The 52,033-nt window shown below is 56.8% G+C and carries 70 protein-coding genes and 1 tRNA gene (1 of these 71 cut by a window edge); 35 read left to right on the top strand and 36 right to left on the bottom strand.

Going from position 1 to position 52,033, the window contains the following annotated elements; translation table 11 throughout:
* The 3 genes from ACR0DX_RS09070 to hrpB form a co-directional block, all read right to left on the bottom strand.
* Nucleotides 1-1,463: the 5' portion of an inorganic phosphate transporter gene (locus tag ACR0DX_RS09070; protein ID WP_170354997.1), read on the bottom strand. Its footprint begins 16 nt before the window's first position; only the first 1,463 of its 1,479 coding nucleotides appear in the window; it begins with the start codon at nt 1,461-1,463; its stop codon lies beyond the left edge, outside the window.
* 92 nt (nt 1,464-1,555) lie between these two features.
* Complete coding sequence (locus ACR0DX_RS09065; RefSeq protein WP_170354998.1) at nt 1,556-2,014, bottom strand: NUDIX hydrolase; 459 nt, start codon at nt 2,012-2,014, stop codon at nt 1,556-1,558.
* Between the two features lie 139 nt (nt 2,015-2,153).
* Complete coding sequence (gene hrpB, locus ACR0DX_RS09060; RefSeq protein ID WP_170724512.1) at nt 2,154-4,586, bottom strand: ATP-dependent helicase HrpB; 2,433 nt, start codon at nt 4,584-4,586, stop codon at nt 2,154-2,156.
* 153 nt (nt 4,587-4,739) lie between these two features.
* On the opposite strand from hrpB, the gene meaB reads away from it, so the two are divergent.
* The 5 genes from meaB to ACR0DX_RS09035 all read left to right on the top strand — a co-directional run bounded on the left by meaB (nt 4,740) and on the right by ACR0DX_RS09035 (nt 8,718).
* Nucleotides 4,740-5,729 (top strand): methylmalonyl Co-A mutase-associated GTPase MeaB, encoded by a 990-nt coding sequence (meaB, locus tag ACR0DX_RS09055; RefSeq protein ID WP_170355071.1) that lies wholly within the window; start codon nt 4,740-4,742, stop codon nt 5,727-5,729.
* Between the two features lie 109 nt (nt 5,730-5,838).
* A complete protein-coding gene (locus ACR0DX_RS09050) occupies nt 5,839-6,990 on the top strand; it encodes a Hint domain-containing protein (RefSeq protein WP_170355000.1) in 1,152 nt (383 codons plus the stop codon).
* Between the two features lie 160 nt (nt 6,991-7,150).
* Nucleotides 7,151-7,438: a 50S ribosomal protein L28 gene (rpmB, locus tag ACR0DX_RS09045; protein WP_008756960.1), complete on the top strand. Its 288-nt coding sequence runs from the start codon at nt 7,151-7,153 to the stop codon at nt 7,436-7,438.
* Nucleotides 7,439-7,939: 501 nt separating this feature from the next.
* Nucleotides 7,940-8,203, top strand: a complete 264-nt coding sequence (locus ACR0DX_RS09040; RefSeq protein WP_234900781.1) for a hypothetical protein — start codon at nt 7,940-7,942, stop codon at nt 8,201-8,203.
* Nucleotides 8,204-8,244: 41 nt separating this feature from the next.
* Nucleotides 8,245-8,718 carry a copper chaperone PCu(A)C gene (locus ACR0DX_RS09035; RefSeq protein WP_170355002.1) on the top strand — a complete coding sequence of 158 codons (474 nt, stop codon included), beginning with the start codon at nt 8,245-8,247 and terminating at the stop codon, nt 8,716-8,718.
* A gap of 80 nt (nt 8,719-8,798) precedes the next feature.
* Here ACR0DX_RS09035 and ACR0DX_RS09030 read toward each other — a convergent pair whose 3' ends face one another.
* Nucleotides 8,799-9,407: a DUF308 domain-containing protein gene (locus ACR0DX_RS09030; protein WP_170355003.1), complete on the bottom strand. Its 609-nt coding sequence runs from the start codon at nt 9,405-9,407 to the stop codon at nt 8,799-8,801.
* A 60-nt stretch (nt 9,408-9,467) separates the two neighbouring features.
* Nucleotides 9,468-10,163 (bottom strand): NAD-dependent deacylase, encoded by a 696-nt coding sequence (locus tag ACR0DX_RS09025; protein ID WP_170355004.1) that lies wholly within the window; start codon nt 10,161-10,163, stop codon nt 9,468-9,470.
* Nucleotides 10,164-10,191: 28 nt separating this feature from the next.
* On the opposite strand from ACR0DX_RS09025, the gene ACR0DX_RS09020 reads away from it, so the two are divergent.
* Nucleotides 10,192-10,635 carry a low molecular weight protein-tyrosine-phosphatase gene (locus tag ACR0DX_RS09020; protein ID WP_170355005.1) on the top strand — a complete coding sequence of 148 codons (444 nt, stop codon included), beginning with the start codon at nt 10,192-10,194 and terminating at the stop codon, nt 10,633-10,635.
* Here the strand turns inward: ACR0DX_RS09020 and ACR0DX_RS09015 are convergent.
* Together ACR0DX_RS09015 and ACR0DX_RS09010 are read right to left on the bottom strand one after the other, a co-directional pair.
* Nucleotides 10,632-11,573: a LysR family transcriptional regulator gene (locus ACR0DX_RS09015; protein ID WP_170355006.1), complete on the bottom strand. Its 942-nt coding sequence runs from the start codon at nt 11,571-11,573 to the stop codon at nt 10,632-10,634. The two genes, ACR0DX_RS09020 and ACR0DX_RS09015, sit on opposite strands and share 4 nt — an antisense overlap.
* Before the next feature lie 66 nt (nt 11,574-11,639).
* Entirely contained in the window at nt 11,640-11,948 is a 309-nt protein-coding gene (locus ACR0DX_RS09010) for a hypothetical protein (protein ID WP_170355007.1), read from the bottom strand.
* Between the two features lie 109 nt (nt 11,949-12,057).
* Here ACR0DX_RS09010 and ACR0DX_RS09005 point away from each other — a divergent pair, with 109 nt between their 5' ends.
* Nucleotides 12,058-12,738 carry an RNA ligase family protein gene (locus ACR0DX_RS09005; protein WP_480845872.1) on the top strand — a complete coding sequence of 227 codons (681 nt, stop codon included), beginning with the start codon at nt 12,058-12,060 and terminating at the stop codon, nt 12,736-12,738.
* A gap of 86 nt (nt 12,739-12,824) precedes the next feature.
* The gene (gene lepA / locus ACR0DX_RS09000) at nt 12,825-14,624 is read left to right on the top strand and encodes a translation elongation factor 4 (RefSeq protein ID WP_170355008.1); all 1,800 of its coding nucleotides are present in this window, start codon (nt 12,825-12,827) and stop codon (nt 14,622-14,624) included.
* A gap of 34 nt (nt 14,625-14,658) precedes the next feature.
* On the opposite strand, the gene ACR0DX_RS08995 is transcribed toward lepA, so the two are convergent.
* Nucleotides 14,659-15,606, bottom strand: a complete 948-nt coding sequence (locus tag ACR0DX_RS08995) for an aldo/keto reductase (RefSeq protein WP_170355009.1) — start codon at nt 15,604-15,606, stop codon at nt 14,659-14,661.
* A 192-nt stretch (nt 15,607-15,798) separates the two neighbouring features.
* Here ACR0DX_RS08995 and ACR0DX_RS08990 point away from each other — a divergent pair, with 192 nt between their 5' ends.
* Complete coding sequence (locus ACR0DX_RS08990) at nt 15,799-16,113, top strand: hypothetical protein (RefSeq protein ID WP_234899444.1); 315 nt, start codon at nt 15,799-15,801, stop codon at nt 16,111-16,113.
* A gap of 116 nt (nt 16,114-16,229) precedes the next feature.
* Nucleotides 16,230-16,679, top strand: coding sequence for a hypothetical protein (locus ACR0DX_RS08985; RefSeq protein ID WP_234899443.1), 450 nt, complete (start codon nt 16,230-16,232; stop codon nt 16,677-16,679).
* Between the two features lie 384 nt (nt 16,680-17,063).
* On the opposite strand, the gene ACR0DX_RS08980 is transcribed toward ACR0DX_RS08985, so the two are convergent.
* From ACR0DX_RS08980 to ACR0DX_RS08965, 4 genes are all read right to left on the bottom strand, one after another.
* Entirely contained in the window at nt 17,064-17,201 is a 138-nt protein-coding gene (locus ACR0DX_RS08980) for an entericidin A/B family lipoprotein (protein WP_209194128.1), read from the bottom strand.
* A 74-nt stretch (nt 17,202-17,275) separates the two neighbouring features.
* Entirely contained in the window at nt 17,276-18,070 is a 795-nt protein-coding gene (locus ACR0DX_RS08975; protein ID WP_170355011.1) for a metal ABC transporter permease, read from the bottom strand.
* Complete coding sequence (locus tag ACR0DX_RS08970; protein ID WP_331251797.1) at nt 18,070-18,825, bottom strand: metal ABC transporter ATP-binding protein; 756 nt, start codon at nt 18,823-18,825, stop codon at nt 18,070-18,072. Before ACR0DX_RS08970 ends, ACR0DX_RS08975 begins: the two co-directional genes overlap by 1 nt.
* On the bottom strand, nt 18,822-19,301 hold the full coding sequence (locus tag ACR0DX_RS08965) for a Fur family transcriptional regulator (RefSeq protein WP_170355013.1): 480 nt from the start codon (nt 19,299-19,301) through the stop codon (nt 18,822-18,824). Before ACR0DX_RS08965 ends, ACR0DX_RS08970 begins: the two co-directional genes overlap by 4 nt.
* A 92-nt stretch (nt 19,302-19,393) precedes the next feature.
* Between ACR0DX_RS08965 and ACR0DX_RS08960 the strand changes: the two genes are divergently transcribed.
* Nucleotides 19,394-20,452 carry a metal ABC transporter solute-binding protein, Zn/Mn family gene (locus tag ACR0DX_RS08960; protein ID WP_170355014.1) on the top strand — a complete coding sequence of 353 codons (1,059 nt, stop codon included), beginning with the start codon at nt 19,394-19,396 and terminating at the stop codon, nt 20,450-20,452.
* A 15-nt stretch (nt 20,453-20,467) separates the two neighbouring features.
* On the opposite strand, the gene ACR0DX_RS08955 is transcribed toward ACR0DX_RS08960, so the two are convergent.
* Nucleotides 20,468-20,809, bottom strand: a complete 342-nt coding sequence (locus tag ACR0DX_RS08955) for an ArsR/SmtB family transcription factor (protein ID WP_170355015.1) — start codon at nt 20,807-20,809, stop codon at nt 20,468-20,470.
* Between the two features lie 338 nt (nt 20,810-21,147).
* Between ACR0DX_RS08955 and ACR0DX_RS08950 the strand changes: the two genes are divergently transcribed.
* The 6 genes from ACR0DX_RS08950 (at nt 21,148) to ACR0DX_RS08925 (ending at nt 24,897) form a co-directional block, all read left to right on the top strand.
* Nucleotides 21,148-21,780: an ATP-dependent Clp protease proteolytic subunit gene (locus ACR0DX_RS08950; RefSeq protein ID WP_170355016.1), complete on the top strand. Its 633-nt coding sequence runs from the start codon at nt 21,148-21,150 to the stop codon at nt 21,778-21,780.
* A 135-nt stretch (nt 21,781-21,915) separates the two neighbouring features.
* A complete protein-coding gene (gene clpX / locus ACR0DX_RS08945; protein ID WP_170355017.1) occupies nt 21,916-23,181 on the top strand; it encodes an ATP-dependent Clp protease ATP-binding subunit ClpX in 1,266 nt (421 codons plus the stop codon).
* 63 nt (nt 23,182-23,244) lie between these two features.
* Complete coding sequence (locus tag ACR0DX_RS08940) at nt 23,245-23,604, top strand: RidA family protein (protein ID WP_170355018.1); 360 nt, start codon at nt 23,245-23,247, stop codon at nt 23,602-23,604.
* Nucleotides 23,605-23,683: 79 nt separating this feature from the next.
* A complete protein-coding gene (locus tag ACR0DX_RS08935) occupies nt 23,684-24,067 on the top strand; it encodes an NADH:ubiquinone oxidoreductase subunit NDUFA12 (protein WP_170355019.1) in 384 nt (127 codons plus the stop codon).
* A 12-nt stretch (nt 24,068-24,079) separates the two neighbouring features.
* Nucleotides 24,080-24,529: an outer membrane lipid asymmetry maintenance protein MlaD gene (mlaD, locus tag ACR0DX_RS08930; protein WP_170355020.1), complete on the top strand. Its 450-nt coding sequence runs from the start codon at nt 24,080-24,082 to the stop codon at nt 24,527-24,529.
* Entirely contained in the window at nt 24,529-24,897 is a 369-nt protein-coding gene (locus ACR0DX_RS08925) for a DUF2155 domain-containing protein (protein ID WP_170355021.1), read from the top strand. Before mlaD ends, ACR0DX_RS08925 begins: the two co-directional genes overlap by 1 nt.
* Here the strand turns inward: ACR0DX_RS08925 and aat are convergent.
* The 4 genes from aat to ACR0DX_RS08905 all read right to left on the bottom strand — a co-directional run bounded on the left by aat (nt 24,852) and on the right by ACR0DX_RS08905 (nt 28,076).
* On the bottom strand, nt 24,852-25,484 hold the full coding sequence (aat, locus tag ACR0DX_RS08920; RefSeq protein WP_170355022.1) for a leucyl/phenylalanyl-tRNA--protein transferase: 633 nt from the start codon (nt 25,482-25,484) through the stop codon (nt 24,852-24,854). The two genes, ACR0DX_RS08925 and aat, sit on opposite strands and share 46 nt — an antisense overlap.
* A 48-nt stretch (nt 25,485-25,532) precedes the next feature.
* Complete coding sequence (gene accC / locus ACR0DX_RS08915) at nt 25,533-26,882, bottom strand: acetyl-CoA carboxylase biotin carboxylase subunit (RefSeq protein ID WP_170355023.1); 1,350 nt, start codon at nt 26,880-26,882, stop codon at nt 25,533-25,535.
* A gap of 9 nt (nt 26,883-26,891) precedes the next feature.
* Nucleotides 26,892-27,389 (bottom strand): acetyl-CoA carboxylase biotin carboxyl carrier protein, encoded by a 498-nt coding sequence (gene accB, locus ACR0DX_RS08910; RefSeq protein WP_170355024.1) that lies wholly within the window; start codon nt 27,387-27,389, stop codon nt 26,892-26,894.
* A gap of 150 nt (nt 27,390-27,539) precedes the next feature.
* Nucleotides 27,540-28,076 carry a LuxR C-terminal-related transcriptional regulator gene (locus tag ACR0DX_RS08905; RefSeq protein WP_170355025.1) on the bottom strand — a complete coding sequence of 179 codons (537 nt, stop codon included), beginning with the start codon at nt 28,074-28,076 and terminating at the stop codon, nt 27,540-27,542.
* 206 nt (nt 28,077-28,282) lie between these two features.
* Here ACR0DX_RS08905 and ACR0DX_RS08900 point away from each other — a divergent pair, with 206 nt between their 5' ends.
* The 5 genes from ACR0DX_RS08900 to ACR0DX_RS08880 all read left to right on the top strand — a co-directional run bounded on the left by ACR0DX_RS08900 (nt 28,283) and on the right by ACR0DX_RS08880 (nt 34,168).
* On the top strand, nt 28,283-29,578 hold the full coding sequence (locus tag ACR0DX_RS08900; protein WP_170527429.1) for a helix-turn-helix transcriptional regulator: 1,296 nt from the start codon (nt 28,283-28,285) through the stop codon (nt 29,576-29,578).
* Between the two features lie 78 nt (nt 29,579-29,656).
* Nucleotides 29,657-30,037 (top strand): response regulator transcription factor, encoded by a 381-nt coding sequence (locus ACR0DX_RS08895; protein WP_170355027.1) that lies wholly within the window; start codon nt 29,657-29,659, stop codon nt 30,035-30,037.
* The gene (locus ACR0DX_RS08890; RefSeq protein WP_170355028.1) at nt 30,034-30,336 is read left to right on the top strand and encodes a hypothetical protein; all 303 of its coding nucleotides are present in this window, start codon (nt 30,034-30,036) and stop codon (nt 30,334-30,336) included. The genes ACR0DX_RS08895 and ACR0DX_RS08890 overlap by 4 nt, the downstream gene beginning before the upstream one ends.
* Complete coding sequence (locus tag ACR0DX_RS08885) at nt 30,336-33,014, top strand: ATP-binding protein (protein WP_170724519.1); 2,679 nt, start codon at nt 30,336-30,338, stop codon at nt 33,012-33,014. Before ACR0DX_RS08890 ends, ACR0DX_RS08885 begins: the two co-directional genes overlap by 1 nt.
* 77 nt (nt 33,015-33,091) lie before the next feature.
* Nucleotides 33,092-34,168 carry a FliM/FliN family flagellar motor C-terminal domain-containing protein gene (locus tag ACR0DX_RS08880; protein WP_170355030.1) on the top strand — a complete coding sequence of 359 codons (1,077 nt, stop codon included), beginning with the start codon at nt 33,092-33,094 and terminating at the stop codon, nt 34,166-34,168.
* Nucleotides 34,169-34,174: 6 nt separating this feature from the next.
* Here the strand turns inward: ACR0DX_RS08880 and ACR0DX_RS08875 are convergent, their stop codons facing one another.
* Genes ACR0DX_RS08875 through ACR0DX_RS08860 form a run of 4 tightly spaced genes read right to left on the bottom strand, consistent with a single transcriptional unit; the run spans nt 34,175 to nt 36,352 of the window.
* Nucleotides 34,175-34,606: a TIGR01244 family sulfur transferase gene (locus ACR0DX_RS08875; protein ID WP_170355031.1), complete on the bottom strand. Its 432-nt coding sequence runs from the start codon at nt 34,604-34,606 to the stop codon at nt 34,175-34,177.
* 9 nt (nt 34,607-34,615) lie between these two features.
* Entirely contained in the window at nt 34,616-35,047 is a 432-nt protein-coding gene (locus ACR0DX_RS08870) for a DUF6691 family protein (RefSeq protein WP_170355032.1), read from the bottom strand.
* The gene (locus ACR0DX_RS08865) at nt 35,047-35,469 is read right to left on the bottom strand and encodes a YeeE/YedE thiosulfate transporter family protein (protein WP_170355033.1); all 423 of its coding nucleotides are present in this window, start codon (nt 35,467-35,469) and stop codon (nt 35,047-35,049) included. Before ACR0DX_RS08865 ends, ACR0DX_RS08870 begins: the two co-directional genes overlap by 1 nt.
* A 19-nt stretch (nt 35,470-35,488) precedes the next feature.
* Entirely contained in the window at nt 35,489-36,352 is an 864-nt protein-coding gene (locus ACR0DX_RS08860) for an MBL fold metallo-hydrolase (protein WP_170355034.1), read from the bottom strand.
* Nucleotides 36,353-36,598: 246 nt separating this feature from the next.
* Here ACR0DX_RS08860 and ACR0DX_RS08855 point away from each other — a divergent pair, with 246 nt between their 5' ends.
* Nucleotides 36,599-36,814, top strand: coding sequence for a hypothetical protein (locus ACR0DX_RS08855; protein WP_170355035.1), 216 nt, complete (start codon nt 36,599-36,601; stop codon nt 36,812-36,814).
* Nucleotides 36,815-36,823: 9 nt separating this feature from the next.
* Here the strand turns inward: ACR0DX_RS08855 and ACR0DX_RS08850 are convergent, their stop codons facing one another.
* Nucleotides 36,824-37,042: a hypothetical protein gene (locus ACR0DX_RS08850; RefSeq protein WP_480845859.1), complete on the bottom strand. Its 219-nt coding sequence runs from the start codon at nt 37,040-37,042 to the stop codon at nt 36,824-36,826.
* 162 nt (nt 37,043-37,204) lie between these two features.
* Between ACR0DX_RS08850 and ACR0DX_RS08845 the strand changes: the two genes are divergently transcribed.
* Complete coding sequence (locus ACR0DX_RS08845) at nt 37,205-37,474, top strand: DUF2312 domain-containing protein (RefSeq protein ID WP_170355037.1); 270 nt, start codon at nt 37,205-37,207, stop codon at nt 37,472-37,474.
* A gap of 126 nt (nt 37,475-37,600) precedes the next feature.
* Here ACR0DX_RS08845 and ACR0DX_RS08840 read toward each other — a convergent pair whose 3' ends face one another.
* Nucleotides 37,601-38,335, bottom strand: coding sequence for a hypothetical protein (locus ACR0DX_RS08840; RefSeq protein WP_480845856.1), 735 nt, complete (start codon nt 38,333-38,335; stop codon nt 37,601-37,603).
* Nucleotides 38,336-38,659: 324 nt separating this feature from the next.
* Between ACR0DX_RS08840 and ACR0DX_RS08835 the strand changes: the two genes are divergently transcribed.
* The 11 genes from ACR0DX_RS08835 to ACR0DX_RS08785 all read left to right on the top strand — a co-directional run bounded on the left by ACR0DX_RS08835 (nt 38,660) and on the right by ACR0DX_RS08785 (nt 44,906).
* Nucleotides 38,660-38,735 (top strand) — tRNA-Thr (locus ACR0DX_RS08835).
* Nucleotides 38,736-38,918: 183 nt separating this feature from the next.
* Nucleotides 38,919-39,092, top strand: coding sequence for a hypothetical protein (locus tag ACR0DX_RS08830; protein WP_480845854.1), 174 nt, complete (start codon nt 38,919-38,921; stop codon nt 39,090-39,092).
* Entirely contained in the window at nt 39,089-39,514 is a 426-nt protein-coding gene (locus ACR0DX_RS08825; protein WP_480845852.1) for a hypothetical protein, read from the top strand. Before ACR0DX_RS08830 ends, ACR0DX_RS08825 begins: the two co-directional genes overlap by 4 nt.
* The gene (locus tag ACR0DX_RS08820) at nt 39,511-39,807 is read left to right on the top strand and encodes a hypothetical protein (RefSeq protein ID WP_480845850.1); all 297 of its coding nucleotides are present in this window, start codon (nt 39,511-39,513) and stop codon (nt 39,805-39,807) included. Before ACR0DX_RS08825 ends, ACR0DX_RS08820 begins: the two co-directional genes overlap by 4 nt.
* Nucleotides 39,800-40,105, top strand: a complete 306-nt coding sequence (locus tag ACR0DX_RS08815; RefSeq protein WP_480845849.1) for a hypothetical protein — start codon at nt 39,800-39,802, stop codon at nt 40,103-40,105. Before ACR0DX_RS08820 ends, ACR0DX_RS08815 begins: the two co-directional genes overlap by 8 nt.
* A 248-nt stretch (nt 40,106-40,353) precedes the next feature.
* Nucleotides 40,354-40,725 (top strand): hypothetical protein, encoded by a 372-nt coding sequence (locus ACR0DX_RS08810; RefSeq protein WP_480845847.1) that lies wholly within the window; start codon nt 40,354-40,356, stop codon nt 40,723-40,725.
* The gene (locus tag ACR0DX_RS08805; protein ID WP_480845845.1) at nt 40,725-40,853 is read left to right on the top strand and encodes a hypothetical protein; all 129 of its coding nucleotides are present in this window, start codon (nt 40,725-40,727) and stop codon (nt 40,851-40,853) included. Before ACR0DX_RS08810 ends, ACR0DX_RS08805 begins: the two co-directional genes overlap by 1 nt.
* Nucleotides 40,850-41,572 carry a DUF1090 domain-containing protein gene (locus ACR0DX_RS08800; protein ID WP_480845843.1) on the top strand — a complete coding sequence of 241 codons (723 nt, stop codon included), beginning with the start codon at nt 40,850-40,852 and terminating at the stop codon, nt 41,570-41,572. The genes ACR0DX_RS08805 and ACR0DX_RS08800 overlap by 4 nt, the downstream gene beginning before the upstream one ends.
* Before the next feature lie 712 nt (nt 41,573-42,284).
* A complete protein-coding gene (locus tag ACR0DX_RS08795) occupies nt 42,285-43,514 on the top strand; it encodes a restriction endonuclease subunit S (protein ID WP_480845841.1) in 1,230 nt (409 codons plus the stop codon).
* 141 nt (nt 43,515-43,655) lie between these two features.
* Nucleotides 43,656-44,273, top strand: coding sequence for an HNH endonuclease (locus tag ACR0DX_RS08790; protein ID WP_480845839.1), 618 nt, complete (start codon nt 43,656-43,658; stop codon nt 44,271-44,273).
* A 435-nt stretch (nt 44,274-44,708) separates the two neighbouring features.
* Complete coding sequence (locus ACR0DX_RS08785) at nt 44,709-44,906, top strand: hypothetical protein (protein WP_480845837.1); 198 nt, start codon at nt 44,709-44,711, stop codon at nt 44,904-44,906.
* On the opposite strand, the gene ACR0DX_RS08780 is transcribed toward ACR0DX_RS08785, so the two are convergent.
* The 13 genes from ACR0DX_RS08780 to ACR0DX_RS08720 all read right to left on the bottom strand — a co-directional run bounded on the left by ACR0DX_RS08780 (nt 44,907) and on the right by ACR0DX_RS08720 (nt 51,855).
* Nucleotides 44,907-45,164 carry a hypothetical protein gene (locus tag ACR0DX_RS08780; protein ID WP_480845835.1) on the bottom strand — a complete coding sequence of 86 codons (258 nt, stop codon included), beginning with the start codon at nt 45,162-45,164 and terminating at the stop codon, nt 44,907-44,909.
* 15 nt (nt 45,165-45,179) lie between these two features.
* A complete protein-coding gene (locus tag ACR0DX_RS08775) occupies nt 45,180-45,536 on the bottom strand; it encodes a hypothetical protein (protein WP_480845832.1) in 357 nt (118 codons plus the stop codon).
* A 10-nt stretch (nt 45,537-45,546) separates the two neighbouring features.
* Entirely contained in the window at nt 45,547-45,795 is a 249-nt protein-coding gene (locus ACR0DX_RS08770; protein WP_480845830.1) for a hypothetical protein, read from the bottom strand.
* Nucleotides 45,796-46,038: 243 nt separating this feature from the next.
* The gene (locus ACR0DX_RS08765) at nt 46,039-46,839 is read right to left on the bottom strand and encodes a cupin domain-containing protein (RefSeq protein WP_480845828.1); all 801 of its coding nucleotides are present in this window, start codon (nt 46,837-46,839) and stop codon (nt 46,039-46,041) included.
* Nucleotides 46,840-46,898: 59 nt separating this feature from the next.
* Complete coding sequence (locus ACR0DX_RS08760) at nt 46,899-47,774, bottom strand: hypothetical protein (protein WP_480845826.1); 876 nt, start codon at nt 47,772-47,774, stop codon at nt 46,899-46,901.
* A 152-nt stretch (nt 47,775-47,926) separates the two neighbouring features.
* On the bottom strand, nt 47,927-48,352 hold the full coding sequence (locus ACR0DX_RS08755; RefSeq protein WP_480845824.1) for a hypothetical protein: 426 nt from the start codon (nt 48,350-48,352) through the stop codon (nt 47,927-47,929).
* A gap of 142 nt (nt 48,353-48,494) precedes the next feature.
* Complete coding sequence (locus ACR0DX_RS08750) at nt 48,495-48,722, bottom strand: hypothetical protein (protein ID WP_480845822.1); 228 nt, start codon at nt 48,720-48,722, stop codon at nt 48,495-48,497.
* Nucleotides 48,723-48,773: 51 nt separating this feature from the next.
* Complete coding sequence (locus ACR0DX_RS08745; RefSeq protein ID WP_480845820.1) at nt 48,774-49,016, bottom strand: hypothetical protein; 243 nt, start codon at nt 49,014-49,016, stop codon at nt 48,774-48,776.
* A gap of 104 nt (nt 49,017-49,120) precedes the next feature.
* Nucleotides 49,121-49,381: a hypothetical protein gene (locus ACR0DX_RS08740; RefSeq protein WP_480845818.1), complete on the bottom strand. Its 261-nt coding sequence runs from the start codon at nt 49,379-49,381 to the stop codon at nt 49,121-49,123.
* Nucleotides 49,381-49,614: a hypothetical protein gene (locus tag ACR0DX_RS08735; RefSeq protein WP_480845816.1), complete on the bottom strand. Its 234-nt coding sequence runs from the start codon at nt 49,612-49,614 to the stop codon at nt 49,381-49,383. Before ACR0DX_RS08735 ends, ACR0DX_RS08740 begins: the two co-directional genes overlap by 1 nt.
* A 393-nt stretch (nt 49,615-50,007) precedes the next feature.
* Complete coding sequence (locus ACR0DX_RS08730) at nt 50,008-51,003, bottom strand: COG3904 family protein (protein WP_480845814.1); 996 nt, start codon at nt 51,001-51,003, stop codon at nt 50,008-50,010.
* A gap of 64 nt (nt 51,004-51,067) precedes the next feature.
* Nucleotides 51,068-51,259 carry a hypothetical protein gene (locus ACR0DX_RS08725; protein WP_480845811.1) on the bottom strand — a complete coding sequence of 64 codons (192 nt, stop codon included), beginning with the start codon at nt 51,257-51,259 and terminating at the stop codon, nt 51,068-51,070.
* 188 nt (nt 51,260-51,447) lie between these two features.
* On the bottom strand, nt 51,448-51,855 hold the full coding sequence (locus ACR0DX_RS08720; protein WP_480845809.1) for a hypothetical protein: 408 nt from the start codon (nt 51,853-51,855) through the stop codon (nt 51,448-51,450).
* Between the last annotated feature and the right edge of the window lie 178 nt (nt 51,856-52,033).

Raw genomic sequence — 52,033 nt, 5'->3', positions numbered from 1 at the left:
AGCATCCAGAAAATCACGGCTGACATAGCAGCAGCAGCCGGAACCGTAACAACCCATGCTGCGATAATGGTCATGAAATGCGAACGCCGCACCAGTTTGCGCCGCTTATGCTCTTCCCGCGCCAAACGACGCTGGGGCGGTCGCTGCTGGTTCGAGGCTTTCCAGCGGCGATCTGAATGCCATTCACGATAAAAACCAACGCCGAACACGGCGCCAACAGCGATATGTGTCGAACTGACGGGCAGACCCAGCCAGCTTGCCACGATCACGGTAATCGCAGCCGACAGAGCCACGCAAAAGGCACGCATCGGGTTCAGTTTGGTGATCTGGCTGCCAACCATGCGGATCAGTTTGGGCCCGAACAGGAATAAGCCGAAAGATATCCCGAAGGCCCCGATCACCATAACCCATGTCGGAATCGCAACTTTCGAAGCAAAGTCACCGAACTCGGCCGCGTGCACGATTGCGGCCAAGGGGCCGACTGCGTTGGCGACATCGTTGGCGCCGTGGGCGAAGCTAAGGAATGTAGCCGAGATGACCAGCGGCAAACCGAACAAGGACTTCAGTGATTTGGTCCGGTTTTCCAGCCCTTCGGATTTGCGGCGCACCCATGGAATAGTTGCCGACCACGCCAAAATTCCCGACAGCAACCCAACCAGTAGTGCGATTTCCAGATCGACTTTCACGATCCGCTTCAGCCCTTTAACGGCCAAATATGTCGCGAATGCTCCGGCCATGACGCCGACCAGAATGGGAACCCATCGCCGTGCAGCAGCGATCTTGTCATCCTGATATTGAATTTTGGCCTTGATCAACCCAAGGAAACCCGCAGCAATCACCCCACCCAATACCGGAGAGATGACCCAGCTTGCCGCAATAGCGCTCATGGTTGCCCAGTTGACGGCGCTTAGACCGGCTGCGGCAATACCTGCGCCCATAACCCCACCCACGACCGAATGTGTGGTCGAAACCGGAGCGCCAACCCAAGTGGCAAGGTTAACCCACATCGCCGAAGATATCAGCGCAGCCATCATAGCCCAGATAAACACGTTGCTTGTCTGAACCGAGGCCGGGTCGATGATGCCTTTCGAAATCGTGGAAACCACGTCTCCTCCGGCGAGCAATGCTCCAGCGCTTTCGGCAATCGCTGCGATAACAATGGCGCCACCCATGGACAGCGCATTGGCGCCGACGGCTGGGCCCATGTTGTTGGCCACGTCATTGGCGCCGATGTTGATCGCCATGTAAGCGCCGAACGCGGCTGCTGCGACTACGATTAGTCCACCATCTGCCTGGCCAAACAGAACTGCCGCCGACAAACCGGCAAGGGCAATAAAGGCCAGCGCAATCCCCGGTGCCAGCATGGGGCGTGCCACGTGGACATTCGCGGTCTCAACGCGTGAGATACGATTCAGATCGCTGTCCAGCGTTTGCCATCGGGTTTTTGAGCTTTGGTCTGACATAGTGTTTCATACCGAAAATCGGATCGACGCATGCCGCTATCCGGTTTCCGGTTCAAGGACAACACCGGTGTCATCAATTTGTCGCTAAATTGTTACAATCGTCTCAGCAAGTCACGCAGCTCGGGCTCGTGCACCCTCTCGGCTGCGGTCGTGGGCGATACCCACTCGCGTGTGCGCTGGTCTTTTTCTGGGAAGTCTTCGGCCAGGTCCTGAACCTCGATGCGGAAAACCGTCGTCAGAACGGGTTGTGCCGAGCCATCCTTGAGGATTTTCTCATATGCAAATTGCCCGACGGGTTTTTCCTGAACGGTTCGCGCCCTTACCCCGGCTTCTTCCCAGGCTTCCTGTCTTGCGGTCTGTGCACCATTGAGCCCGTCAATCGGCCAACCTTTTGGTATGATCCAACGTCCCGTATCCCGGCTTGTGATCAGTAGTACCTGCACGCCCTCGTTTGTATTCCGAGTGCACAACGCGGCAAATTGCACCCTGCGCGGGCGCAGGATCAGAGGTCTTGCGACCTCTTCCCAAATATTGTGCAGCCATTTTGTCATGCTCTTACGCCCTGTGGTCAGGGCGCCTCCTCAGAGCAGCACATAACAACGAAATGGTATATGTTCAATGAACGGGTGAAGGTTTGATCCGTGTTGGCGGTCTTTGTGCCCGGAAAAGGATCAGTCTGTCACAAGCGGATCAACGTCGGCGTTTTGCGCGCAGTGTCGGATCAGCTTGGGTTGGATCCTCTGGCCAGGGGTGTTTGGGATATTGGGCGCGCATATCTTTGCGAACGTCTGCGTATGAGCCGGCCCAGAACCCCGGTAAGTCCCGTGTAATCTGGATTGGGCGCTGGGCGGGGGACAGCAGAGTGATCTTGAGGGGCTCGCCGCCCACGATCGGATGGCGGGTTACTCCGAACAGCTCCTGCAACCGGACCGAGATTTCGGGGGCCGCACCGCCGTAGTCAATCGGCACTTTCCGACCCAAAGGTGTTTCGAATGATCCGGGTGCGCGCCGGTCCAGTTCCTGTGTCTGGTTCCAATCCAACCGGGCGCGCAATGCAGTTAGCAGGTCGAACTTTTTCCAGTCGTCAGCCGATCGCACGCCCGAGAGCATCGGCAGCAACCAGTCCTCTAACGACGCAGCCAGCCCGTCAGGTGAGAAATCGGGCAGGTCGACGCCCTCGGCCCTGACCAATTCGACCCGCGCGGCCAGACGCGCCGATGCGCCGTTCAAGCGCAGACCCAGATCGCGCACTCCGTCCAGCATTGCCATAGCCAGGATGTCTTCGGGCACGTCTTTCCAAATGCGGTCGTCCAGAGTTATGGCACCCAACCGCTCTTGACGGCGCGCAATAACGCGGCGGTCCCGTTTGGACCAGACGCAGCTATCAACCCAGTCGATCTGATCCGCGAACAGATCGCGAATTTCGCGCTCGGATATTTGCGCGGCCATGCGCACACGCGCCTCACGTGGGTTGCCGTCGGTGTCTGTGACAACCAGATAAGGGCTCGCTGCCAAAGTGTCGGCACTGTCCAACACTACACCTTTTCCGCCAGACAAAACATATCGCGGATCGTCACCCTTGCGACGCTGGCCAATACGGTCGGGGTAGGCCAGCGCAGCCATGGCTGCGGGGCTCAGATCAGATGGCTTTCCATTTCGGCGCAGCCGCTTGGCTTCGGCATTTATGCGGTCAATCGCCCCCGAATTCACTTGCCAGATGCGATTGCGTTGAAAGGCGCGCAGATCGCGTAGTGCTTCTAGCCGCAGCAACATATCGGTCGGCGCGCCGCGCAGCGGGTCTCGTTCGGCCATCAGCGCAGCCAGAGAGGATGCGTCCGGCCCGGCACGCTCTAGCATGTGCCCTAGCCGGGGATGCAGGGGCAGGGCCGATAGGGCGCGTCCGTGAGCGGTGATCCGCCCCTTACCGTCCAAAGCGCCCAACATGGTCAACAAGCTGCGGGCTTCGGCCATGGTGCCTTCGGGCGGAGGGGTCAGAAAGGCGAGGTCGTTTACTTCAGCCCCCCAAAGCGCAAGCTCCAGCGCCAGACCGGTTAGGTCGGCGGCTTCGATCTCGGCTGGGGGATAAGCGGCGAGCGCGCCCTCTTCCCCTTTGGACCAAAGGCGATAACAGACCCCTTCTGCCACGCGCCCCGCGCGGCCTGCGCGCTGGGTGGCCTCGGCACGTGTGACGCGTTCTGTCACCAACCTGGACATCCCCGAGCCCGGATCAAACCGCGCGCGGCGCGCCTGCCCCATATCGACCACAACACGAATATCTGGAATGGTTAGAGAAGTTTCGGCAATCGACGTGGCAAGAACGATCTTACGCCCGTCCTCAATCGGAGCTATGGCCTTGCGTTGTGCCGCAAAGGGCATTGCGCCGAACAAGGGGCGCAGCGTGCATCCGTTAGGCAAGCGTCCGGCCAAAGCGGTCTCGGCGCGGCGTATTTCACCCTCCCCGGGCAGAAACACAAGCATTCCGCCTGCCGTTTCACGCTCGGCCTGAACCACCAGATCGACCAACGCATCCAACCGCCGTGCTTGCGGACCAAGCGGGCGGTCCAGCCAGCGTGTCTCGACCGGAAAACTGCGGCCCGCAGACGTCACTAGCGGAGCGCCCATCAAATGTCCGACCGGTTCAGCGTCCAATGTCGCGGACATTGCCAGCAGGATCAGATCGTCGCGCAGCGCGCCCATCACTTCGAGGCAAAGCGCCAGCCCTAGATCGGCATTCAAGGACCGTTCGTGGAATTCATCGAAGATCACCGCGCTGACGCCGGGCAGATCGGGGTCGGATTGCAGCATCCGGGTCAGAATGCCTTCGGTCACAACCTCGATCCGGGTGGATTTGGACACTTTTGCCTCGCCACGCACCCGGTAGCCGATAGTTTCCCCCACGCGCTCGCCCAGCGTTTCGGCCATGCGTTCCGCTGCGGCACGGGCAGCCAGCCGACGGGGTTCCAGCATCACGATCTTGTCAGCGCACAGCCCTGCCTCGAGCATTGCTAAAGGCACACGAGTCGTCTTGCCCGCGCCCGGGGGCGCTTGCAGCACGGCGCGCCCCGAAGCTCGTAGGGCGTCCAGCAGATCGGGGATGGCGTCTTCAATGGGCAGGCGAGTCATGCGGGCTTTATCCGCCAAGCATCGGGCGGCGTCCAGTTCTGTGGTTTGCAGGTGACGACCTGCTTACATCCAAACGGATTCCGGCGCAGTCCGGTCTGGACAAATCGGCTTCAGCGACGGCAAGTAGTCGTGCCGCAAAAGATCGGGGTTAAAATGGAAATAGACAGCCTGAGTGACAGGATTTTAAACGGAGATCGGCGCGCGCTGGCCCGTGCGATAACCTTGGTAGAAAGCGGCCGCGCCGATCATCGAGCGCAGGCCAGCGAATTGCTGGCGCGTCTCGCAGGCGCGGGGAAACAGGCATTGCGGATTGGGCTGTCAGGTACGCCGGGCGTCGGTAAATCCACGTTCATCGAAAGCTTTGGCATGATGCTGATCGGTCAAGGATTGCGCGTGGCGGTTCTGGCCGTCGATCCCAGTTCGACCCGTTCTGGGGGCTCGATTTTGGGCGACAAAACCCGGATGGAGCGCCTAAGCCGGGAACCTGCCGCCTTTATCCGACCTTCCCCCAGCCAAAGCCATTTGGGCGGTGTTGCGCGTCGAACGCGCGAAGCCATCGCCCTGTGCGAGGCAGCTGGGTTTGATGTGGTTTTGATTGAAACGGTTGGAGTAGGGCAGTCGGAAACCGTGGTGTCCGAGATGTCAGACCTGTTTCTTTTGCTGCTGGCCCCTGCAGGTGGGGACGAGCTGCAAGGGGTCAAGCGCGGTATTATGGAGATGGCCGACATCATCCTTGTCAACAAGGCGGATGGAGATCTCAAGGCAACGGCCACACGGACCTGTGCCGACTATGCCGGAGCGCTGCGTTTGCTGAGAAAGCGCCCGCAGGACCCTGAAGGTTTCCCCAAGGCCATGACGGTCTCTGCGGTTGAAGAGCATGGGCTTGAGCAATCCTGGGACGAAATGCGCTCTTTAACAAATTGGCGCAAGGAAAGCGGGTATTGGTCCACGAACCGAGCGGAGCAGGCGCAGTTCTGGTTTGAACAGGAAGTGCGTACAGCGCTCTTGTCGCGGCTTGCGACCCCACAGGCCCGCGCCGAGATGGAACGGCTGGGCAACGCGGTTCGAGAAGAGGGACTAAGCCCGTCAGTGGCGGCAGAAACACTGTTATCGAACCTGATGCCGGGCCAGGGATACTCCTGAAGACAAGAATTGCGTGATGTGAAACCGAGTTTCCCGTGCTGCGTGCGGGGGGCTGTCGAATGCGCGTAAAGATGGTATCCTGATCGTATAAATCGCAGGACCTGAGACTATGCCTCGTATCAATGGGACCAACAGTGGCGATGATATTGACGTCACAAACGACAGCGGGACGCTGAACGGCACTCCGCAAGGGTCTCCTATTGATAACATTCGCGGTCGAGGCGGCGATGACGATATCACGGTCACGGACAGCACGATTTCCGACAACGTTGTTGGGAATACGGGTAACGACAACATTGTCATTTCCAATAGTACTGTGATTGGACGAGTCTCGGGCGGTGCAAATTCCGATACGATAACAGTCAGCGGGTCTAATGTCGGCTCTATCAGGCTTGGGGCGGGTAATGACACGCTCAATTTCAGCAGTACGACCGTCAGCGACGACGTCGTCGGCGGAAGCGGTACAGACACGCTGAACCTACCAGAAGGCACGGTCGTTAACGACGCCACATTCGGTACGTTCACGGTTGAGGCCGGGGTTGCCTATTCGGTGTCCAGTGGCACGTTCACGCTGCCGTCGGGCACAACCGTCACATACAGTGCTTTCGAAAACGGGTCGGGCGTGCCGTGCTTTACTCGAGACACCAAGATTTTGACGACCAAAGGTGACCGTTGCATCCAGACGCTGAGGGTTGGGGACGAAGTTCTGACGCTGGGACAAGGCGTGCAAGCGCTGCGATGGATTGGGCGACGCAGCATTTTCAAGGAAAATTTACAGGCCAACCCTCGTCTGCGACCAGTTCGTATATCAGCAGGGGCGCTTGGTGATGGCCTGCCGCACGAAGACCTTTTGGTATCGCGACAGCATCGAATGCTAGTGCGGTCCCGGATCGCGCAGCGAATGTTTGGTGCGCCCGAAGTCCTTGTTGCCGCAATCAGACTTGTTGATACGCCCGGCATTTACGTTGACGAGAACGTGGATGAGGTGGAGTATTTCCACCTGTTGTTTGATGAGCATCAAGTTGTTTTTGCCGGAGGAGCGCCGACTGAAAGCCTTTTCACCGGTGTTGAGGCGTTGCGGGCGTTGGACCCCAATGCGCGGCGTGAGATTTTCGAGATTTTCCCAGACTTGGCCAAGGGTCTTCCCACGCGAGAAACCGCCAGATTGATACCTGAGGCACGGCAGCAAGCCCGGTTGTTGGAACGCCATCGTAAAAACGGTAAACCGCTTTTGTGGTCGCAATCGGGACCTGCTGGCTGAACAAACGAAGTTGGCGTAAAGAATCCGCGCGATCCGTCTTGACCCTTCCGGCGATTCCCACTACACGCATCCAACCAGTTTTCGGGCGCGACTTCGGGTTGCGCCCCTTGTGATTTGGCCGAGGCGTTATGCCGGGCCTCCAGAAACAAAGGAAGAAACCATGTCGCGCCGTTGCGAACTGACCGGAAAAGGCCCGATGACTGGCAACAATGTCAGCCACGCCAAAAACAGAACTCGTCGTCGTTTCCTGCCGAACCTGAACGACGTTACCCTGCAGTCGGAAACCCTGGGTCGTGGCGTAAAGCTGCGCATCTCGGCGGCTGCTCTGCGCTCGGTCGACCACCGCGGTGGTCTGGACGCGTTCCTGGCCAAAGCCAAGGACGACGAACTGTCGGCTAACGCGCTGAAAGTGAAAAAGGAAATCGCCAAGGCACAAGCCTCGGCCTAAGCCTTTTTCACATGTAAAATATTCGGCCCTGTACCCATGATGGCGCAGGGCCTTTTCTATTGCATCAAAGCCAAAAAGCGCGATTTGGTGACAATCCGTGGATATGGAGTGATTTTGTTCACATACCTCCGCTCTGAATGACGTTATGTTTAAGCATATTCATCCGACGGAGATCATTCTCATGTCTTTCAAATCTCTCGAATCTTTCTCCCTGTTGGCCGCTTTTTTCGGCAAAACCTTTGGGACATGTTTTCGGATGCAACGTCAGGTGAACAGGTTGCATACAAGCCTGACCAAAGGGTCTGTCAAGCGTACCGAACGGGACGGTTGATACTTTCCTCCTGACCCACGGGCTTCAAGCGTTTTCGATTGCGCTTGAAGCCCTCTTAACGTCCGGCCTATATCAAAGGCGAAATGAAAGCTGTTCTGCATAAGACGTTGCCTTTTGTATTGTCGCTGCTTGTCTTGCTCACCGGGCAAGGAGTAGCCGCGTCTAGGGGCATGGAAACTGCCGTTGGGCAGATGGTCTTGTGTACCGGAGACGGCCCTGTGGTCGTCTATACGGATGCGGATGGACAACCCACGCAGCCTCCGCATTTCTGTCCGGACTATGCGATGACGTTGCTTGGGGCGGTCCTTGATGTTTCGTCCCGCGTGCCCGAAGCGCCAAAGCCCGATCAGGTTCAACCCGCACGGACACGCCGCAACCTGATTGCGGCACCAATTCCACATCACCCTGCGCGGGCTCCTCCTGTCGTGTTCTGACAATCAACTTATTCTCAGACACTTAAAGCAGGAGAAGCCAGATGCGCTTTTCATTCAAACTATTGGCCACTCTGGCCGCCGCCACCATTGCAACCGCTGCGGTGGCACAAGATTCGATTGCAGTCGAAGATGCTTATGCGCGTTCGTCCGGCAAGACTGCCAAAGCCGGTGCGGCGTTCATGATGATCGAAAACACCGGTGACGCAGATGACCGGTTGATCGCCGTTGAATCTGAGGCTGCGGCGCGGGTTGAACTGCACACGCATGAGGTTGATGCCAACGGCGTTGCCAAGATGATCCATGTCGAGGAAGGGTTCGTGATCCCGGCGGGTGAGGCGCGTGCGCTGAAACGCGGAGGGGACCACGTCATGTTCATGGGGCTGACGGCGCCTTTCGAAGAAGGATCCACTGTCCCTGTCACTTTGATCTTCGAAAAGGCCGGCGAGGTCGAGGTTGACATTCCGGTTGATCTGAAGCGTCACGACGCTGGTGGGCACGGGTCGCATTCGCACTGAGGCTACGCGCGTCTTCGCGCCGCTTTGCGGCGGTCATCCACGCGTCAGGCCGGGCTGAGCCCGGCCTGCTTGCGTCGAGTCTAGCGGTTGACGACGCGCATCGAAACGCGGTCGCGGGCGGATTTGAAACGCAATGCGAGGAAGATCATGACCCCCGAGAAGGCCAGCGCCGAAAACGCAATGGCCCAGCCCAGTGCCACCATTCCAGTGACCGGCCAGAACATTAGAACCAGCCCAATCAGCAACGCGACGATCCCTGAATTGCGGAAGGTTGCCGAATCTGGATGCTGATCCGGTATTTCTCGCCACGCTGCCAGCGAACCGACGCCAGCAATCAGGGCCCATGCACCGAAAAGGAAGAAGGTCAGTCGCGCCACGCCCTCGGGCCAGATCAGAAGGACCAGCCCAATAAGCAAAGCGCCTATTCCGAATCCTCCGATCAGGCCGCGTCGACCGAACCCAAACAGGGTGACGCCGCCGTCAAGCACCAGTAGCAGACCGACTAGACGCAACAGAAGCGAAATGCTGCCCGTCGGCCAGAACAACGCTGCAACCCCCAACACACCGGCGAGAATGCCGCGCAATAAAAAAGTCCACCACAGATTGGCCAGCTGCTCTCCCATCGCTTCGCGACCGTCCAGGCTGTGGCTATCAAGGATTTCTTCGTGCGGCGTATGAGGGTCGGTCATGTGGGCCTCCGGTTGTGGTCGCGGGTTCAGTATACAATAAATCTCTTTTGTATCTGACGTCTATTGTTGCCCCAGCAGGTCGTCGACCCAGCGTGGGACTGTTTCCGACGCCGGGCCGAGGATGACCGTTTCAAAGCTGGACGCGCCATCCGAGGGTTCAAGGTTTAATTCGACGGTCCGTGCACCAGCATTGGCAGCCTCGTGCACGAAAGCGGCGGCCGGATAGACCTGCCCAGAAGTTCCGATCGAAGCAAAGATCGCAGCCTCGGAAAGGTGATCGTAGATGGTTTCCATGTGATAAGGCATCTCTCCGAACCAAACTACGTCGGGTCTGGCAGACGGTGCGGCACATGCGGGACAGGATTCACCCACGGACATCTTCGGGGGGGCAACCCAGCGGTGGTCGCACGCGGCGCAAAGCGCCCCTGCAAGAGTTCCGTGCATATGAAGAACGTTTTTGGCCCCGCCGGCTTCGTGCAGGCTATCTACGTTTTGGGTCACGATCACAACATCACCGGGCCAGTTGCGTTGCAACCGGGTCAGCGCTTGATGGGCCGGATTGGGCTGCGCGTTCGCCGCCTGTGTGCGGCGGGCATTGTAGAACCCCTGTACCAAGGCCGGGTCACGCGCAAACCCTTCGGGTGTAGCGACATCTTCTATCCGATGCTGAGACCAAAGCCCGCCTTCGTCCCGAAATGTGCCCAACCCGCTTTCGGCCGAGATTCCGGCTCCGGTCAGGATGACAATCTTTTCCATTCCTACCTCACACGTTACACCTTGGTGCATGAGCCACCGTATCCTGTTTGTCTGTTTGGGCAATATCTGCCGTTCACCCGCTGCCGAGGGCGTGTTTCGCGCCCGTGCACCACATCATACGACTGATAGCGCCGGGACCTCGGGCTGGCATGTCGGCGACCCGCCCTATGGGCCGATGCAGAAGGCAGCAATGGTACGGGGGGTAGCACTGGGCGATTTGCGCGCCCGGAAATTTGTGGCCGAGGATTTCAACCGGTTTGATTTGATCCTTGGCATGGATGCCGACAACATCGCCAATATCGAGGATCTGCGCCCCGAGGGCAGCGACACTCCGGTCCGCTTGCTGACCGATTTTGCCCCGGAAACCGGCGCGGACCATGTGCCCGACCCCTATTACACCCGTGATTTTGACGGAGCTTTGGACTTGATCGAGGCCGCTGTGGAAGGCCTCGCCGCTCATCTGCGTGGTTAGGCCATCACCTTAAGCCGACCGTCCAGCCAAGGCAGTTGCGTCAAGGCCGGGTCCACGATCTGGCTGCGCATCAGTCGGCGCATCATATCGGCCACCTCTTGCGGAACCTGATCGGACCAGTCGGTGCGGGTGAACAGCGAGATCATTCGAGAAAAGTCCCCAAACGGGGCAGGGTGCGCCTCAAGCCCGTCGTGGAACCGGGCGGCGCGCATGAACCCTAAGGGCGTGGTGATGGCCCAGCCAAGGCCGCGCGCGACCATCGCCATCAACGCAAGGTGCGAACCGATCTCGAACCGTTCCTCGAACTCTAGTTTCTGGCGGGCCAGATGTGCCTCGATCTGGCGGCTGATAAGCTGTTCACGGGCGTAGCGCAGAAAGGGTAGGGTCTGCACTGCATCCTGCGCTCCTTTAGGGGTCACCAGAATGAACGGGTCCTGCACCAGCGGGTATTCAGCAACGCCTTCAAGCACTTCACCCGAATGGGCTGATACGGCCATGTGCAGGCGCTGTGCCTCGAGATCGGCGAACAGATCAAGACTGGGCAGGGTGATCAGTTTGAATTTCGAACGCGTCAGGCTGTCGGCCAGCAATGTCGCCAGTCTGGGTGTCAGGTCATTGTCGAAATCGTCGATCAGCCCGATGGACAGGGTAGTCAGATGACCCAGATCCATCACGGTCAATTCGCTCTGGGCCATTTGCAATTCGGCCAAAACCGTCTCAGCGCGGGTCAGAAAGCTGCGCCCGGCCTGCGTCAGCCGCATTGGGCGGCGTCCGTGGTCGACCAGTTCGGTGCCCAACGCGTTTTCCAGATTGCGTAATTGCTGGCTTACCGATGGCTGGCTGAGCCCGGTGATCTCGGCCGCCTGCGCCACCGAACCGGTGCGCGCCAAGGCCTCGAACACTTCAAGGCCCCGCAAAGTCAGCCCTTTCATCACCATCGCACACCCCTTTTGCTGCGCCTTTTCTGGGGCGCAGGACGGGTCAGGTCAAGGATGCTGAGGTATTTAGCTACAGATCGCCTGCGCCATCTGGCCAAAATTCTGATATCGATCCCATAGCGCATCATCCCGCGCGGTGCGTGACATTTTCAGCTCCTGCGCCTGATGGGGGTCAGCGAACCATTTCGAGACGGTCTTTTGGTCGCTGCGCGTCAGCGCCTGATCGGCCACGCGTTGAATGCAACTGCACCGATCCCGCGTCGCAGCCGACCGGTCCGACGCCAGACATGCCCGCTTGATTTGCGCGGCCTCAACCGCCAACGGAGAACTTGCCACAGACGCAGCACACAATGCTATTAAGAGGAACTTTTTCATGCTCGAGCCTCGTTTTTGCCTGCCCGGAGGGATCTTGCGCCCCTCTCGGCCTTTAGCGGAGTATGAATCAAACTGGATTCAGGATCAATCGGGGGGTGCGAAAATGTGATTGGGCAGTGGAGCAAAGTCGCATTTGCTTAGGCAAACCAACGGATTTGAAAATAAAATGCTTAAGAAGTACGGCCGCACATTCCATTTGCCACAATCCCCTGGGGCTACCAGCGATGACAAAATCATGCGCAGTGTCGACGGGCTGGTTGCCGCCGATGAGGTGGTCTTCACCGAGAAAATGGACGGTGAGAATACGACTATTCACAACCAGGGCTGCCATCCACGCAGCCTTGATGCCCGATACCATCCGTCGCGCGATTGGATGAAAGCTTTTGCGGCTGGCATCTCACCTCAACTGGCCGAGAATGAGCGTATTGTTGGCGAGTATCTCTTTGAACGCCACTCTATCGTGTATCCCGCTTTACCATCCTTTTTTCTGGGTTTTGTATGGATCAAACAAGAGGAGGTTCAGGCCTGGGACGCGACTCTCTTTCGCTTTGCCGAACTTGGGATCGCGCCGGTACCAGAACTGCATCGCGGGCCGTTTTCGGATCAGGTTGTTAGCACTGTTCTTTCCAACCTCGATCTCGATAGGCAAGAGGGTTTCGTGGTTTGTGATATGGCTGCATTTTCGGAACAGGATATGCCAACCCGCCTGGCCAAGTATGTGCGCGAAGATCATGTGCAAAGCGACACGCATTGGATGAATGCTGAACTGATCAAAAACGAGCCTGCATGACATCCGACAAGCCACGCGAACAAAGGCGTTCGCATGGGGCTGTCCCACCTTGACCAGCGACTGTTTTCGAACCATATCCCGTCGCTATGACAGACCTCGCTCATATCCGCAATTTCTCCATCGTCGCGCATATCGACCATGGCAAATCCACCCTTGCTGACCGGCTCATCCAAGAGACCGGAACGGTCAAGGATCGCGACATGAAGGAACAGCTGCTCGACAGCATGGATATCGAGCGGGAACGTGGCATCACCATCAAGGCCAACACGGTCCGCATCGACTATACCGCGGACAATGGCGAGGCATATGTGCTGAACCTGATCGACACCCCCGGCCACGTGGACTTTGCCTATGAGGTCAGCCGGTCGATGCGCGCGGTCGAGGGCTCGCTGCTGGTTGTGGACTCGACCCAAGGGGTCGAGGCGCAGACGCTGGCGAATGTGTACCAAGCCATTGACGCCGATCATGAGATCGTGCCGGTGCTGAACAAGATCGACCTGCCCGCGTCCGATTGTGACCGCGTGGCGGAACAGATCGAGGACGTGATCGGCATCGACGCGACCGACGCCATTCAGGTCAGCGCCAAGACGGGGCAGGGTATCCATGAGACGCTTGAGGCTATCGTCCAGCAACTGCCCGCACCACAAGGCAATCTGGACGCGCCGCTCAAGGCGATGCTGGTGGATTCTTGGTACGACGCCTATCTGGGAGTGATCGTTCTGGTCCGCATCATGGACGGCACGCTGAAAAAGGGGATGCGGGTCAAGTTCATGTCGAACGGGACCCTCCATCATGTGGACCGCGTCGGCGTCTTCCGCCCCGAGATGGAGATGGTCGACAGCCTCGGCCCCGGTGAGATCGGCTTTCTCACCGCTTCAATCAAACAGGTCCGCGACACCCGCGTTGGTGACACTATCACCAATGATCGCAATGGGACTGAAGACGCGCTGGACGGGTTCAAACCCGCGCAGCCGGTGGTGTTCTGTGGCCTCTTTCCCGTCGACAGTTCCGAATTCGAAGACCTGCGCGATGCGATCGACAAACTGGCGCTGAACGACGCCTCGTTCTCCTTCGAAATGGAAACCTCGGCGGCACTGGGCTTTGGCTTTCGCTGCGGCTTCCTGGGCCTGCTGCACCTAGAGGTCATCCGCGACCGCATCGAGCGCGAGTATGATATCGAACTGATCACCACCGCACCGTCGGTGATCTATCACGTCTACATGAAAGACGGTGAGATGATCGAGCTGCACAACCCCGCCGATATGCCCGACCCTTCGAAGGTCGATCATATCGAGGAACCGCGCATCAAGGCGACCATTCTGGTGCCCGACGAATACCTCGGCGACGTGCTGAAACTGTGCCAGGACCGCCGTGGCATCCAGCTGGACCTGACCTATGCGGGGTCACGTGCGATGGTCGTCTATGACCTGCCGCTTAACGAGGTCGTCTTTGACTTCTACGACCGCCTGAAATCGGTGACCAAAGGCTACGCGTCCTTCGACTACCAGATGACCGGCTATACCGAGGACAATCTGGTCAAGATGTCGGTGCTGGTGAATGACGAACCCGTCGATGCGCTGTCGACCATGGTTCACCGAGACCGGGCCGAGATGCGGGGCCGCGCGATGTGCGAAAAGCTCAAGGACCTGATCCCGCGCCACATGTTCAAAATCCCGATCCAGGCCGCCATCGGAGGCAAGGTCATCGCCCGCGAGACCCTCTCGGCGCTGCGTAAGGACGTGACCGCGAAGTGTTACGGCGGCGACGCCACGCGGAAACGCAAGCTGCTGGACAAGCAGAAGGCGGGTAAGAAGAAGATGCGTCAGTTCGGGAAGGTCGATATCCCGCAGGAAGCGTTTATTTCGGCGCTCAAAATGGACAGCTAAGGCTGTCCATTTCTTCCTCTTGGTTTGTCTAAGTTTACGCGGATTCTGGATCGGCGTCCGATTGTGCGAGGTCGGTGAGTTCAGTCCAGACCGCCTCAGGGATGTCCCAATCGGCCCACTCAAGCGTTTGGTTTACATGCTGGGGCCACGTCACCCCGCAAACTGTTGAAGCAATGTTTGCATCTCGAAGCGAGAATTGCAGCGCCAGCGCGCCCATTGGAACGTCGTATCGGGCACAGATATCTTCGACCGCGCGCACAGGCGCGAGCATTTCTTCTGTTGCTGGCCGGTAAACGTAAAAATGGTGAACCGCGCTGCCTCTTGCCAGAATTCCTCCCGCGTAGGGTGCTGCATTTAAGACGGTGACACCCTTGGAAACGGCTTGTTCAATTAGGGGCGAAGCATTCACGTTTACAAGTGTGTGCCGGTTATGCGTCATCACAACATCGAAGTCCCAGTCGCGCAACATAGGCGACAGGACGTCCAGCCGTCCGCCGGCCAAACCAACGGCAGTTGCAAGGCCTTCCTCTTTGATTTTGAACAATTCGTCCAGCGCACCTCCGCTGCGCGTGATTTCTGAAATATCACCAGCGTATTCCGGGTCGTGGAGGTGAAGGATGTCGACGCTGTCTACGCCGAGTGCCATCAGGCTTTGCTCTAGCGACCGCCTAGCTTGATTAGCGTCGAACACGCTCGTTTCCATGTCTCGGTCGATTTTCGTGGACAATACACAGCCTTCTGGCAAACCACCGAGTTCACGAATTACGCTCCCAATGCGGTCCTCACTTCGGCCCATAGCATAGCCGCGGGCGGTATCGATAAACCCGTCGGGGCGGGTAAGTATTGTGCGCAAGGTTTCTCGCGCCCTATTCTCATCAACTTCGTAACCATAGATTTGCGGAATGCTACCTATTCCTGTTGACCCAAAACCAATTCGAGGAATTCTCACCCCGGTTAGACCGATTTCGTGAAACGTCGTCATGGCTCCCCCTCTTCTGAAATTCGAATCAGAATATATGAATATTCGACGGGATTCTTATGCACTTCAAGCTGGAGGACTGAGTAAAATCACTCGAAAGCCAAACAGGATATCCAAATATGTGATCCTCCTCACAGCCCAACTTTTTAAAACTTGTTAGTGTTGACCTAGCGGCAACTTCGGCGGGAGGTCCCTATGTCCATGGTCCCCATAATCGCCCTCGGATCGGCAGGTCTCTATTCCATTGCCATGATCTCGATGAAGTTCTGGTGGAAAATCCCCGGCCTCGGCCTTAGCCTGTTGATCGTGGCAACCCTGCTGGCCGCCGCAACGCTGGAGCTTGCCGCGCTGCGCGAGGAGCGGTTGGGGATCATCTATACCGGCATTCTGGGGGCCGAGGTTGTGCTGATCGCCATCGCCTCGTTCTTCTTGTTCGGTGAAGACTTCTCGATGCGGGAAGGGATCGGGATTGCCTTGGTTGTCGCTGGAACCGCCTTGGCGTGGGCCTGATTAACCACAATCTAAACCCTTCATGAAGCTTCCTTCACAAATGTTGTAACGCGTCTGCACCCTCCCAATCTGTTCAGCAGGCCAGCACCGGCCTGGACAAAACGGAGGAAGAGACAATGACCAGATTTATGACTGCCGGAGCAGCCGCTCTGGCCACGAGCCTTACTCTTGCAACAACAGCCATGGCCGACACGCCCGACCTGCGCGGCACGTGGGTGGGCAGCTATACTGCCGTCGGCCCGAACCGGACAACGACCGGCGATGTGCCCCGGTTCAACAACGCCGAGTGGGTGCTGGATATCCAAAAACAGCAAGACAATGTGTTCTGGGGACCCAGCAAGTGGCGGTCGAGTGCCGCTCAGGACTGGCGAATGCTGGATGCTACTGGGACCATCAGCCTGGACGACCCAACCCGGATCAGCATCGTTGAAAGCTCGGCCAACCCCGAGATCGGTGTGAACGCATTGATCGATGCCCGGTATGAGGACGGCAAGATTTATGCGGATTTCCGTAGCCTGCGTCGCGGAACGACCTACAGCACCGTTCTGGAACGTCAGGTGAACTGAAGCGTTTCCGGTCCGGTTGGGCTGTAGGGGGTACCGGCTGTAGTTAATCTGCAGCGCTTAGTGGGTAATTCCGGCCGGGTCGGAGCGCTTCTCAAATTGGTCTCCACAGGGAGGAGACGGGTCGGGCGGTGGTTGGATCGCTCGCGATAAGGGCAGGATGGTCTGATGTCGGAATGTGTTCCCGGCATCGGTTTCCTAACCCGTGCGGACCTTCAGCGCAGCCTCGTGTGGCGAAACGAAGCCGCTGTCCGACCCAACTTGTTGAAAATCCGGAAAATGGTGCGGCTGCGCGTTCGCCAGATTTTTGGTTGCCCCGGCGATCGCGTCACCGAGTGTAGAGAATGCGCTGCTGTATCACCGGCTTCAGGTCACAAGCCGCAGTCGTTAAATAGCCTGCTGAACGTCACTTGCAGTGTTGCTAATCGCGTCGCCAGCTTTGCCGATGTCTTTCCCGACACCTTTTGCCGTTTCACACGCTGTCAAAGTCAATAGGGCGGCCCCAATCAGTAGAGTGCGGATCATCGTTTGCTCCATAGGTTTTGTTCTCTGAGCGTCGTAGCAGTTTTTCCCGTATGTAACCAGCGGTTTGGGCGGTTTCAGTTTCGGTAAAGATAGGGGCCGCTGACCCCGGTTACCAGAAACACCAGGGCCGCGGCGCAGACAATGCTGGGACCGGCGGGCGTATCGGCCATATAAGCCCCCGCCAACCCACCCAACGCCGCCAAAGAGCCAAGGATCGCGGCGCAGACAGCCATGGCTTCGGGGGTTCGGACCAAAGATCGCGCAGCCGCTGCAGGGATGACCAGAAGCGCCGCAATCAGCAGAATACCCACGACTTTGATCGCCACGGCCACAGCCAGGGCCATAGCCAATGTCAGCCAGAGTTCCTCGCGTTTGGGATCAATACCAGACGCATAGGCCAAGTCTGGATTAAGTGTGGAAACCAGCAGGGCAGACCATCTCTGAACCATCACGGCCAGAATAAGAGCGCCACCGACCCAGATCGTCACCAAGTCTGTTTTTGCCACGGCCAAAATGTCGCCGAATAGAAAGGCATCCAGATCAAGCCGGACGTCCGACAGAAGTGCGACGCTCACCAGTCCGGCCGCCAGTGCGGTGTGGGCGATGACTCCTAACAGAGTATCCATCGCGAAGCCTTTTCCCCTCAGCAGCGTTACGGTTAGTCCCATTGTAAGGGCTGAAACGATGATCGCGGGCAAAATTGGCAGGGAAAATGCGAGGGCCAGAGCAATTCCCAACACAGAAGCGTGCGCGGTTGCTTCACCCAAGTAAGCCATGCGGCGCCAAACCACGAAACATCCAAGCGGAGCGGCTGCGATGGCTACTCCGACACCAGCGAGGGCCGCGCGTACCATAAAGTCATCCAGCATCAGTCTGCCTTTTCCTGCGAGAGTGTCGAGCCGTGATCATGGTCGTGTGAATGACTATGTTGGTGTTGGTAAAGCGCCATTGTTCCCTTCGTCCCACTTCCGAACAAGGCGCGGTATTCCGGTGCGTCTGCGACCGAGCGCGGAGAGCCCTCGCAGCAGATATGCCCGTTCAGACACAACACACGGTCTGAGGCCGCCATAACGACATGCAAGTCGTGGCTGACCATTACGATCGCGCATCCCAGATCGTGTCTAACCTGCTCGATACGTTGATAAAATGCGGCGGCACCCGGCTGGTCTAGCCCCTGGGTTGCCTCGTCCAGAAGAAGCAATTGCGGCTTCTCCAGCAAAGCGCGGGCCAACAGGACACGCTGGAACTGGCCGCCGGACAGCTTGGTCATCTGACGGTTTCGCAAGTCAGGTACACCCGCATGGTCCAACGCGGTTATGGCGTCACGTGCGGAAACGCGGCGGGGCAGGCTGAGGAACCGTTGAACCGTCATGGGCAAAGCCGCGTCCAGTGCCAGCTTTTGCGGAACATAACCAATCCGCAGGTTTTTGGCCTGTTTGACAGTCCCATGTGCGGGCAAAGCCGCCCCGATCATCGCGCGCAGTAACGTTGACTTACCTGATCCGTTTGGCCCGACAATCGTTACGATCTCACCTTCCGAAACAGTTGCGTTTACATGTTCAAGGATAGTTCTGCCGTCCGCGCGGATCGACAGGTCTTTCAGCGTAATCAGAGTTCTTTTCACGCCTGCAATCCTATGCATTCGGGGCACAGACCCTCGGCTTCGACAACGACGCGTTCGATCTGGAAGCCCGAAGTGTTCGCGGCAGCGCCCAGCCTGCCCTGAGTCAGTTCGGTTTCTGTTTCCGCGACGGCCTTGCAAGCCCGGCATATCAGGAAGGCCGGCACATGGTCGTGTGTCGGATGTGCGCAGGCAGCATATGCATTAAGTTGTTCGATACGGTGGACAAACCCGTTTTGAACCAAAAAATCCAGGGCTCGATACGCGACAGGCGGTTGCGACCCCATCCCTTCGGTGGATAGCACTGCAAGGATTTCATAGGCTCCCATGGCCTTATGTTTTTCAAGCAGGATCTCTAGGACGCGCCGCCTGACAGGCGTAAATTGCAAGCGTTTCGCTTTGCATTTTGCCTCGGCTTGCGCAAGGGCAGTCTGAACGCAATGCGTGTGATCATGTTGCCTGAAACCGACTGTACTCATTAGGGGCTCCGTCATTTTGTGGCTTGATATGTTATAACGTGGGGCATATCAAGCGACCAGTAAATGTAATAACATATCATTCAGGAGGCATTATGCTGCGTTCCACGCTATGCGTTCTTGGCGCTGTTATGGCTAGTCAGGTTGTTGCGGAACCCCCCAAAGTAGTTGCTGATATTGCGCCGGTTCATTCGCTTGTTGCGCGCGTTATGGATGGTGTCGCGGAGCCGGTACTGATCGTGCCGCCTGGGGCGTCGCCTCACAGCCACGCGATGCGCCCGTCCGAGGCGCGCGCGTTGCAATCTGCTGACATTGTCTTTTGGGTTGGTGAGGCTTTGACGCCTTGGATGGACAAACCGCTGAGCACTTTGTCGGCAGAATCAAAAAAGATCTCATTGCTGGAGGTTGACGGTACGATCCTGCATGAATACCGCGATGTTGTTGAAGAGAGTGGTCATGAAGACCACACGGATCACGACGACCATGGTCATGAAGACCGCACGGATCACGACGACCATGCTGGTCACAAGGACCACGACGACCATGGTCACGAGGACCACGCGGATCATGATGACCATGCTGATCACAAGGACCACGACGAACATGGTCATGAAGATCATGCTCATGACCACGACGGAGTAGACCCACATGCGTGGCTTGATCCGGAGAATGCGCGGACATGGGCTTTTGCGATTGCCAATATTCTTGCCGAGGTCGACATCGAAAATGCGCAGGCATACCAAGACAATGCCAAGGCGTTCGACAATGAATTGACTCTGCTTGGCGACCAGATCAAAGTAGATTTGGCCGACATGAAGGCGCATCGTTTCATCACGTTCCACGACGCCTATCAGTATTTCGAAAAGCGTTTTGGGTTGGAAACATCAGGCTCTGTCAGCTTGGGGGACGCGGCCAACCCCGGTCCCGCGCGCTTGGCAACGCTTCGGGAAAAAGTTTCAGAACATCAAATAGACTGCGCTTTTGCCGAGCCTCAATACGACACCCGGCTGGTAGAGACCGCTATTGAGGGGTCAGGCGCCACGATCCTTGATCTGGACCCTGTCGGAATCGCTGTTGATCCAGGTCCGAAGCTCTATCCCACGTTGCTGCAGGCTATGGCACAGAGCTTTCTGGTTTGCGCAAACGGGTCGTGATTTTAACAGTTCGGCTCATGCTGTCTGTTCCTCACAAAACAATTCATAGACCACTTCGAGCATGCGTTTGGGGCGGTCATCAGCAAGGCGGTAATAGATCGCCTTGCCCTCGCGGCGCGGCATAACAAGCCCTTCAAGGCGAAGTCGTGACAACTGTTGCGACACAGCAGCCTGACGCGCTGACAGCAACTCTTCCAGCTCTGTCACAGATTTTTCGCCGGATATAAGATGACACAGGATCATCAGCCGTCCTTCGTGGCTGATCGCCTTCAGAAAATTCGAAGCCCGCGTCGCGCTTCCTGCAATGAGCTCGATGTTATCGTTTGGTATGTCCTGCTTAACCTGCGCCAGTGCCATTATCTTGTCCTTTATGCCCAGTCGGGCGATGGTCTACGTAAAATCCGGACTCGGTTACTCGAGCCGCTTAAGTGCACATACTGACCAAATATGTCCATATGCATGAATCAAAATGACGTGATGGGAAAGAGAGCATCCGCAGACAAAAGAGGCCCCTAGTTGAAAACGGGCAGTGGCGGCGTCGCGCCACGCAGAAACAACTGCGGATGGCCGACAAAAAGCAATGTGTTGATCAGAAGTCTCCGGCCCCCCTTGCAGCCCCTCTATGGCAACACTAAGACTCAGGTAACGTTTCTTCGGGTAAAGTCCCGATCCATAGCAAAGCAGGCAGGTTCCTAATGTTTGATCCCGTTGATACCTACATGAATACGCTCGTCCCCATGGTCGTTGAGCAGACCAGCCGGGGTGAGCGCGCCTATGATATTTTCTCGCGCCTGTTGAAAGAGCGGATCATTTTTATCAATGGCCCGATCCATGACGGAATGAGCCATCTGGTGGTGGCTCAGTTGCTGCATCTTGAGGCCGAGAATCCTAACAAAGAAATCTCAATCTACATCAATTCGCCTGGCGGTGTCGTGACAAGCGGTTTGTCGATTTACGATACAATGCAGTATATTAAACCTAAGTGTTCGACATTGGTGATCGGTCAGGCGGCCTCGATGGGGTCGGTTCTGTTGGCCGGGGGCGAGAAAGGAATGCGCTTTTCGCTGCCCAACAGCCGCATCATGGTGCACCAGCCCAGCGGCGGATATCAGGGGCAGGCGAGCGATATCATGATCCACGCCGCCGAGACGCAAAAGCTGAAAGATCGACTGTATGACATCTATGTGCGTCATACAGGGCAGACAAAAAAGGCTGTTGAGAAAGCATTGGACCGCGACAACTTCATGAGCCCGGAAGAAGCAAAAGACTGGGGTCATATCGACGAAATCGTCGAAAATCGTGCGAAAATGGACGGCGAAAAGAGCTGAGAATAAGTCCTCGCGTCACGTGCGCGAGGTACATTTTTGAGATTGTAGCCGCCTCAGTGGTGGCCTAAGCTGCAGCAACATGCGGCAAGCGCGGCCCCGGGCGGGGCCGCAGGGACGAAGCCCGAAAGGTAGAACATGGCGACGAATTCAGGCGGTGACGGCAAAAACACGCTCTACTGCAGCTTCTGCGGCAAGAGCCAGCATGAGGTGCGCAAGCTTATTGCCGGACCCACAGTGTTTATCTGTGACGAATGCGTCGAACTGTGCATGGACATCATCCGCGAAGAGACAAAGGCCAGCGGCCTGAAATCCAGCGACGGAGTGCCGACGCCCAAGGATATCTGCGAAGTGCTGGACGATTACGTGATCGGTCAGGCCACGGCCAAGCGGGTCCTGTCGGTGGCCGTGCACAACCACTACAAGCGTCTGAACCACGCGCAGAAGGCGGGCAGCGATATTGAGCTTGCCAAGTCCAACATCCTGCTGATTGGCCCCACGGGTTGCGGAAAGACGCTGCTGGCCCAGACACTGGCGCGGATTCTGGATGTGCCGTTCACCATGGCGGATGCGACGACACTGACCGAAGCGGGATACGTGGGTGAGGACGTCGAAAACATCATTCTGAAACTGCTGCAGGCGTCCGAATACAATGTCGAACGTGCGCAGCGCGGCATCGTCTATATCGATGAGGTCGACAAGATCACGCGCAAATCCGAAAACCCGTCGATCACGCGCGACGTATCGGGTGAGGGCGTACAGCAGGCGCTGCTGAAGCTGATGGAAGGCACCGTGGCCAGCGTTCCGCCGCAGGGCGGGCGTAAGCATCCGCAGCAGGAGTTCCTGCAGGTGGACACGACCAACATCCTGTTCATCTGCGGCGGTGCATTTGCCGGTCTGGACAGGATCATTGCGCAGCGCGGCAAAGGCTCGGCCATGGGTTTCGGGGCAGACGTGCGTGACAATGATGAGCGTGGCGTCGGTGAGATTTTCAAGGATTTGGAACCTGAGGATCTGTTGAAATTTGGCCTGATCCCTGAATTTGTTGGACGTCTGCCGGTTCTGGCAACGCTTGAGGATCTGGACGAGGATGCTTTGGTCACGATCCTGACCAAGCCCAAGAACGCGCTGGTCAAACAATATCAGCGCCTGTTTGAACTGGAAGATGCCGAGCTGGCCTTTACCGATGACGCGCTCAAGGCGATTGCCAAGAAAGCCATCGAACGGAAAACCGGGGCACGTGGTTTGCGCTCGATTCTGGAAGACATCCTGCTGGATACGATGTTCGAGCTTCCGGGTCTGAAAAACGTGACCGAAGTTGTGGTCAACGAAGAGGCCGTGACATCTGAATCGCAGCCGCTAATCATTTATGCGGATGCGGCCGAATCTGCTTCGGCGGGTTAAGACCTTACAGATCTGATCCATGCGGCGCGGTTCTCCGCGCCGTTTTCTTATGAGGATACTGAAATGATCAAGCGCATCTCATCAGGTGGCGAATTTGAACCTAAGCTAGGGTATTGCCGCGCCGTGGTTGCCGGAGGTTGGGTGCACGTCTCTGGTACTGTCGGGCAGGGTGATACCGTGGTCGAGCAGTGCCGCTCGGCGCTGACGGTGATTGAAAAGGCGCTGATCGAAGCTGGTGCAGGCTTTTCAGACGTCGTTCGTGTAACTTACATGTTACCCGACAAGGCTGAGTTTGAGCCATGCTGGCCAATTTTGAGCGAGACATTTGGTGCGAATCCTCCGGCCGCAACAATGATCGAATGCGATTTGATCGACCCGAAATACCGAATTGAAATAGAAGTGACCGCGTATTTGCCGGAATAGGGGGTGCGGTCCTTGTGACACTGGACCTTGGCGCGCCTTTGGTCCATATCTGCGGAAACAGAATTGCCGGAGGCAGCCCATGGGGATCCTGAACAGTCTTTTGCGAGCCGTGACCTGGTGGAACGGGGCCACTCTGAACACGCAGATTTACACTGCGCGCAAGGGTGAAAAGGTCGGCGAGGACAACCAGGGCAATGTGTTCTACCGCAATGCGGATGACAGCAAGCGCTGGGTCATTTTCAATGGCGAAGCCGAGGCGAGCCGTGTCGACCCTGACTGGCATGGTTGGCTGCACCGAACATGGGACGAGCCTCCGACTGACAAACCATTGCCGCACAAATCGTGGGAAAAACCACATCAGGAAAACCTGACCGGTTCGGCGCTTGCCTATACTCCTGCCGGGTCCCTGCGTCGCCCGGACCCGATTGAACGTTCCGATTACGAGGCTTGGAGCCCCGAATAAACGAGGCAAATTATGTCGAGCTACAATGTTTCCGAAGTCCTGGTTGGCGGCGCCGTTTTGGCCTGTGCCGTCGCTTTTGGGGTCTATGCCAGTCAGTCCACCGGCCTGTCGCAAGGTGGTACGGGTTATGAACTGGGCGCATCTTTCCGGTCGCTTGAAGGCGTCGGTGTTGGAACAGATGTGCGATTGGCCGGGGTCAAGATCGGTACTGTAACGGACGTAACGCTCAACTCCGAAACCTACCGGGCGGATACTACGTTTTCGATCTCGGACGGTATTCTGGTTCCGGATGACAGCGCGATTGTAATTTCGTCCGAGGGACTGTTGGGCGGTAACTTCGTTGAAGTGATGCCGGGCGGTTCGCCCTTCTATTTCGAGCCTGGTGATGAGGTCACGGATACACAGGGCGCGGTCAGCCTGATTTCGCTTCTGGTCAAGTTTGTTGCCGGGGATGGCAGCTAATGCGGCGTCTCGCCATTGTGCTTACCATGCTGGCCGCCACGGGCGCATCGGCGCAGCAAAAGGTCCAGTCGGGGCCGGGTGCGATGCTGCGTGGGTTGGACAAGGTCAGCGGCCAAACCGTTGACGTCGAGATGCGGAACGGTGAAACACAGCCCGTTTTTGGTCTGGACGTCGCGTTGGGCGACTGCCGCTATCCGGCCGAGAACCCGACAGGTGATGCTTTTGCCTATCTCACGATTTGGGAAAATGGCAAGACTGACCAACTGTTTGACGGTTGGATGATCGCCACGTCACCAGCGCTGAATGCGCTGGACCATTCGCGCTACGACGTTTGGGTTATTCGTTGTATAACGCCATCCGGCGATTGAGTTAAGTCGGCGGTAAAATCCGCGCTGGCGCTGATCGCCTCTTCCAGTTCTTGCCGATATTGCGTGCGGGGTATTTCTATCGCACCCAAAGAGGCCAGATGCGCTGTCAGAAATTGGGTGTCGAACAGATGAAATCCTGTTCTGCGAAGCCTGTCTGTCAGATAGGCCAATGCGATCTTTGACGCATCCGTACGTCGCGAAAACATGCTTTCGCCGAAAAACGCGGCCCCAAGGCAAACGCCATAGACGCCGCCTATCAGGGCCGATTTCTCCCACACTTCCAGCGAGTGTGCATGGCCCGTTTGATGTAGGTGTTGGTACAGGTTGCGCAACTCGTCATTGATCCACGTGTCGGCGCGGTCGGCGCAGCCATCGACGACCCCAGCGAAGTCCCGGTTGATCGTGATGGAGAACCCGCAGTTGCGTATGCGCCGTGCCAAACTGCGGGAAATGTGGAATCCGTCCAGCGGAAACACACCACGAAATTTGGGGTCGACCCAGAACAACTCGGGGTCATCGCGGTGCTCAGCCATCGGGAAAATGCCGATGGAGTAGCCATGCAGTAAGAGGTCGGGGGTCAGGCTCATACTGGAATCTCAAAGGGCGAAAGGTAAAAACCCTTCACCCTTAGTATGTTAGTCTGCCACGTTCTCGGCAAGCCACTTTTCCAGCCAATGGATGTTGTAGTCACCGCTGTGAAGATCAGGCTCTTGCAGCAGGGCGTGGAACAGAGGCACGGTGGTGTCGATACCGTCCACGATCAGCTCGCCCAAGGCACGTTCCAGTCGCGCCAACGCCTCGGCCCGGTCGCGACCCTGTACGATCAGCTTGGCAATAAGTGAGTCGTAATAGGGCGGGATCGAGTATCCGTCATAGAGCGCCGAATCCATCCGCACGCCCAGACCGCCGGGTGCATGATAGGCCGTGATCTTGCCGGGGCAGGGTGAGAAGTTGGGCAATTTTTCCGCGTTGATCCGAACCTCGATGGCGTGGCCGTTGATTTCCAGATCGTCCTGGCCGAAGGACATGTCCTCGCCAGCGGCCACGCGAATCTGTTCGCGCACCAGATCGACACCGAAGATGCCTTCGGTCACTGGGTGTTCCACCTGCAGACGGGTGTTCATTTCGATGAAATAGAACTCGCCGTTTTCATACAGGAACTCGATGGTGCCCGCGCCGATATAGTTGATCTTGGCGACTGCGTCGGCGCAGATCTTGCCGATCTTCGCGCGTTCGTCGGGGGTGATGCAGGGGCCGGGGGCCTCTTCGAACACCTTCTGATGGCGACGTTGCAGCGAGCAGTCGCGCTCACCCAGATGAACGGCTTTGCCTTTACCGTCGCCAAATACTTGAATTTCGATATGGCGCGGCGTGGTCAGGTACTTCTCGATGTAGACCTCGTCATTGCCAAAGGCGGCTTTGCCTTCGGCGCGAGCGGTCATGAAGGCGCTTTCCATCTCATCCGCCGTCTGCGCGACTTTCATGCCGCGCCCACCACCACCGGCAGTGGCCTTGATAATGACGGGATAGCCGAATTCCTCACCGATGCGCTTGGCATCTTCCAGCGTCGGAACGCCGCCGTCGGAGCCGGGAACACAAGGAACACCAAGGGCTTTCATCGTGTCCTTGGCGGTGATCTTGTCACCCATCACGCGGATATGTTCGGCGGTCGGGCCGATGAAGGTGATACCGTGGTCCTCGACGATCTGCACGAACTCGGCATTCTCGGACAGAAAGCCATAGCCGGGGTGGATCGCTTGTGCGCCGGTGATCTCGCAGGCCGAGATGATGGCGGGCACGGACAGGTAGCTTTGCGGGCTGGGCGGAGGGCCGATGCACACCGATTCGTCCGCCATGCGCACATGCATCGCGTCACTGTCGGCTGTTGAATGCACGGCGACCGTTTTAATCCCCATCTCGCTCGCGGCGCGGATGACGCGCAGGGCGATCTCGCCTCGGTTGGCAATCAGGATTTTGTCGAACATGGGCCCGCCTTACTCAACGATGACCAGAGGGGTGCCGAATTCCACAGCGTCGCCGTCACCGACCAGAATACGCTTGATGGTGCCCGATTTGGGCGCGTGGATGTGGTTCATAGTTTTCATCGCTTCGACGATCAGCAACGTGTCGCCTTCTGACACCGATGCGCCGACCGAGATGAACGAAGGCGCGCCCGGTTCGGGCTGCATATAAACGGTGCCCACCATAGGCGAGGTCACGGCACCAGGATGGCTGGCCGGATCTTCCTGCGCTGCGGGGGCCTCGGGTGCGGCAGGGGCTGCTGCGGCAGGGGCTGCTACGGGTGCAGCAGCGGGAACGGCCATCTGAACCGGCGCGGCCGCAGCCTGGGTCATACGGCTGACGCGGACGTTCAGGCTGTCTTCTTCGCCATACTCGCGTTTGACCTGCAATTCGGTCAGGTCATTTTCGCGCAGCAGTTCAGCCAGAGCTTTGATGAATGCCACGTCCGCTTCGTGTTTGGTGTCTGTCATGAGTGTCCTCGACGGTTCCCCTTTGGCCCGTCTGTGCGTTGCGGGCTTTGGTCTGATTACGCAGCGTTATAAGCCAAGCGCACTGCCATGAAAAGCGCGTCTCGACCTGTCGCGGTGCTGTTTTGGTCGAGTAATTCAAGCAAAAAGTCGCTAAAGCGGCATTCCAGAGAGTTTCGCCACAAGTTCAGGTAGTTTTCGGGCGCCGAATTTCTCAAGCAGGCGAGCGCGGTAGGCTTCGATAGTGCGGTAACTCAGGCCCAGTTCGACGCCGATTTCCTTGGCGGATAAGCCGCGGCATGAAAGAATGGCAACCTCGCGTTCGCGCTGAGTTAGCTCGACCAGAGGGCGTTCCTCGGAGATGTCGGAAAAGCTCCAGATCCCGTGGCGGAACGGGTCGTCAGGGGTCAAGGATCGTCCACGCGCGCGGCACCAGAACAGATCGCCATTGCGTCGACGCATGACTCGTTCATCCGTGTAGTAGCCTGTGCCACGCATCACCTGCAAGCTGCGCGCGCCGATCCTCTCCCAATCCGCGACTGATGGGTAAAGGTGCAGCAGCGGCATATTGCGGTACTCTGTCTCTTCCCCGCCAAACGTACGTGCGAATTGCAGGTTGCAGCGCCGGATGATCCGGTTCTCCAGCTCTACAAGGCCAATGGGGGCGTATTCGAACGCAGGGTCACTCATTCTTGCATCGTGCCGGGAATTGACACGGAATTGAAGGGGTTGGGCTCAGAAACTGACGGTTGGGGCGCGAGCGTGCGTTCTGTCAGAATTGTTAACTATGTAAATAGAGCTTGAAAACTGGGCCTTAAGTAAAAGTATTTATTGAATAGTTCTGAAAATAGAAGGTAGGTTAGTCGCGGAATATGCCTTCGGGGAGGGGCCAAAACATGCGCGATACACTGACAGGTAGCCGAATTCGCGAGCGGCGTCTGATCGCGGGGTTGCGGCAGGCGGAATTAGCCCGAAAGGTCGGGATATCAGCGTCTTATTTGAACCTTATCGAGCATAATCGCCGAAGGATCGGGGGCAAGCTGCTTGTTGACATTGCATCGGCTCTTGCTGTCGAACCTTCGGTGCTGACGCAGGGGGTCGAAGCCACCTTGATCTCGGCATTGCGGGAAGCGGCGGCGGATGCAATCGGACAAAACGCCGAAATCGATGCGGTTGAGGAGTTCGCGGGGCGGTTCTCAGGTTGGGCAGGTGTGTTAGCACAGATGCATCGGCGCGTAGTCTCGCTGGAGCGCACAGTCGAAACGCTGTCGGACCGTCTAACCCATGATCCGCATCTTGCGGCTTCGATGCATGAGGTCTTGTCGACCGCCGCCGCCATTCGTTCGACCGCTGCAATTCTGGCTGAAACTCAAGAAATCGAGCCGGAATGGCAGGACCGCTTTCATCGCAACCTGCATCAGGATGCAGAACGGCTTGCAGACAGTTCGAAATCGCTGGTGACTTATCTGGACGATGCTGACTCGGCGGATGACCGACGCGGTGTGCCACTGGAGGAGGCGGAGGCTTTTTTTGAGGCGCGCAGCCACCATTTTCCTGAAATCGAAAGCGGCGGCAGCAGTAGCGAAGTCGATCTTGAGGCGCTTGATTCCGCCGCGGTAAAAAGCGTGACCCGCGCGTTTCTGGATGTGTATGCACAGGATGCGCTGGCGATGCCGTTGGAGGCTGTAAAGGCTGCACTTAAAGGGTCTGAACCTGACCCGCTGCAGCTGTCGCGGCAGTTTTCGGTGGATATTGCGACCGTCTTGCGCCGGTTGGCTGCTTTGCCGCCGGGCGTTCTGTCGCGACCGACTGGGTTAGTGATATGTGATGCCTCAGGCAGTATTCTGTTCACCAAGGCGGTGCCGGGCTTTGCGATGCCACGCTTTGGCGAGGCGTGCCCGTTGTGGCCCTTGTTTCAGGCATTAAACAGACCTCTTGTGCCCATCCGAAAGCGGATTGTTCAGCTGGGGCGTTCAGCGGCCGAATTTGACTGTTTTGCCTATGCATGGCCGCAAGCGGCTTTGGGCTATGACGACGCACCAGTGTATCGTTCCGTGATGTTGGTGCGATCAGTGGATGAAGGCCCTCAGGATGCGCAGAATGTGGCTCGTGTTGGCCCCAGCTGTCGCGTGTGTCCGAACGCTGAATGTGAATCTCGTCGTGAACCGTCAATTCTGAGCGAAGGTTTTTGACAGTTTCCTGACAGACGGCGTAAGCTGGCCTAGACAGGTTTACGGATGGGTAGCCCGTCACGGGGAGGAATACTACAAATGAGCCGTAAGGTTCTGTTAATTGAGGATGAGCCGAACATTGCCGAGGCTATTCGGTTTTTGCTGACGCGCGAGGGTTGGCAGGTTGAAACGCATGCCGAAGGGTTGGACGCATTGCGGGTTATCCAAAGCGCCGACCCTGATCTGGTTATTCTGGATGTCATGTTGCCGGGCAAGAGCGGGATGGAAATCCTGCGCGACCTGCGCGAGCTTGAAGACTTGAAGACCTTGCCGGTTCTGATGCTGACCGCGCGCGGACAGCTGCGGGATCGCGAGATGGCCGAAAATGCCGGAGTCAGTCGTTTCATGACCAAACCGTTCTCGAATGCCGAGGTTTTGACCGCGGTGCGGGATTTGCATGCTCAGGCTACGCGGTCATGAGCATTAGCGAAGATCGACGGCCTCAGGGTGTTCGGCCTTCGCTGTTTTTGGAACGTCAAAGCTATCGCCGTCGCCGGCTGTCGGATGCCGCTCGCTTTTTGCCGATTCTAGGCGCCGCTTTGTTTGCCATCCCATTGCTGTGGCCGGGGTCTGATGAGGCAGGAGACGGCATTCGGCTATCGTCGGCCATTCTTTATATCTTCGTATGCTGGGCCGTTCTGATTGGCATCAGTTTGGTTTTTGGTTTTGCAGCCAGACGTATGGCCACTCAAGACGAAACCGATCAGAGACCAGACTGATGGCAACGCTGAACGTCCTGATTCTGGTGTGTTTGGGCTATGTTGTACTGTTGTTCGGTGTAGCCTTTGCGGCTGACAGGCTGGCAGCTGCAGGCCGTGGGGCGTGGCTGCGATCCCCCTTGTTCTATACTCTGTCGCTGTCGATCTACTGCACCGCCTGGACATTCTATGGCGCGGTCGGGAACGCTGCGCGATCTGGGTTGGAATTCGTGACGATCTACCTTGGTCCCACGCTGGTCATGATCAGCTGGTGGTGGGGCCTTCGCAAACTGGTAAGGGTGGGGCGCAGCCAGAGGGTGACCTCGATCGCAGACCTTATTTCTTCGCGTTACGGAAAATCCAACACCCTGGCGATTTGTGTGACCGTGTTGGCCGTTTTGGGGGGCACGCCCTACATCGCCTTGCAGCTTCAATCCATCACCCTGTCTTTTTCGATTTTCGCCGAGGCCGATCCGACAGGTCTTTATCGCGAAGGATCCAGTGTGTTTTGGGTCGCTGCCGGATTGGCAGTCTTCGCGATTCTGTTCGGAACACGGAACCTTGACGCCAATGAACGGCACCACGGGGTTGTGACCGCCATCGCGCTGGAGTCGGTGGTCAAGCTGTTTGCCCTTCTGGCTGTTGGAATCTTTGTGGTTTGGGGCGTCGCGGGCGGGCTTGGTCCTATGTTGGACCAGATCGATTCGTCCGAAATCGGTCAATGGAACGTGGATGCGGGGCGCTGGACTACTTTTGTGTTTCTGTCGGCGGCATGTTTCGTCTGCTTGCCTCGGATGTTTCAGGTCATGGTGGTCGAAAATTCGGACGAGGCGCATCTGAGGACAGCCGCATGGGCGTTTCCGCTGTACCTGCTGCTGATGAGTTTGTTTGTCGTTCCCATCGCAGTTGTGGGGTTGGACCTTTTACCCGAAGGATCCAACCCTGACCTTTTCGTACTCACCGTGCCTCTGTCTCAAGGGAATGAGTGGCTGGCGATGCTCTCGTTCATCGGCGGGTTCTCGTCCGCTACATCCATGGTGATTGTCACTGCCATGGCGTTGTCGACGATGGTGTCGAACCATGTTGTCATGCCGATCTGGCTTAGCACGCAAGGGGGGGCAGGATCGGTTTCGGGGGATGTCCGGCATGTTGTTCTTATGGCGCGGCGGATATCCATTGCAGTCGTCATGGCGCTTGGGTTTTTTTACTACCGTTTGTCCGGTGGCGGTGCGGCACTGGCTTCTATTGGCTTTATAGCTTTTGCCGGAATTTCCCAGATTTTGCCTGCCCTTGTGGGTGGTTTGTTCTGGCGCGGGGCGACCCGGACAGGGGCTCTTGTCGGGTTGACCGTTGGGTTTGTGTTGTGGATTTACACCTTGTTGCTGCCGGAGATGGGTGGCGGGTTCATGTCCGGTGCCATCATTCAGAACGGTCCTTTCGGTTTGGAGTGGCTGCGTCCTCAGGCGTTGTTCGGGATCGAAGATATGGACCCGATCGTGCATTCGGTCATGTGGTCACTGTCTCTGAACACGGTGGCGTTCTGCGTGGCCTCGTTGCTTAGTTTTCCCAGCCCGCTGGAGCGCTTGCAGGGTGCGCAGTTCGTAAATGTGTTCGACCATTCCGTAGCGCCTCGCGGTTGGAGCGGCTTTGTGGCGCAGAGCGAAGATCTGATGATCATGACCCAGCGTATCCTGGGCGCGGGTCCGGCGCAGGACTTCTTTCAGGCCGAGTCGGAACGGCAAGGTGGACGTTCCAGTCTGCCAGAGCCGACACCTGCCTTTCTGGAACGGCTTGAGCGAGAGCTCAGCGGCTCTGTCGGCGCGGCGACGGCGCATGCGATGATCGGGCAGATTGTGGGCGGCTCGTCGGTCTCGGTCGAAGACCTGCTGGCTGTGGCCGATGAATCGGCGCAACTGTTGGAGTACTCTAGCCAGTTGGAGACAAAGTCGGCCGAGCTGACCCGCACGGCGCGCCAGTTACGGGATGCGAACACAAAACTGACTCAAATTTCTGAGCAAAAAGACAATTTTTTGGGCCAGGTCAGCCATGAATTGCGCACGCCAATGACCTCAATTCGGGCTTTTTCCGAAATCATGCGCGACACTGACGGATTAAGTCCCGAGGAACAGACGCGCTATGCGGCGATTATCCACGACGAGGCGCTTCGATTGACTCGCCTGTTGGATGATCTGCTGGACCTGAGCGTCTTGGAAAGTGGCAGGGTGAACCTGAACATGGGGGGCGATACGCTACGCTCGGTTTTGGACCGGGCCGTCTCGAGCGCCCTGGCTGGATCAAGCGCTGGTATCGAGGTGCGGCGATCCAAGTCCGCCGAACGTATTCCGCTTCACACCGACCTGGATCGGCTGGGACAAGTCTTTATCAACCTAATCTCGAATGCGCAGAAATACTGCGATGCGGATGAACCTGTGCTGACCATCTCGGCTCATGACGTTGGTGGGCAAGTGGTGGTTGATTTTGCCGATAACGGCAGCGGCATCCCTCCGGAAGCTCGTTCAATGGTGTTCGAGAAATTTGCCCGTGTGAGCGGTGAAAAGGCCGGAGGCGCGGGCCTGGGCCTGGCAATTTGCCGCGAGATCATGCAGCGGCTGGGGGGCGAGATCACCTATCTTCCCGGTCAGGGCGGCGCTGCGTTCCGGGTTCGCGTTCCATTGGCCTACCGTCAGGCCGCTCAGTAGTGGGCGCGTAAAGACATTCGTAACCTCCGCTGGGTTAGACCGGATGTCAGGCACAGGAACGAAGGGCGGTTTTGGGAATGACGCAACCGGTCGGCACGGCGTTGGCGCGCAAGCTCTCGGCAAGTCAGGAGGAGCGGGGTGACAAACCGCGCTCTGTTCTGCGGGCTCTGCGATTGGCATTCGCACGAGCGGCAGGGGATGTGATGAAGCTGCCCCTGACGGTGATCGGCGCAAAACAATCATGTCGACGGGCGGATACATTGGCTGAAGTTGCCAAGGATGACTGGCTTTTCGTGCTGCTGGGAAATGGGGATGGTGTTTCAGCGGCCGTGTGCCTTGATCCTGGCGCAGTGTCTGCAATCGTTCAGGTGCAGACATTTGGGCAGGTCATGTCGGACCCGCCTACCGCGCGCGTGTGCACGGATACGGATGCGGCTATGGTCGCACCTCTGATCGAAGAGGTACTGACCCGCGCGTCCCGTATCGTCGAATCCTCGAGCGATCAGGCCGGTTTGACGGGGTATGAATACAAGGCGCGTTTGCCGGACAAGCGCACGCTGACACTGGCTATGGTCGAAGATATTTATGACGTATACGAACTGACGGTCGAGCTTGGCGGAGGTGTGCGACAGGGACAGATTTCCCTGTTTCTGCCGGATCGTCAAAAAGATGGTGACCTTGATGACCCAGACGAACAGGTCGCAGGCCCCAATCTCGAGCAGTCGTCGGGCGTATTGCGAGCGGAGCTGAACACGGTGATCTGCCGTATGTCGTTGCCCTTTGCGTCATTGTCTGGGTTATCGGAAGGTGATGTTCTTCCGCTGGTCGGGGCGCGTGTAGACAAGGCCGAAGTCTTGACGATTGACCGATCACGGGCTGCTGTGGGTCGCTTGGGCCAATGTGGCGGAATGCGTGCAGTGCGATTAAACGAACACGAAACTATACCCAGCCCGCTAAACGCGGCTGAGCATGAGTTTCTTGAAGCCCGGTCGCCAACGGCGCAGTCCAAACCCGAGCATGATCTTGAAACAGATATTGTTCCGATCACCCCAAAGGCACTGGAAACGATTGAGGGTGAGTTGACCCTGGGCGACTCAGATCAGATTGCAGCCGAGATTTCAAAGCTTGCGGGGCTGGATGGCAAACCTGACTAATGCTGCCTAGTCGCTCACGCTGCGAAGTTGATCCAGCGCCGGTCTGAGGTTCTCAAGCGCGTAACCGGCCTTGGTGGTTGCATCCAGAATGTCATCCGTGCTCATCCGGTCACATTGCCCAAGGGCCCAGACAACCGAACAGCGCGTGCCCGAGGCGCAATAGGCCAGAACCGGGCCGCTGCAACGTTCGGCAAGTTCGCGCTGATGGGCGACGTTTTCCGGCGTCATCGTCTGGTGAGTCAGTTCCAGCACTTCGTATTCCATTCCAGCCGCGCGAACCGCCTGTCCAATCGCGTCAGATTGCAGGTCCATCGGAACTTCGCTGTTGGGTCGGTTGCAGATAACCCGAACAAAACCTAAATCAGCAATGGTCTGAACGTCCTCGACCGAAATTTGCGGCGAGACAGCGTAGCGGGGGGTAATTGGTCGAATCTCCATGACAATTGATTAGGCCGGGTTTGCGGCTCTGTCCAGTTGCGCCCCGACGACGGGTGCGGCGAACATCCCGGCAATCATGGCGATCAGGAACACCACTCCACCGATGCCACCATAGGTGACAGAGGCAATCGCTGGGCCGGGGCATAAGCCGGACAGACCCCATCCCATACCGAACATCACGGAACCTACGACCAGTCGACGATCCAGCTCGGGCGGGGACGCTTGCGGATACTTGCCCCCTGTCAATGGTTGACCGCGCGCGGCGATTTTCCAGGCGACCAACATCGGCAGGATCGCCCCGCCCATTACGAAGGCAAGCGTCGGGTCCCAGTTGCCGAACACATCCAGCCAGCCCTGCACCTTCGTCGTATCGGTCATGCCCGAAATCAGCAAACCCGCTCCGAACAGCGACCCAGATAGCAAAGAGATAAGAACCCGCATCAAACCCATCCCAACATGTGTCGCAGCAGGTACAGAGTTACAGCACCTGAACCGATATAGATAAGCGTTGCCACGATACCGCGAAGCGAGAACCGCGATATACCGCAAACTCCGTGCCCCGAGGTGCAGCCATTCGCGATCCGGGTTCCGACACCAACCAGGACTCCTGCGATTATAACGACAGGCAGATTGCCGGTCAGATGAGTTTGCGGGGCAGGGGACATGAACAGCCACAGCACCAGGGGCATTCCGATCAGCCCCGCGACAAAAGCCAGCCGCTCGGCGGTGCGATCCGTGCTGTCGACCAGCCCCCCGAGAATTCCGCTGGCCCCCATTATGCGACCGTTCCCAAGCAGGTAAACTGCGGCGCCCAAGCCGATCAGTAGGCCCCCCGCCAATCCCCAAATCCACGCCATTTGCATTGTTCGCCCCCTTTCGACGCTAAAGCTTGTTGATGGGAAGCTTCAGAAAAACATCACCTTTTTCGTCCGCAGGCGGCATCTGACCTGCACGCATGTTGACCTGCAGAGACGGCAGGATCAGGCGTGGCATACCAAGGGTCGCATCACGCGCGTCGCGCATCTCGACGAATTCCTCGACTGGTCGTCCCTGACCAATATGCACATTCAGAGCTTTTTGCTCGCCCACTGTTGTCTCCCACGCGTATTCGTCCCGACCGGGTGCTTTGTAATCATGACCAACGAACACTCGGGTTTCATCCGGCAGAGACAATATTTTTTGGATCGATGCATACAGCATCTCAGAAGACCCCCCAGGGAAGTCACACCGCGCAGTGCCGAAATCCGGCATGAACAGCGTGTCGCCGACAAAGGCCGCGTCTCCAATCACATAGGTCAGGCAGGCTGGTGTATGGCCGGGTGTGTGCAACACATCTCCGCGCATCTGGCCAACGTGAAAGCTGTCACCTTCGCGGAACAAGGCATCAAATTGGCTGCCATCGCGCTGAAACTCGGTCCCTTCGTTGAAGATCTTGCCGAAGGTTTCCTGAATGGTCACGATTTGGTCGCCGATACCGATTTTGCCACCAAGTTCCTGCTGTAAATATGGAGCGGCCGAAAGGTGATCGGCGTGCACGTGGCTTTCCAAGATCCATTCTACCTTGAGGTCGTGCTTTCGGACGAAGTCTATGATCATGTCGGCCGAGTTGGTGTTTGTCCGCCCCGAAGCATGGTCGAAATCCAGAACGCTGTCGACGATCGCACAAGCTTGACCTTCGGGTTCCTGAACCAGGTAGGACACTGTGAATGTATCTGTATCAAAAAACGCTTTCACCTTAGGTGTCATTTTGCTCTCCGTACGGGCCTCAGTATTCATATATTAATTACGGAATATAAGGCAATCAACAGTTCGTGACTTGATGTCTGTCAAGGCAGCTTAGGCTGGATTGGCATAGAATTTAAACAATCCGCAAAACCACGCGATGACCGGGCACTTGGCAGGCGAGTTTTCGCCCGTATGCGGACTAAGATCGGTAAGTCTTAAAACGGTTACCTATATGAGGTTAATCAGACAGCATTTGGGAGGATGAACATGTCTACAAGCAATTTGTATTCCGAAGCTGAGCAGCTTGAAGCGAAGTTGCAGGGTGCCTGTCTTGAGACGCGGCTGGCTCTTCAACCCAGCGTGACCAAAATCATCGAGCGTATGCGTCAGCAAGGTGTCCACATCCCATCGCGATTGCGGCGTTTGGATGCGGCGTTGTGCGAAGACGCAATGGAAGCGCGATTTGATAATCTGCCAGTCTAAGGCACATTCTCAACTGAACGAAATTCCAAGTATCACAAGCATCAGCCCGAGAACCGACAGGAAAAGCGAACCCAGGTTCCAAGGCAGAACGTCCTGAACAACGGCGCGCAACTCATCATCCGACAAACCGGACTTGCGCGCCTTCATCACCCGCAAAATGCACCAGACCAATCCCAGAAGGCCTGCGAGCGAGAGGGCAGCACCGCCCCAAGTGATGATTTGAAACATGGTTCCCCACAAACGGTTCACTGATTTCCTCAGCGCTTATCGGATCGTACTGCGTCACACAAGCCTGACCATGGATTGTGCGCTTGCGGTAGGTGCAGAGGCAAGGTATCCCGCGAAAGCCGCTGTTACAGCATCAAACCGCAATCGCTGAGAGAGACGAAAATGGAAGATATGACCGAAGATCAGGCCACCGCCAACTATCGTGTGACAGCGGGTGAATTGCGCCAGTTCATTGAACGCTTCGAGCGATTGGACGCTGAGAAAAAAGACATTGCTGAGCAGCAAAAAGAGGTCATGGCCGAGGCCAAGGCGCGCGGTTACGACACCAAGGTCATGCGTAAGGTTATCGCTCTGCGCAAGCGTGACCAGGATGATATTGCCGAGGAAGAAGCTGTACTTGAAATGTACAAAGAAGCGCTGGGCATGAACTGAGTAAGTCCGGGAAACTTACAGCCTAATTTAGCGGGCGACAGGTCCCTATTTGACCGAAATTTTAGGGGCAGTGAGGTGGCATTTCGATCATTGAGGTGTAAAGAATGCGTTTATCGATTTTCTTGTCTAAGGTCGAAGAAAGCGGACGCCGGTTGTGGTCTCCAACCGGTCGATATCCTGTTCGTAAAGCTCTGAAAACGCGTCCACAATATCCGAATTCCAGCCAGAAAGGTCGAGTTCTTCCTCGATTTTGTCCGGCTCCGCATTCTCTGTCAGAATCAGTGCAAGGGCGTCCGTGATCTCACCGCGAGTCAGGTTTGAATCTGGCTGCGTTAAATCTGCTGCCTTCTGCTTTCCTTCGTCCGTCAGCAAAGACAGAAGCAGATCGAATTCCTTGTTGATCGGAGTATCGTCCGGCAGATCCGCAATCGCGCGGATAATGTCGCCCCAAATGAACGGCGTGTCTTCGTTGCACCACAGCGTGATTTTCACGTTGGGGGCAAGGTCGCGAATATCGTCAATCATACCGATCCAGCTGAGACAGCTCAGGTCAGTGTTGTCGATAACCGCCGCGCGTTCCGCTTCTGGCAATGACATTAACAACTTGGGGATAAAGCTCCCAAGGTTTTTTAGGGCCAAAAAGATCTCGACCTGATGGCCATGAAACGCGTGTTCGAGCAGGGCCATTCTTTCGCCCGCGCGTGGGTAAAGCTGCCCGTCCAAAAGAGTTGCTCCGCGATCACCAGCGAACTCGTTGCTCAGGAAGATCGCGCGTTGAGCGTTTTCGTCCGAGGGCAGCACATTTCGCAACCGATCCTCGCCTTTTGGGGTCAAAGAGCCCGAGTGCAACGCCTGAAACACCGGATTAAAAACTTGCCGAAATCTTCTGGGGCCAAAAAATCGGGTTCCTGTTTGGGACAGAGTTGTATTGTTGGTCTGTAAAGACGTAAGTAGCCGGCCTTCGTCGGTAAAAGCAGCACCGGCGTGGATGGCAACCTGCATCGTTGGTATACTTCCTTACGTTTTTGGCCTTGTCTGCCGGATTACAGTCTGAGCGTGGTACAGTCAAACCCGGGCATTACAAAGCGCTCGCCCGATTGGACACGAAGAAATCGGACTTTCCTTAAGCAAGGATGAAATTTGAGGCTTGCAGTCCCTCGCCAGAGCCATTAATCGACACGCAATGCCCCTATAGCTCAGCTGGTAGAGCAACTGATTTGTAATCAGTAGGTCCGCGGTTCGAGTCCGTGTGGGGGCACCACTATCCTTCTATATTCCCTCTTAAAACAAGGGTATTCGCCAAACAAGGCGAAATCTGTGTACCACTTTGTGGACCAGTTAACTCTGTGTACCGCTGGGCGGCCCGTTTATCCTGTAATCGCCGGGTCAGTCGCCGCATGTCGTGGTTCTCTCGCTCGGTGGACAGCAGAGGAAACGTTGCCGGATGGCTTCCACTCAGCAGGAATTATCCCTTCGCGAAGAATTGTTGGATATCCGTCGCTACTCGCTGACGGCCATCAGCACTCTTGAGCGGGCACAGGGTGCGACCCCCGTGGTCGGTTCGTTACGGGCGCAGATGCAGCGTCTCCGTCAGATCGCGGAGGAGCTTCAAGAATGAACCAGCCAAAACTGAACACCAGCATTGACCGGCCACTGGATGGATTGCCGGAGGCGATGCAGAACGAGATCGCGGAGATCGAAAAACGGGTGAGACGAGACTGCCGCGAGCGCATGCTGTACTCCTACGGCGAGGTTCGGTCTTGGTTGATTTTTGGAAAGGGTCCAACGGGCCAGTTGGCCATGGTACTGGGTGGTGCCAAGGAAGCCGACTGGATGGCGTATCTTTTGGAGCGCCAAGAGGCGGGAGCCCCGGTACCAGAAAGTGTCGGTCGGGTGAGTTTGGCAGCCTATGAGATGCCACGTCGCTGGGCTGGCCTCCTGTCCTTCATCGAGCGTGACATCCTCCCTCCCGGCGCGGAGCTGGAGAGTTGGCCGGGGTTCGTGCCTCTGGCTCAGAAGCTGCAGGAGATCGCCGAATGAGTGCGATGACGCAGGCGATAAAGCGGGCAATGGTGGATGGCCAAGACCTCGGCCTGAAGGGTGCGCCATTGCGCCGTTACATCGAGAAGGACACGAATGTCTCCGGCGATCTAATCGACAACATCTTGGCGGAGATTTACGCGGACATGATCTGCCGGATCACGCCAAACTTGGAGGTGACGTTCAATGCCGCCGCAGCGGAGGCCCTCCGCGCTTCTGGCCTGACCAATGGCCGCTCGCTCTCTGTCGAGATGCAGGACGGCCAGCTGGTGATCGGAGATCGGGATGGCTGAGCAGAAGGGCCGCGTAGTAGAAATCGACCAGCTTGCTGTCGACTTGATCAGCGACCGGATGTTCAACCGCCTGCACGACTATGTCAGCCGTCATCCCAGTGCCGATCCCCTGCCGATGCTCAGCAAGATGCTGACGGCTCTGGGGCACAGGTTTGGCTCAGACCCTTTGCGGGTCATTCGGATCGCCGTTCTGGCGCGGCTACAAGCCTCTGATGCGTGCCTGATTGTCGATAGCGTGGAGCTATCCACTGCCGCCGCTCTTAGGGAGAAAGTCGCTGAGGTGGAGGAAATCCGGTGATGACGTCGAATGATCTTACTGGACAAGTTTTTGGAAGACTGAAGGTCATCAGTAGAGCTTCAAAGAGCGCTTGCTGGAAGACGGCTTGGCACTGTGATTGCGACTGTGGCGGGAGAACTGTCGTTTTGACCACCAACTTGCGCACAGGACACACGCAAAGTTGTGGGTGCCTTTTCCGGCAGAGGAGGGGAGCAAATAGTGTCGTTCATGGTGATACAAAGTCAGCGCTGTATGTGGCATGGGCGAACATGAAGCAGCGCTGCGCGAACCCAAATTATTCTGAGTATCCAAATTACGGCGGTCGCGGTATTTCGTTCTTCGAATACTGGAGCGATTACGCCATCTTCAAGAGATGGGCCGAAGACCTTGGATACGAAGTAGGCCTGACCATTGAGCGGATCGATGTGAATGGGAATTACGAGCCTTCAAACGTCAGGTTTGTCCCACGAGAGAAGCAAGCCCAAAACACCCGCCGAACAGTTTGGGTTGAATGGGAGGGTGAGCGGCTTTGTGTGTCTGAGGCTGCCCGCAGGGCGGGCCTAAAACCTGCAACGGTGATAATGCGGATGCGCAGAGGGTGGTCTGCCGAGCGCGCTTTGAACACAGCGGCGGCGGTGTGATGAAGCCGACGCCGAATGACCTGATCACGCTCAAGCGCATGCAGGACACGCGAAAGATGGTGATCGAAATCAACGAATGGATGGCGGCTGCTCTGGCGGCCCACGAGAACAAGGGGAAGAAGAAATGAGCGATGAAGACCGTATTGCCCAGTTAGAGGCCCAGCTCGGCGCGATTCGCGCGAAGGAGCAGGCCGGTCAGGAAGACACCGACAAGCGCGCCTTGACCTATGCCGTCAAGAGTGCGGCGGCCAAGGTGGACGCAGCGGAGAAGGCGCTCGAAGAGGCCTTTGATGAGGGCGACAGCGCGGATATCGCCAAGGCGCAGCGCGCCCTGACTGAAGCCATTGCCACTCGCGAGAAGGTGAACGCCGAGGCCCAGAACATTGCGGCCAATCGCGGCTGGACGCGGGGCAATAATTCCGGTGGCGAGGACTTGGACACGACCAACCTCGAAAACTGGAAGAGCAGCCACAGCGATTGGTACGGCGTCGACAAGGAGATGACCAAGTCCGCCCACGAGATCGACGCCCAAATCAGGGGTGCCGGTGTACTGGAGCCGGGGTCGCGGGAATATTTCGAGGCCATCGACCGTCAGATGGCGCAGAAATACCCGGATCGTTTCCGTGGCACGCCGCCGACCGGCGGTAGCGGTGGCGGCGGCGCTCACTATCCGCGCGGCGGGCAGCAGCGGATCGAGAAAGACCTTGCGGACAGCTATCGCAGGATGGGGATCAACATCGACGATCCAGAGGTGGCCCGCAGAATGATCAAGAACCGCGAGACTGCGGTTCAGAAGGGCTTGCTTCCAGCTGAAAAACCTCGCAGCCTGCGGGTAAAGAGCAGATGAAAATGGATTTCGCTGCGTTGAGCGGATTTCCGAACCCAAAATGGCCTTCTAGCGGCTGCAGTGCCCCCACCTTAAACAACTGCCGGCCAAAATTGATCCCAACTATTGATCGACATCAATCGGATTGGCTGACATGCGCAAATTATTGATCCGCCAGCGATCACATTCCGTACTTCTTCGGTGGATTGGTTAGTCCCATCGCCAGTCCTTGCCCGCGTTGTCTCCTATCCCATGTTCGGACAGCGCGGGCTATTTTCGTGGGTTGCATGATGATCAAACGGACAGAGCCGAACGTACAGGTCTGATATGACTAGGTATTTTTGCGCGGTTTGTTTTTTGCTTTTTTGGCGCTCCTAGCTTTTCGGTTGGGACCAACAGAAGTCCAGCCAGATTGAAATACATAACTTAGCTGCAAGGGGGATGGTTTTTGAGAAACCTTTCTTCGATTTTTTTCTTTTCCAGAAGCACATTGTAACTGTCATAAACCGTCTACGACGCCCAATAAGTCGCTATACGGGTGACTGGTAAGCGCCTCAAACTGCGTGTTAGGAGTTGGATGCATGGGACTTGATGACGGAATAGATAGCTACAAAGGTCGCGAAGCCGAGTGGGCGGCTCTTTGCGCATTCGATTGCTTTGAAAGTAGCGAAGAAGACATCCGAGATGGCAGAGCTAGAGACCCGCATGGCGGCCTACTTGAAGGAGTTGGGCTATGATGCCTGAGGGGTGGAATGAAGTACATCTTTCGGAACGCGATATTGCGGTAATCGACGGTGACAGAGGGAAGAACTACCCTTCAGCGGGTGAACTGATGGAACACGGCCATTGCCTTTTTCTATCGGCTAAGAATGTAACCAAGAATGGCTTTGCATTCGACGAAACCCAATTTGTCTCTCAGGCGAAACACCAAGCCTTGAGAAAGGGGCATGTTTCGAGGGGCGATATTGTAGTCACCACTCGTGGAACGGTGGGAAATGTCGCTCTGTATGACTGCAAGGTGCCATACGATGTTGTTCGCATCAATTCTGGTATGGTCGTTGTTCGCAACACAGATCCGGGTGTTTCAACTGATTATTTAGACATTTTGTTCCGTTCTCATGTTGTGCAAAATCAAGTGCAGCGATTGACGTTTGGTAGCGCGCAGCCCCAACTGACTGTTGGCATTATCAACAAGTTCAAGCTTCCGTTCCCCCCCCTAGCCGAACAAAAGAAGATCGCGGAAATCCTCTCCGCGTGGGATCGGGCGATTGGGGTGGCCGAGGCCCAGCTAGCTGCAGCTCACACCCAAAAACGCGCCCTCATGCAGCAACTCCTAACAGGCAAGCGTCGCTTCCCTGAGTTCGAAGGGGAAGAGTGGAAAGAGGTTAGGTTGGGGGATGTTCTCAGAGAAGTTAAACGCCCCGTGGCTTGGTCTGATAGCGATCTGTATAGGCTTGTAAGTGTTCGTCGTCGATCCGGTGGTATATTCCACCGTGAGGACTTATTCGGTCGCGATATCAAGACCAAAAACCTTAAGAACGTTTTGTCAGGCGACTTCCTCATTTCCAAGATGCAGGTAGTGCACGGCGCAATGGGGTTGGTTCGTGATGAATTTGACGGGATGCAGATCTCTGGCTCTTACATCGCTATCAATTCCAAAGATAATAGCCGATTGAACATTGAGTTCTTTGATTGGCTCAGCCGCATGCCTGAAGTGTACCATCGTGCTTACCTTTGCAGCTATGGTGTCCACATCGAGAAGATGACTTTCAACTTCAATTTGTTCCTGAAGGAACGCGTGAAGCTGCCAGCATCGGTAAAAGAACAAGAGCAAATTGTGGAGGTATTGGATTGCGCTGAACGCGAAGTGACTGAGTTGGATCAGCACATCACCAAACTCCGCACCGAGAAGAAGGCCCTGATGCAGCAACTGCTCACCGGCAAACGGCGGGTGGTGGTGTGACAAACAGCCCGCAGCATCGTTCATTGCCCAAGCAAAGGTAGCGGTATGACCAAAGTGAGAGACCTGAGCACATTTGTATCCGGCCCTGTCGTTGTGAAAACCGTATTGAACACTGGTGGCGGATCGCGGAGTAGATACCGAGTGGTTCCGATCCCCGAGGAAGGGTTTCCGCCAAACGTGCGCGTTCAATGCTCGAACAAGATGCGCGAAAGCCACCCGGTTGGGACAATGTTCAGGCTGCATCTTAGCGTTCGTGATACGGGTAAGTCTCCAACTCTCTATGCACATCACGACGATCCATATGAGATCGTTGAACCAGAAGAGATCGCACTGGCCGCGAAGCTAAAAAAATACAGCCATGCAACAAGAGATGAAGCAAAACTAGAAAAACGAGTTGGCTGGCTCTTGGCCAATCCCGTATTGTTAAAAAAGCCTCCTAAAGGAATTGAGGCCCCTCAAAAAAGGAAAAGCACCGCTGCAATTCGGCAGCGCTCTCCGCTAGTCGCGGCGTGGGTGCGAAATCAGGCGGACGGGAAATGTGAAGCCTGTGGAAAAAAGGCCCCGTTCAAAGACGCTCACGGTTTTCCCTTCTTGGAAGTGCATCACGTGTTGCCTTTGTCCTGCTCGGGACCAGACACTGTCGACAACGCGGTTGCAATTTGCCCCAACTGCCATCGGGCTTTTCACCATGCAAGAAATTCAAATAGTCGCACAGAAAAACTCTATTCAACGGTCAGTCGCTTAAGGCGTTACGATTAGTGCCACACCGGCCCGAGGAGCCAATGGTGGAAGCGAAAAACAGTGACCGCACAAATCACCATCGGACAAGATGAAATCGCCATGACTAACCAAACCCCCGACACCCGCGAAGAAGCTGCCGCCAATTCGACGCAGCTAAGTCAAGCGTTACACGTTTAGCGAGGCAGTCCTTTCCTTGGGTAAGTTCCCTCCAGTCCTTTGTTATCATTGGGGTTAGCGAACAGGTTCTGTTTAAGCGGTGCTGAGACTTGGTGATGATCGGAGCGAGGCTCCTACTCATTGCAGCGATTAACGATGTCAAACTCTCCCAGCCCAAAGGCAGGGACAGCCAACATGGAGTTGTTGTCGATAGACGTCAAGTGACTCCAGTTGCGCCGGAAGGTGTCGTGTGTCACTAAGGGCGAAACCTGCCCAAGAGCACAGGATCAGATCGCCATGTCAGGCAAAGTCAGAAAAACCCTTCGACTGGACCCAGAGCTGGTCGACCGGCTGGAGGCTTGGATCAAGGCCCAGCGCGTTGAGCCAGCCGAGAATGCCGTGGTCGAAGTTGCGATCAAAGAGTTTCTGGATCGCGAGCAAACCGACTACGACGCGATGGCGAAGAAGGCCGCGCCCAAGTCCAAGCGGAAGTAGTCAATAGACGCGGCAGTCGATGGTGCCATCATTGTAGATGCGCGTGACCTGACAATCGTCGTCGCCCAGCAAAAGCCAGAGGCCGACGTAGATGTGCAGGTTGCGAGGCGGGTTCACCCGGTAGGTGCCGGGTGCATTGCCCCCGCGCGTGGCGCGAGTGCCGCGCGTACCGCGCGTGCCCCGGCGCTTCCGAACTTCCTGCACAATGGCGGGAGGCTCGATGACGGGCAGGTCAAGGATGGGCGGAAGTTCTACCATGCGTTCTCCTTTCTGTTAGTTGCAGCTGACCATGCCGCCTCCCAAGTCGATGCAGGTGGTCGAGTTTCCATAGCTGTCGCTCATGGTCGAAATGCCGCCGCCAAGGTCCAAGATCGAGCCGCCGTTTCCGGTGCTGTCACTCCACGTGCCGACGCCGCCGCCATGGTCAAAGACCGTTGCGCTGTTTCCGTTGCTGTCACTCCACGTGCTGATGCCGCCGCCGAGGTCCATTCCGGTCGCGCTGTTTCCGTAGCTGTCCGTGCAGCTGACCATGCCGCCGCCCAAGTCGATGCAGTTCGTCTGCGCTTCGGCGGTAGCTCCGATGAGGGTGACCGATACAGCGAGCGCGGGGATCAAAGTCTTCAGGGTCATTGTGCTCTCCTCAGTTGCGGAGCTTGCTGCCCAGCCAGCCGCCAAAGCGGCCCAGCTGGTCGATGATGAAGCCCAGCACCGCGCCCCAGATGAGGCCGCCCAAGATCGTGCCAGTCAGCTGGCCGATGGTGCGGGCGTCGAGGCCCGCGTGGAAGGCGTCGAGCGCCCCGGTGCTGATGTTGTTTGCAAACGCAGCCACGGTCACGATGACGATGCACCAGCGCTGAGCCGTGCTCAGACGATGATAGATGTTAATCATTTCATTCTCCTTACGAATTTCGGGTTGGGGGCTTTGCCCGTGACCTAAAGTCATTAGGCAAAACCGACTTGTGATTTCCTGCCAGATATTTGCGATTTTTCGCAGCTCGCTGTCTGGCCGTTCACGTGAGGTGGATAATGGTCGGGCGCGGGGGTCCGTTGTTTCATTTCCACTCCGGGGCACGTATGCCCCGGCTGTTTTCAAAGGTCGTCGAAGTCGAGGCGTCACCATTGCTTTCCGGGGTCATTTCGGGCGGCCAGCTTCAGCTGCGTGGAAGATCGTCTGCTTCTGCTCCTCGGTGATGGTTTCGCCATAGAGCAGCGGCAGGGTCGGGGCGTCCTCAGCATCCAGCAGGTACGCGGCGAGGCGGCAGTACTTCCGATCCCACTTCTCCTGCTCAGCCAATTGTGGCAGCAGGCAGGTGTGGATCACGGCCATGAGTTCTTCCTGACGCAGGTTGAAGGTCCACTCGCCAGCCAGCATCGATCCATCCCTCATCGGGATGGTCAGGCGGTCGCCGTCGAGCGCGCCCGAGTACCGACCGATCTGCAACCAGTCCAGCGGCAGGGCCTCGGCTAACTCTTCCAGCGAGCTGATCCCAGTCCGCTGGAGCACGCGCGCAAGCGCGTGGCGGCGGATGGCGAAGAAGTGATGCTCGACCGTTTCCTTGTTCGCCCTGTCGAGCATGACCAGCCTGAGCGCCAAGCACTCGTCGCCGTGATTGTCTTCGGCAATGGTCCAGCGGATGTAAGACACGCGCGTCTTGCTGGCGCGGAAGGCAACTTCCAGATCGCCGACGATCCGCTTCACGTGGCGCAGGAAGCGCTGCCAGTCATTGGTCTTCGGCGGCTTCTCCTTTGCCTGCCTCTCGTCCAGCCTCTTCACAGATGCGATGATCTGATCGGCTGCGATTTTGGCGGCGGATACATCCAGTGCTCCCCGGCGAGCCGGGTTATTTTCCGCTTCGATTTTTGCGGCGCTGACGTCCATGGGTTCATCCTGACAGGTCAGGCGATGGCCGTCGGTTTCGGTATCAAAAGTCATGGTTCCTTCTCCAAAGGGTTAGCGCCCCAGTCTCATGCGTGAGACCGGGGCATTGAGTTTCAGTGGTCGTCGAATGCCTCGGCGTGGGTCGGCAGGACGTCCTGCACCCGCTGCCACTCGGCGATCTCGGCGGCTGACAACCAGCTGACCGTTTCGCGGGGGTCTTCGCTCTGGCCGTTGGCCAGCTGCCATCCGCTCACTGCGTTCAGCAGGCGGTAGCGCAGCGCCCAGAGGTCGGTGCGGCCCCAGTGGTTCAGGAACAGGTCGTGCGCGACGTGCCCGAACTGCCACCCCATCGGGCGGCTGTCCGGTACGGTGATCCGCGCCCGCAGCTCGGGGTCGATGTGGTCGGCGAGCCAGCGGCAGCCGACCCAGTTCTTGATGCCCTGCACGACTTCGAACTTGCCCCGCCCGCGCGGCACGCAGAGCAGGCTGTTTCCGGTCCAGTCGAGCATGCCCGTCCGGTGGTACTGCTCCGCCCTGACTTCGCAGGCCCGCTGGTATTCCGGCGGGATGCGACCCGACCAGAAGCGGCTGGGTTCGACGCGGTCCATCGTGACGGCGTACCCCTTCTGCTTGACCGGCTCGCCGGTCTTTCCGTCGACCAGCTTGAAGAAGTGCTCCAGCTCGACGATCTGGCTGTCGCTCTGCGTCCCGGCGATTTCGCGCAGGACGGCGTTCAGCGACCGCTCCGGGTCGGGGCGGACCTTGGCGATCTGGATGTAGCGGTAGGCCGTGGCCGCCGAGAACGGCAGGTGCTTCGCAATCCACGCCTTGCTCCAGTCTTCGCCCAAGACGTCGCGCAGGCGGATCAGCGCCTCGCCTGCGGCGATGGCCTTTTCCACCATGGTCTGGTGCGCGGCCTTTGCTTCGATGTGAGCTGCGGTTGCTGCCTTGATCTCGGCTGCGACGGCGCGCTCGGTGTTGGTGTCCATTCGAGAATGCTCCTCTCGTTACAGTGAAACTGGGGTCTGCCCAGTCGTGCTCAGACGGCACGTCGAGCCAGCTCGAATGCTGGCCGGAGGTATCGTCCGAAAACTAAAAGGGGGTGCCTCACCCCGCCGGAGGGCGGGATGGGGCTGTTGGTTTACATCGACATGAGGCTCGACCACTGGGCAGCCATGCTGGAGTTGATCCGCCTCGTGGAGAGGCGGTGGTATTCGTCGAATGACTGGCTCTGCCATTCGTTCAGCATGTCCCAGTTCTTCCGGGTCTCGTCGGTCGGGAGGTAGCCGAAGACGCGCAGCTCGCGCGCGTCGTAGCTCCGGTAGAACGCCTCCAGCTTTTCGCGGGCCGCGTCCTCCTCGATCCCCTCGCTCTTGATGAGGGCCTCGACCGTCTTGTCGACCTCGGAGATGGCTGCCTCCAGCTTGCGCTGGACCGTCGCCTTGGTCTTGCCGAACCACGTGTCGGCGTGGTTCCCGGTGTTGGTGTCGAGGCTGGCCACCCAGATCGACCCGTCCTTGTTGAGCTTCTGCTCGGACAGGCCCGCCGGTGGGTCGTATATTGACAAGGCAGGCACCACCTGCAATCACATGGTGTCACGTGACGCCAAGAAAGTCAGACCTCTCCTATAGTGCGGAAGTCTTTAAGTCCTTGTTTGAGTTCTGAAAATACGGTGTGGTGCCCCTGATTTTTCCAAATTTCTGGAAAGCTCAGAGCTGGGAGGTCAGTCCCAGCTGCTCCCAAGCCTCCGGGTTCGCTGCCTCCAGCCGCATCAGGTAGCCCTGCTGCGCTGCGGTCACGACCTCGTCGGCCTGTGCCTCGGTCAGGCCGAAGCGTTCGATGAGTGCCGACGTGATTTCGTGGCGGCGGTCATCCCACAGGATTGCATCCTGCGCGTATTCGAAAGGTGTCTGGTTGGTCATGGTCTCCTTCTCCATAGGTTCTGGTCCAACCGGACAATCCGGTCTTCCAAGGTTGAGGTTTGAGGCTCACTCACCGAAGTGGATGATGAATGGACCAAGGTCCCAGCTCCAGCTGTCAGGCAGCGAGGGCAGGGTGACTTCGCTCGGTTCGATGCTGATGTTGAAGACGTCGAAGATCAGGTATCCGAAGAACCAGATCAGCGCGGCGGCACCTGCAAAGATCACGAAGATATCAAAGCAGGCGCGACACCAGCCCAAGAAACCGGGCGGGTAGTTCGGGTTGTCGAAAGGGTGTTGGTTGTCGTTCATTGGGTCCTTCTCCAAGGGGGTGCAGTTATTCCAGAAACGTTGCTCCGCAAACGACGAGACCCCGCGCAATGGCGGGGCCTTCGTCTGGGTTGATTGGTGCTGGGTTAGTCCAGCAAGTCGGCAAACAGGTCTTCCAGCTGAGCCAGCAACTCCTCCTCGCGGCGCTCGGTGAAACTGCTGCGGTTGATCATGAAGCTGCGCTCCTCGTCCTGCGCCATCTCGTGCTCGATCAGGGCGCGGAGACCGCCGAGCGTTGACTGTTGCCCATCAGGGCTGAAGCGGGCCCGGAAGTGGGTGTTCCACAGGACCTCGATCCAGCCTTCGCGGTCGAGGCCAATGCCGACGATGCGGTCGTCAAAGGGCATTATTCGTATCCTTTCCTTTTCCCGAACCGAGACGAGCGGAAGCCGCCGTCACGGTAATAGAGTTCAATGCGGACATGCCGACCGGCGAGGCGGTCTGCCTCTGCAATGGCGTCACGCTGATGGTGAAACCAATCGCTCTCTTCGCCGATCTGATTGTCGTCCCTGTCGTACTGTGTCACGCCCCAGCTCTGCCATTCGTGACTGTAGGTGACGCGGATCAGGATGAGTGTCATCTTCCGCTCCAAGCCCATCTAAGCAGTCGTTCAATAAAGGCCACGACAGACCCGATGAGAAATCCACCTACTGTCCCGATGACCGTCGTCATAGCATAAAGGGTGGCGACGGTTTCTGTTTTGCTAAACTCTTGCTTGATGAGTTGGGGTAAAGTCTTTGGCCCAGTGAGGGCGGCCTCAATTAGAATGCCGAAGGGGAATAGTAGGCCGGTAATAAGCCCAATCACTGCGAAGGCTACCATTAGCCTAAGTGATCGGTTCATGCCTTCACCGTGCTCAGCTGACCGCCGCGCACATAGGCCCTGACGGTGCAGATCAATTCGCCCTCAGTTATTTTGACTGATGGCTTTGATGGAAAGAGGGAATTTAAATCGTTCGGGATAGGGCTAGGCATCATTTTCGAGAGATCACCTTTCCGTCCTCTTTGAATATAACGAAAGAACCTTCAGTCTTCTTCACGCCTATAACTACGGAAGATGTACCAATTGAGGTCTTTCCGCGAACGGGGCTGTGAGCGTACCAGTCAACTTCGCCAACTATCGTGCATTTTCCGTTGTTCGAGCAGTACGACGAACGGATACTTGGTTTGAATTCGTAGTCTCGAACTGGCCATCGCTGAGCAAACGCACGCTTTTCTGCCATGACTTTTTCGTGTGACCATTGGGTGTTGTAAAAATCAACGCTGTTTGCGTAAGTCCTTGCGATGCGTGAGAGCGCCAGGTTGTTTTCTTGAGACCAAATTTTGTTGTGCTGCCCAACAAAACTAATTGCTTGATCGAGCAAATTGGATTGGTTCGCGTATGGCTTCGTTTGCGATCTGGCGTAGTTTCGACTGCTGTTCTCCAAGCCGAAGCGGCTGATTTCGTTTTGCGTGAATACATGCATCTCCTCTGAAGGGGTTTGGAACATTAAAACTAACACCTCGTTAGGAACATTTAGTCCGCCGAGGACATCCATCATATCGGCAATCGCCAATTGACCAGATGAGAAGTCATTGCTTGAGTTGCTCATTTGATGGACACCCAATCGCCCATCGATTTGTCTTTGCTGCCCTGCGATGAATACGAAAAAGCAAGCGGACATGCAGTCACCAGTTACCCGCGTCTTCAAACCGATCTCTTGAACTTCTAGCGCCAACAATAGCCCTTCGTGAACATGCCCCCCCGGGCTATCCAAGAGGATTTCAGATGGCGTTCCATATTTGGACACTGCGCGTTTAAAGTTGAACGCAGTGCGGCTATCTATAGGGCCAAACAACCCGAAAACTTCCGGGTTTGAAGGATCAACAACAAAGGGACGGAAGGACGTGTCCAGTTGTGAAGCAACCGCGATTTGGGAGGCAAGTATCAATGAAAGGGACACGAGAGCGGATTTAATCATGGTTTTCATTTTGGACCCTATAGGTAGTAGAGTTATCGGTCGTCAAATGGGGAACGAACTTGGTTTCTTCTGTTCAGAAGTTGTAAGTAAGTGGGCAAAGCGACACAGAACTCACGTTGAGTGTGTAAGTGTCACCGAGAACGTCGTAGAAGCACACTTTATTGAAGCCGCTTACTCGTTCTCCAGTTAAAAAGCCTGTGGCTGCAGTGGCAGGGAAGGCGGCCAGTGTCAGTACGGTTGCGAAGATCGCTGGTATTTTCTTCATGTTTTTCTCCTTTTATGGCTCTGAACTTTATCTATCGTTGCCAAGTTGATATGGCATGACAGTCACGGCCATAAATTTGCGAATTTCAGCCACTATTAGTCAGTTAGACTTCTTCTGCTTGATTGATTTGGGGTATATCGAAATTACTTTTCCCGAACTGTTTTTACAGATATCCGCGCCGTAGCTTGCTACCAAAAATTCTTGCAGGCAAGTTTGGCAACGGACATAACTGCAGCGTCGACCTGCTTATAATTCAAAACGCTACCTGTTGCCTTGATGTAGTTTGCGCGGGCATCCGTGTAGTCGTCAAACCAACCCCAATGCTCCCAAACTTTCTGTGTGATGTTACTAACTTTCCATCCCGCGTCAGTAGAGACGTTTATTTCGTACTCTGCGATATGTGCCAATGCATCCATTTCACTCTTACTAGGATGATTGCGAAAGTCGCAAATTACCTTGCCTGAGCTGTCATGTCCTTGGTGAATTCCTACATCAGCTGATACAGGCATCGTTGAAATTCCCAACGACAAAAGCCCTGAGAATGCAGCAGCAGAGACTTTTGTGGATCGAGAAAATGTTGGCTTCTGTTTGATCATCTTTTGGGTCCGTTCTTGTGTTTTCATTCATCAAAACACAAAGTTGCAGCAGCGCTTTTTGTTTCACGCCAATTTTTTTGAATTTCGTGTCTGACGTCAGCGCCAATGGGACAGTTTAGGTCGATTTGATAAGAGAGGGTTTCTGGCTCATCGTAACCGCCAAGGAGTGGAGATGAGA

This window comes from Ruegeria sp. D3 (assembly GCF_056534465.1).
This window is presented reverse-complemented; position numbering and strand designations above follow the sequence as displayed.

Coding starts and splice junctions, on each gene's coding strand:
- ACR0DX_RS08975 (WP_170355011.1), bottom strand. CDS start 18,070: ATGCTGGATGACTTTATGGTACGCGCGGCCCTCGCTGGTGTCGGAGTA.
- ACR0DX_RS09025 (WP_170355004.1), bottom strand. CDS start 10,163: ATGGAAAAGATTGTCATCCTGACCGGAGCCGGAATCTCGGCCGAAAGC.
- ACR0DX_RS08850 (WP_480845859.1), bottom strand. CDS start 37,042: ATGTTTCAAATCATCACTTGGGGCGGTGCTGCCCTCTCGCTCGCAGGC.
- mlaD (WP_170355020.1), top strand. CDS start 24,080: ATGTCGAGCTACAATGTTTCCGAAGTCCTGGTTGGCGGCGCCGTTTTG.
- lepA (WP_170355008.1), top strand. CDS start 12,825: ATGACAGACCTCGCTCATATCCGCAATTTCTCCATCGTCGCGCATATC.
- ACR0DX_RS08950 (WP_170355016.1), top strand. CDS start 21,148: ATGTTTGATCCCGTTGATACCTACATGAATACGCTCGTCCCCATGGTC.
- ACR0DX_RS09015 (WP_170355006.1), bottom strand. CDS start 11,573: ATGGTGATGAAAGGGCTGACTTTGCGGGGCCTTGAAGTGTTCGAGGCC.
- ACR0DX_RS08725 (WP_480845811.1), bottom strand. CDS start 51,259: ATGAAGAAAATACCAGCGATCTTCGCAACCGTACTGACACTGGCCGCC.
- ACR0DX_RS08940 (WP_170355018.1), top strand. CDS start 23,245: ATGATCAAGCGCATCTCATCAGGTGGCGAATTTGAACCTAAGCTAGGG.
- ACR0DX_RS08745 (WP_480845820.1), bottom strand. CDS start 49,016: ATGAACGACAACCAACACCCTTTCGACAACCCGAACTACCCGCCCGGT.
- clpX (WP_170355017.1), top strand. CDS start 21,916: ATGGCGACGAATTCAGGCGGTGACGGCAAAAACACGCTCTACTGCAGC.
- aat (WP_170355022.1), bottom strand. CDS start 25,484: ATGAGCCTGACCCCCGACCTCTTACTGCATGGCTACTCCATCGGCATT.
- meaB (WP_170355071.1), top strand. CDS start 4,740: ATGGAAATAGACAGCCTGAGTGACAGGATTTTAAACGGAGATCGGCGC.
- ACR0DX_RS08925 (WP_170355021.1), top strand. CDS start 24,529: ATGCGGCGTCTCGCCATTGTGCTTACCATGCTGGCCGCCACGGGCGCA.
- ACR0DX_RS08765 (WP_480845828.1), bottom strand. CDS start 46,839: ATGACTTTTGATACCGAAACCGACGGCCATCGCCTGACCTGTCAGGAT.
- ACR0DX_RS09010 (WP_170355007.1), bottom strand. CDS start 11,948: ATGAAAAAGTTCCTCTTAATAGCATTGTGTGCTGCGTCTGTGGCAAGT.
- ACR0DX_RS08810 (WP_480845847.1), top strand. CDS start 40,354: ATGAAGCAGCGCTGCGCGAACCCAAATTATTCTGAGTATCCAAATTAC.
- ACR0DX_RS08805 (WP_480845845.1), top strand. CDS start 40,725: ATGAAGCCGACGCCGAATGACCTGATCACGCTCAAGCGCATGCAGGAC.
- ACR0DX_RS08880 (WP_170355030.1), top strand. CDS start 33,092: ATGACGCAACCGGTCGGCACGGCGTTGGCGCGCAAGCTCTCGGCAAGT.
- ACR0DX_RS08780 (WP_480845835.1), bottom strand. CDS start 45,164: ATGGTAGAACTTCCGCCCATCCTTGACCTGCCCGTCATCGAGCCTCCC.
- ACR0DX_RS09065 (WP_170354998.1), bottom strand. CDS start 2,014: ATGACAAAATGGCTGCACAATATTTGGGAAGAGGTCGCAAGACCTCTG.
- ACR0DX_RS08820 (WP_480845850.1), top strand. CDS start 39,511: ATGAGTGCGATGACGCAGGCGATAAAGCGGGCAATGGTGGATGGCCAA.
- ACR0DX_RS08980 (WP_209194128.1), bottom strand. CDS start 17,201: ATGATCCGCACTCTACTGATTGGGGCCGCCCTATTGACTTTGACAGCG.
- ACR0DX_RS08870 (WP_170355032.1), bottom strand. CDS start 35,047: ATGCGGGTTCTTATCTCTTTGCTATCTGGGTCGCTGTTCGGAGCGGGT.
- ACR0DX_RS08735 (WP_480845816.1), bottom strand. CDS start 49,614: ATGACACTCATCCTGATCCGCGTCACCTACAGTCACGAATGGCAGAGC.
- ACR0DX_RS09050 (WP_170355000.1), top strand. CDS start 5,839: ATGCCTCGTATCAATGGGACCAACAGTGGCGATGATATTGACGTCACA.
- ACR0DX_RS08750 (WP_480845822.1), bottom strand. CDS start 48,722: ATGGAGAAGGAGACCATGACCAACCAGACACCTTTCGAATACGCGCAG.
- ACR0DX_RS08890 (WP_170355028.1), top strand. CDS start 30,034: ATGAGCATTAGCGAAGATCGACGGCCTCAGGGTGTTCGGCCTTCGCTG.
- ACR0DX_RS09040 (WP_234900781.1), top strand. CDS start 7,940: ATGGAAACTGCCGTTGGGCAGATGGTCTTGTGTACCGGAGACGGCCCT.
- ACR0DX_RS09030 (WP_170355003.1), bottom strand. CDS start 9,407: ATGACCGACCCTCATACGCCGCACGAAGAAATCCTTGATAGCCACAGC.
- ACR0DX_RS08720 (WP_480845809.1), bottom strand. CDS start 51,855: ATGATCAAACAGAAGCCAACATTTTCTCGATCCACAAAAGTCTCTGCT.
- ACR0DX_RS08845 (WP_170355037.1), top strand. CDS start 37,205: ATGGAAGATATGACCGAAGATCAGGCCACCGCCAACTATCGTGTGACA.
- ACR0DX_RS08935 (WP_170355019.1), top strand. CDS start 23,684: ATGGGGATCCTGAACAGTCTTTTGCGAGCCGTGACCTGGTGGAACGGG.
- ACR0DX_RS08795 (WP_480845841.1), top strand. CDS start 42,285: ATGATGCCTGAGGGGTGGAATGAAGTACATCTTTCGGAACGCGATATT.
- ACR0DX_RS08865 (WP_170355033.1), bottom strand. CDS start 35,469: ATGCAAATGGCGTGGATTTGGGGATTGGCGGGGGGCCTACTGATCGGC.
- ACR0DX_RS08860 (WP_170355034.1), bottom strand. CDS start 36,352: ATGACACCTAAGGTGAAAGCGTTTTTTGATACAGATACATTCACAGTG.
- ACR0DX_RS08885 (WP_170724519.1), top strand. CDS start 30,336: ATGGCAACGCTGAACGTCCTGATTCTGGTGTGTTTGGGCTATGTTGTA.
- ACR0DX_RS08900 (WP_170527429.1), top strand. CDS start 28,283: ATGCGCGATACACTGACAGGTAGCCGAATTCGCGAGCGGCGTCTGATC.
- ACR0DX_RS08770 (WP_480845830.1), bottom strand. CDS start 45,795: ATGATTAACATCTATCATCGTCTGAGCACGGCTCAGCGCTGGTGCATC.
- ACR0DX_RS08875 (WP_170355031.1), bottom strand. CDS start 34,606: ATGGAGATTCGACCAATTACCCCCCGCTACGCTGTCTCGCCGCAAATT.
- ACR0DX_RS08830 (WP_480845854.1), top strand. CDS start 38,919: ATGGCTTCCACTCAGCAGGAATTATCCCTTCGCGAAGAATTGTTGGAT.
- ACR0DX_RS08730 (WP_480845814.1), bottom strand. CDS start 51,003: ATGAAAACCATGATTAAATCCGCTCTCGTGTCCCTTTCATTGATACTT.
- ACR0DX_RS08760 (WP_480845826.1), bottom strand. CDS start 47,774: ATGGACACCAACACCGAGCGCGCCGTCGCAGCCGAGATCAAGGCAGCA.
- ACR0DX_RS08800 (WP_480845843.1), top strand. CDS start 40,850: ATGAGCGATGAAGACCGTATTGCCCAGTTAGAGGCCCAGCTCGGCGCG.
- rpmB (WP_008756960.1), top strand. CDS start 7,151: ATGTCGCGCCGTTGCGAACTGACCGGAAAAGGCCCGATGACTGGCAAC.
- ACR0DX_RS08965 (WP_170355013.1), bottom strand. CDS start 19,301: ATGAGTACAGTCGGTTTCAGGCAACATGATCACACGCATTGCGTTCAG.
- ACR0DX_RS08740 (WP_480845818.1), bottom strand. CDS start 49,381: ATGCCCTTTGACGACCGCATCGTCGGCATTGGCCTCGACCGCGAAGGC.
- ACR0DX_RS09020 (WP_170355005.1), top strand. CDS start 10,192: ATGAGCCACCGTATCCTGTTTGTCTGTTTGGGCAATATCTGCCGTTCA.
- ACR0DX_RS08775 (WP_480845832.1), bottom strand. CDS start 45,536: ATGACCCTGAAGACTTTGATCCCCGCGCTCGCTGTATCGGTCACCCTC.
- ACR0DX_RS08815 (WP_480845849.1), top strand. CDS start 39,800: ATGGCTGAGCAGAAGGGCCGCGTAGTAGAAATCGACCAGCTTGCTGTC.
- ACR0DX_RS08960 (WP_170355014.1), top strand. CDS start 19,394: ATGCTGCGTTCCACGCTATGCGTTCTTGGCGCTGTTATGGCTAGTCAG.
- ACR0DX_RS08990 (WP_234899444.1), top strand. CDS start 15,799: ATGTCCATGGTCCCCATAATCGCCCTCGGATCGGCAGGTCTCTATTCC.
- ACR0DX_RS08785 (WP_480845837.1), top strand. CDS start 44,709: ATGTCAGGCAAAGTCAGAAAAACCCTTCGACTGGACCCAGAGCTGGTC.
- accC (WP_170355023.1), bottom strand. CDS start 26,882: ATGTTCGACAAAATCCTGATTGCCAACCGAGGCGAGATCGCCCTGCGC.
- ACR0DX_RS08955 (WP_170355015.1), bottom strand. CDS start 20,809: ATGGCACTGGCGCAGGTTAAGCAGGACATACCAAACGATAACATCGAG.
- hrpB (WP_170724512.1), bottom strand. CDS start 4,586: ATGACTCGCCTGCCCATTGAAGACGCCATCCCCGATCTGCTGGACGCC.
- ACR0DX_RS08905 (WP_170355025.1), bottom strand. CDS start 28,076: ATGAGTGACCCTGCGTTCGAATACGCCCCCATTGGCCTTGTAGAGCTG.
- ACR0DX_RS09035 (WP_170355002.1), top strand. CDS start 8,245: ATGCGCTTTTCATTCAAACTATTGGCCACTCTGGCCGCCGCCACCATT.
- ACR0DX_RS08855 (WP_170355035.1), top strand. CDS start 36,599: ATGTCTACAAGCAATTTGTATTCCGAAGCTGAGCAGCTTGAAGCGAAG.
- ACR0DX_RS08895 (WP_170355027.1), top strand. CDS start 29,657: ATGAGCCGTAAGGTTCTGTTAATTGAGGATGAGCCGAACATTGCCGAG.
- ACR0DX_RS08995 (WP_170355009.1), bottom strand. CDS start 15,606: ATGACGACGTTTCACGAAATCGGTCTAACCGGGGTGAGAATTCCTCGA.
- ACR0DX_RS08825 (WP_480845852.1), top strand. CDS start 39,089: ATGAACCAGCCAAAACTGAACACCAGCATTGACCGGCCACTGGATGGA.
- ACR0DX_RS08985 (WP_234899443.1), top strand. CDS start 16,230: ATGACCAGATTTATGACTGCCGGAGCAGCCGCTCTGGCCACGAGCCTT.
- accB (WP_170355024.1), bottom strand. CDS start 27,389: ATGACAGACACCAAACACGAAGCGGACGTGGCATTCATCAAAGCTCTG.